The sequence below is a fragment of the Isoptericola sp. NPDC056573 genome, assembly GCF_042793335.1.
In the GTDB taxonomy this organism is placed as follows: Bacteria; Actinomycetota; Actinomycetes; order Actinomycetales; family Cellulomonadaceae; genus Isoptericola.
On record NZ_JBHTUY010000006.1, the window covers coordinates 219,858 to 275,836 of the forward strand.

The window sequence follows — 55,979 nt, forward strand, 5'->3', positions numbered from 1 at the left end:
GAGGTGGCGCCGCCCTACGACAACGACGGCGAGATCACCGTGCTGCTGGCCAACCGCGCGATCGGGGAGGCCATGACCGGCACCGCGATGCGCCGGCTCGGCCTCACGGGCCCCGACCACGCCGACCCCCACGCGCTCAACCGCACCGCCGACGGCCGGCAGCGCACGCAGGTCTTCCGCGACGCCCCGGCCTGAGCACCACCCGACGCCCCACCCCGACGACCCCCACCCCGACGACCCGAGGACACGCATGTCACACGACCACGACCACTCTCACGACCGGTGGCCCGACGGCTTCTGGGAGCAGCCTCGCCGCCTGGGCCAGGGGCTGGAGGGCCACGGCGCCACCGACGACTTCAACGAGGGACGTCCCCCGGGGCTGCTGTTCGCGAACCGCAAGGCCGAGGGCGGGTTCGCGGGGATCCAGACGTTCGCCAAGCTGCCGGTGGCGCTCACGCCCGAGGACCTGCGGGCCGCCCAGGTCGACGTCGCCGTCCTGGGCGTCCCGTGGGACTCGACCGCCACCGGCCGGACCGGCACCAACCACGGGCCGCTCGCCATCCGGGCGTGCGACTACAAGGGCGGCTACGGGCGCCCGCACTTCTCCCTCGACACCCACGTCGACGCGTTCGACGAGCTGGTGATGGCCGACTACGGCGACGCCCCCGTCTTCGTGGGAAACACCGCGAAGACGTTCGAGGAGGTGCGCAAGTTCATCGGCACGGTCGTCGACGCCGGGGCCGTCCCGATCGTCCTGGGCGGCGACCACGCGATCACGTGGCCGTCGGCGACGGCGGTCGCGGACCACTACGGGCACGGCAAGGTCGGCATCGTCCACTTCGACGCGCACGCGGACACCGGGTCGGACATGCCGGGGTCGCTCGCGTCGCACGGCACGCCCATGCGCCACCTCATCGACTCGGGCGCCGTGCCGGGCAAGAACTTCGTCCAGGTGGGGCTGCGCGGCTACTGGCCCGACCAGCAGACGCTCGACTGGATGGACGACCAGCGCATGCGCACCCACTTCATGGCCGAGATCGTCCGCGACGGCTTCGACAAGGTCCTGGAGCGCGCCGTCGACGAGGCCCTCGACCAGGCCGACCACCTGTACATCTCGCTCGACATCGACGTCTGCGACCCGGCCTACGCCCCGGGCACCGGCACCCCCGAGCCCGGCGGTATCACCTCGAACGACATCCTCCGGGCCGTGCGGCGCCTCGCCGCCGAGGTCGGGATCGTCGCGATGGACGTCGTCGAGGTCTCCCCGCCCTACGACGACCGCGGCGAGATCACCGCCCTGCTGGCCAACCGCGCCGTCCGCGAGGCCATGACCGGCATCGCGATGCACCGCCGGGGCCTCACCGAGCCCGACTACCTGCACCCCTACGCGATCGGCCTGGACGCCGACGGCAACCGCCGCAACCAGGTCTTCCGCACCGCCGACTGACGCACCGCCGACCGCACCGTCCCTGCACCGTCCCCGCACCGCCCTGCCGAGCCAGCTCAGAGAGAGAAGACCACCATGACCTCACGCACGCGCCGTGTGCCCGTCGTGGCGAGGCGCACCCTGGCGCTCCTCGCCGTCGGCACCGTCCTGCTCTCCGGCTGCGCCGGCGGGGAGTCCGGCGACGCCTCCGCCACCGCGGCCGCCCCCACCGACGGCGTGCTGCGGCTGGGGGTGCTCAACGACATCGGCCAGCCGCCGGACCCGGACGTGTACTACTCGGGCAACGGCCTGGCCATCACCACCAACGCCTACGAGGGTCTCGTGCGCTACGAGGCGGGCAACCACGACGCCGCCACCGTGGTGCCGTCGCTCGCGGAGTCGTGGGAGGTCAGCGACGACTTCACCGAGTACACCTTCGTGCTGCGCGAGGGCGTGACGTTCCACGACGGCACGGCGTTCGACGCGTCCGCGGTCGAGGCGTCGTTCCAGCGCCGCCTCGACGTGGACGCCGGCCCCGCCTACATGGTGCAGGGCGTCGCAGACGTCGAGGAGGTGGACGACCACACCGTCACGGTCACGCTGGAGCAGCCCAACTCGGCGTTCCTCGACTACCTGGCCTCCCCGTACGGGCCGCGGATGATCAGCCCGACGGCGCTGAAGGAGCACGCGGGCGACGACTTCGCGCAGACCTGGCTGTCGACGCACTCGGCGGGCACCGGCCCGTACGTCCTGTCCGAGGCGGTCGTGGGGGAGGGCTACGAGCTCACCTGGTTCGACGAGTACTGGGGCGACCTCGACCCCACGTTCACCACCGTGGAGCTGCCGGTCTACACCGAGATCTCCGCGATGCAGCTCGAGCTGGAGAACGGCGACCTGCACGCCCTGCTGTCGGGGGTGCCGACGGCGTCGCGCCAGAAGTACCTCGACTCGGAGGCGCTGGAGGCGTTCGCGCTGCCGTCCTTCCAGGTGGGCGTCATGTACATGAACCCGAACCGCGACCTCCTCGCCGACGCCGACGCCCGCCGGACCCTCTTCGAGGGGATCGACTGGGCGGCGCTCATCGACCAGGTCACCGGGGTGAGCTCCGAGGTGGCCCAGGGCTACTACCCGAAGGGCGCCCTGCCCGCCGACGTCGACACCCGCGAGCTCGTGCACGACCCGGCGGCGCTCGAGGAGTGGGTGGGGTCGCTGGCCCCGGGCACCGCGATCCAGATCGGCTACAACGCCGGCGGTTCGGACGCCGAGCAGATGGCCAACATCGTCGCCGCCCAGCTGCAGGCGCTGGGGATGACCGCGACGGTCACCAGCCACCAGTCCTCCGAGGTCTTCGGCGACTTCCCCGAGCACCCGGAGGACGCCCCCGACGTGCTCATCGCGCCCGCCACATGGCCGGACTCCAACAACGCCTACATGCACGGCCACGTCTTCTGGGACGAGGACGGCGGGCTCAACCACCTGCAGTGCTCCGACGAGACGACGACCGGGTTGCTCGACGAGGCCCTCACCACCGGGTCCGCCGAGACGTACGTCGAGGCCGCCGCCGCCGCCTACGAGGCCGGGTGCGCGCCCGTCTTCGCCTGGTCCACGGACTTCATGGTGGCCCAGGACTGGCTGGAGGGAGTCGAGTCGTCCCACTCCATCGCGGCCCCCGCCACGCTCGACTTCGCGACCCTCCGCATCGACGAGCCCGCGGCCGCCGAGTGACGCGGGCACCCCGCCCGGCACCGAAGGAGACAGACGCCATGCCCCCGCCCGTGACCGCCGGACACACCCGGCTGCGCGACCTCCCCTCGGCCTTCTGGTGGCTGTGGACGGCGCAGCTCGTGGTGTGGATCGGACGGTTCGTCGTCCCCTACATGACGATCTTCCTCACCTCCTCGGTCGGCATGTCCGCCGGCGAGGCGGGGCTCGTGGTCGCCGCGTACGGGGTCGGGGTCGTGGTCTCGTCCCTCGCGGGCGGGGTGCTCGCCGACAAGGTCGGGCGCCGGCGGGTGCTCCTCGCCGGCGAGCTGCTGAGCGTGGTGGCCCTCGTGGCCATCCCGATGGCCGACAGCGCCGGCCTGATCGCCGTCCTGCTCACCGCGTACGGCCTGTTCAACGGCACCTGCGGTCCCGTCATCCAGACCATGGTGGGCGACCTCGTCGAGCCGCAGCACCGGCGCACCGCGTTCAACTACAACTACTGGGCCGTCAACCTCGGGTACGCCATCGGCCCGCTCGCCGCGGGGTTCATGGCCGAGGTGTCCTTCTCCCTGCTGTTCTGGTGCCAGGCCGGGCTCGTGCTCGTCTCCGTGGGCGTCATCGCCGCCAAGGTCCCCGAGACCCGCGTCCAGCTGCCCGAGGAGGCGCCGACGACGGACGGCGCCGCGCGCGAGCCCGGCCGGGCCGGGCGCGGCGGCCTGCTGTCCGTGCTCCGCGACCGCACCTTCATGACCTTCGCCGCGGTGATGTTCGTGTACTCGATCGTCTACGTGCAGTCCACCACCACGCTGCCGCTGGTCATGACCGAGCAGGGGCACCCGTCCAGCCACTTCGGCATCCTGCTCACCCTCAACGGCGTGCTGCTGTGCCTGCTGCAGCTGCCCACCGCGCGGCTGTTCAACCGCTGGTCGCGCGACCTGGTGATCGTCCTCGCGATCACCCTCACGGCGGTGGGCGTCGGCCTACAGTCGCTGGCCGCCACCCTGCCGATGTACTTCGTGACCGTCGCGATCTGGACCCTCGGCGAGATGGGCTCCCACCCCCAGGCGACGTCGATGACGGCGGACCTCGCCGACCCGCTCCGGCGCGGGCGCTACCAGGGCGTCTACGGGCTCACCCACTCGCTGGCGACGGCGGTCGGGCCGGTCGCCGGCGGGTTCGTGCTGGACGCCTACGGGTCGCAGGTGCTGTGGCTCGGCGCGTCCGGGCTGGCGCTCGTCGTCGCGGCCCTGCTCGCGATCACCGCCCGGTCACGGCAGCGCCGCGTCGCCGAGGTCACGGCCCTCGACGCCGCCCGCCGCGCCGCGCTGCGCCCGCGAGCGCCCGCGGAGGCCGGCCACCCCTAGGCCCCGCCCCGCCCGCCCCCGTCACGCCCGTCCTCCCGCTCGTCCCCGCCGCACCAGCAACGAAGGAGCCGGTCCCATGGATGTCGCCGCACCGCCCTCCACGGGCACGCTGCCCGACCCGGGCCCCGTCAGCCCCGTCAGCACCGTCAGCACCGCCGATCCCGTCGCCCGGCTGCGCGGGCTGGACGTGAGTCTCGAGCGCCACGGGGTCCGTTCGCAGATCCTGCACGGCGTCGACCTCGAGATCGGGCGCGGTGAGATCGTCGGCGTCGTCGGGGAGTCCGGCTCCGGCAAGAGCGTGATGAGCATGGCGATGCTCGGGCTCCTGCCCGAGTCGTCCCGCCCCCGGATCGACGGCACCCTCGAGGTGGCCGGGCTGGACCTGCGGACGGCGTCGCCCGGTCGGCTGCGCGAGGCCCGGCGCAGCCGCCTGGGCGTGGTCTTCCAGGACCCGATGACGTCGCTCAACCCGACGATGACCGTCGGACGGCAGGTCGCCGAGAAGGCCGGGTCGCCGGACGAGGCCGTCCGGCTCATGCGCGAGGTCGGGATCCCGCAGCCCGAGCGCCGGTACCGCTCCTACCCGCACGAGCTCTCCGGCGGGCTGCGGCAGCGCGTCATGATCGCCATGGCCCTGGCGGGCAGGCCCGAGCTGGTCGTGGCGGACGAGCCGACCACCGCCCTCGACGTCACCGTCCAGGCGCAGATCCTCCGGCTGCTCGCGGGGCTGCGGGACGACGTCGGCTGCTCCGTCGTGATGATCACGCACGACCTGGGCGTCGCCGCGCAGGTCGCCGACCGCATCGCCGTCATGTACCGGGGGCGGATCGTGGAGATCGGGTCCACGGAGCAGGTGCTGGAGCACCCTCGGCACCCCTACACCCTGGGGCTGCTCGGGTCCCGGCTGTCGCTGGACTCGGACCGGACGCGGCCGCTGTGGAGCCTCCCCACCGAGGTCACCGGGGCCACCTCGGCCACGGGGGTAGCCGGGGGCGGGGGCGGGTGCGCGTTCAGGGCGCGCTGCCGGTTCGCCGTCGAGTCGTGCGGGGTCGGCGCCCCGCCCCTGGACGCGGCCGGCGAGGACGGCGCCGCGGGGCACCGCATCGCGTGCTTCGAGTCCGCCCGGCTCGGCGACCAGGGCGTCACGCGCACCCTGCTCGACCCGCTGCCGCCGCTGCCGGAGCCCGACCGCGGCGCGCCCCTGATCCAGGCGGCGGAGCTGACGTGCACCTTCCAGGTCCGCGACGAGCGCGGTCGCAAGGCGCGGCTCGGCGCGCTGCGGGGCGTCACGTTCGACCTCCAGCCCGGCGAGTCGGTGGCCGTGGTGGGCGAGTCGGGGTCGGGCAAGTCGACGCTGCTGCGGGTGGCGGGGCACCTCGAGAAGCGGTTCACGGGCTCGGTGCGCGGCCCGAGCGGCACCGACGTGCAGATGGTGTTCCAGGACGCGGGCTCGTCGCTCACGCCGTGGATGACGATCCGGGAGGTGCTGCACGAGCGCCTGCCGCGCCGCACGGACCGGGCGGAGAAGGAGCGGAGGGCCCTCGCGATCCTCGACCGTGTCGGGCTGCCGCCGGCGGTGCTCGACGCCCGTCCCGGCGAGCTCTCGGGCGGGCAGCGCCAGCGGGTGGTGCTGGCCCGCGCCACCATCGTGCCGCCCCGGGTGCTGCTGTGCGACGAGCCGACGAGCGCCCTGGACGTGTCGGTCGCGGCGAACGTGCTCAACCTCGTCAACGAGATGCGGCGCGAGCTGGGGATCGCGGTCATGTTCGTCACGCACGACCTCGCCGTCGCGCGCATCGTCGGCGACCGGATCGCCGTGATGTACCTCGGCCGCATCGTCGAGGTGGGCCGGGCGGAGGACGTCATCGGCCGCCCGCAGCACCCGTACACGCGCAACCTCGTGGCCGCCGTGCCGCAGCCGGGCGTCACGGTGGAGCCGTTGCCGGGCGAGCCCGCCAGCGCGCTCGACCCGCCCACCGGCTGCGCGTTCCACCCCCGGTGCCCCGTCGCCGTCCCCGAGTGCTCGAGCACCCTGGTCGGGATCCAGCTCACCGCCGTCGACGGGCGCCCGTCCGCCGACGTCGCCCGCCGCCACGAGGTGGCCTGCCTCCGCCGAGGAGAGATCTGATGGCCGACGTCCTGACCCGCACCGACGACCGTCCACCCCCCGGGGCTGCGTCCGGCCCGCCCGCCGCCGCGCCGCACCCGGCGCCGCGATGGCGCCTGACCGCCCGCCGGGCGTCCGGCGGCACGAACACCCGCGCCCGCCGGGCGCTGGACTGGACGCTCATCGGCCTGCTCGTGGCCCTCACCGTCCTGGCCGTCGTCGCCCCGCTCGTCGCGCCGCACGACCCCGTCCAGCCGGTCGGCCCGCCCAAGCTCCCGCCGCTCTCCGAGGGGTTCCTGCTCGGCACCGACCAGATCGGCCGGGACACGTTCTCCCGGGTCCTCGTCGGGCTCCGGACGTCGTGGCTGCTGTCCATCGCGGTCACGGCGGTCGGGCTGGCCGTGGGGTCGCTCGTCGGCGTGGTCGCGGGGGTGGCCGGCGGGTGGCTCGACGCGCTGCTGATGCGCACCACGGAGGTCTTCCTCGCGCTGCCGTCCATGCTGGTGGCCGTGGCCGTCGCGGCCGCCCTGGGGCCGGGCCTGTTCAACACGTTCCTCGCGGTGAGCATCGTCTGGTGGCCGTACTACGCCCGGATCGTGCGCGGCGAGGTGCGCGGCATCATGGCCCGGCCGCACGTGGAGGCCGCCCGCATGGCCGGCGTCGGCCGGGCGCGGCTCGTCCGGCGGCACGTGCTGCCGGGCGTGGTGCCCACCGCGATCGTCACCGCCAGCCTCGACATCGGCAACGTCGTGATGGTGCTGGCGTCTCTCTCGTTCCTGGGGCTGGGTCAGCCGGCGCCCGCGCCGGAGCTCGGCGCGGACACCTCGCGGGCGCTGGTGGAGATCCTCGACGCCTGGTGGATCCCGCTCGTCCCCGGCGTCGCCGTGATGCTGCTCGGCCTGCTGTCGAACCTCGCCGGGGACGCACTGCGCCACCGGCTCGCCCACCGGAGGTGATGTCCATGTCCCGTCTGCGCTTCGTCGGCGTCCGTCTCGCGTCGCTGCTGGGTCTGCTGGGGGTGCTGTCCCTGGTGCTCTTCCTGCTGCAGGAGGTCTCCGGGGCCGACCCGGTCGCGGCCACGATCGGCGGCAACGCCTCCCCGGACGCCGTCGCCGCCGCGCGCGAGCGCCTCGGCCTCGACGACCCCGCCCCCCAGCGCTACCTCGCGTTCCTCGGCGGCCTGCTCACGGGCGACCTGGGCACGTCGTTCCGCACCCGCCGCCCGGTGGCCGAGGACATCATGGCCTACCTGCCCGCGACGCTGGAGCTCGTGCTGGTCGCCTTCCTCCTCGCGCTCCTGCTCGGCGTGCTCTTCGCGGTGTCGAGCATGCTGCGCTGGCCGCTGTCGGGGCTCTTCCGGGGGCTGCTGTTCGTCGGCTCGGCGGCGCCGACCTTCATGCTCGGCATCGTCGGCATCATCGTGTTCTACAAGCTGGCGGGATGGTTGCCGGCGTCCGGGCGGGGCGGTGTCACCGACGGCCCCACGGGTATGAGCGTGCTGGACAGCGTCCTCGCCGGCGACCCCGCGGCCACGGGCGACGCGCTCGCGCACGTCGTCATGCCGGCCCTCGCCCTCGCCGTCGGCCCGGCGCTGGCGGTCGGCCGCGTGCTGCGCTCGAGCCTCACCGAGACCCTGCGCTCCGACCACGTCCGGACCGCCACGGCGAAGGGCCTCACCGAGTCGCAGGTGCTGCGCGGGCACGTGCTGCGCAACTCCCTCGGCGCGTCCCTGTCGATGGGGGCCCTGCAGCTCGGGTTCATGTTCGGCGGGGTGCTGCTCGTCGAGGGCGTCTTCACCTGGGGCGGCCTCGGCTCGTACCTGTCGGCCAGCCTGCCCGTGTCCGACTTCCCCGCCGTGGCCGGCGTCACGTTCGTCCTCGGCGGCCTGTACGTTGCCGTCAACACGGCCGCCGATGTCCTGCAGTCCGTCGCCGACCCGAGGATCTCCGTCTCTTGAGCACCCCAGCGCCTGCCCAGCCCGCCCAGCCTGCCCAGCCCGCCCAGCCAGCCCTGCCCGCCCGCACCGCCGGCCCGCGCCGCCGTGGCCCGGCGGCCACCACCACCGTCGTCCTCCTCGCGCTGTCCGGCTGCGCGCTCGACGCCCCGGCCGGCACGACGACCGACGACCCGACCACCCTCCGGCTCGCCGAGACCGGCGAGTACGACACCCTCAACCCCCTCGAGTACCCCCTGGGCATCACGTCGAAGCTGTACGACGGGCTCGTCGCGGTGGGGCAGGACGGGGAGCTCGAGCCCGGGCTGGCCACCGAGATGCCGGTGCCGGACGACGACCTCACGACGTGGACGGTCACCCTCCGCGAGGGCGTCACCTTCAGCGACGGCTCGGCGTTCGACGCCGACGACGTGGTCGCGGCGTACGACGCCGTGCGTGACCCGGCCCAGGGCTCCTGGATGAGCGCGGACTACGCGATGATCGAGGAGGTCGTGGCCACCGGCCCCGCCACCGTCCGGTTCGAGCTGGCCTACCCGTACGCGGGCCTGCCGGCGCGGCTCACGCTGGGCATCCCGGCCTCCGAGGCGCTCGGCGCCACCGTGGTCGACTCGCCCCTCGCGGACGAGCCGGTGGGCACCGGCCCGTACGTGCTCGCCGAGTGGCGTCGCGGCGAGTCCCTGACGCTGGAGGCGCGCGAGGACTGGTGGGGCGGCGCCCCCGAGGTCACGACCATCCACCTGGCGTTCGTCGCCGACGAGAACGCCCGCGCGCAGCGGGTCCGCTCCGGCGACGTCGACGGGGCCCAGCTCTCGCCGAGGACGGCGACGGAGCTCGACGGCGTCGCGGGCCTGGAGCTCGTGACCAACCCGTCGGGCGACTTCCGCGCGATCTCGTTGCCGCAGACGCTGCCCTTCTTCGCCGACCCGGACGTGCGGACCGCCCTCAATCTCGCCACCGACCGGCAGGCGATGGTCGACGGGATCCTCGCCGGGCACGGCGAGGCGATCGCCACGCCGTTCACCCCCGCGCAGGGCGACGCCTACGAGCAGACGGCCACGTTCGAGCACGACCCCGACGCGGCCGCGGCGCTGCTGGACGAGGCCGGGTGGACGCTCGGGGCGGACGGCACCCGCGCCAAGGACGGGGTCCCGTTCGCGTTCACGGTCATGTACTTCGCCGAGGACACGCTGCGCCGTGACGTGGCGCAGGCGTTCGCCTCCGACCTGGCCGGCCTCGGCATCGACGTCTCCCTGGAGGGCGTCGACCGCCCCTACGCCGTCACCGCGATGGACCAGAAGGCCTTCGTGCTCGGCGGGGGCGACATGCCGTACGACCCGGACGCCCAGGTCTACCGGCAGCTGCACTCGGACTACGCCGTCTTCGACACCGACGACGCCTACTCCAACCCGTCCGGCTACGCCGACGACGAGGTGGACCGCCTGCTGGAGGAGGCGCGCCGCGAGCCGGACGCGGACGCCCGCGCCGCGACGTACCGGCTGCTGCAGGAGCGGCTCGTGGAGAACCCGCCCCTGGTCACCGTCTTCGCGCTCGAGCACACGTACGTCGCCCGCGGCCTCGACGCGTGGGACGGCGTGGGGCACGTGCTGGAGCCGCACGAGCACGGCGTGGCGTGGGGCCCGTGGTTCGACGTGCAGCACTGGACGCGCCGGTGACGCGGACCGTCGCCGCGCTGCGCCTGACCGGCCGGCGGCTCGGGTGGGCCGTGCCGCTCGTCGTGCTCGTGAGCCTGGCCGTGTTCGCGCTCGCCGCGGCCTCGCCCACCGACGCGGCGTCGGCGTTCCTGGGCGCCCGCGACGAGTTCACGGGCGGCGCGGCGCGCGGCGGCGTGGAGGGGCTCGTGGCGGGGACACCGTGGCTCGACGCCTGGTGGCGGTGGGTCACCGGGGCGCTCGGCGGCGACCTCGGCACCTCCACGACCGGCCGGGCGCCCGTCGCAGCGGTGGTGGCGGCGCGGCTGCCCTGGACGTTGCTGCTCATGGTCTCCGGGCTGGTCGTCGCCGTCCTCCTCGCCGTGCCGGTGGCGTTGCTGGCCGCGCTGCGCCCGCACGGGGTGCTCGCCCGGCTCCTCACCGGCGGCCTGTGGGCGCTCTCGGCCGTGCCGGCGTTCCTCGTCGCGATGGTGCTGATGAGCGTGCTGTCGCTCGGGCTCGGCTGGTTCCCGGCCGGAGGGCTGACCGACCCGGGCGCCCCGGTGACGGCCGCGCAGGTGGGCACGCACCTGGTGCTGCCGGTGCTCGCCGTCGCGGCGTCGCAGCTGCCCTGGATGGCGCTCCACCTGCACCGGGGCATGGCCGAGCACCTGCGGACCCCGTCCACCGAGGCCGCCCGGCTGCGCGGCGTCGCGGAGTGGCGGGTGCTGCTCCGCCACGTGCTGCCGACGGCGGCCGTCCCGACGCTCGCGATCGCGGGCGCGCGGCTGCCGGAGGTCGTGGCCGGGTCGGTGCTCGTCGAGGAGATCTTCTCCTGGCCCGGGCTGGGCAGCGCGCTGGTCGACGCCGCGCTCGCCCAGGACTTCACGCTGCTCGCGGCGTCGACGGTGCTGCTCGTCGTGGTGGCCGTGGTCGGCGGGCTGCTGGCCGACCTCTGCCTCGTGCGGATCGACCCGAGGACGGACGCCGATGCGCTCTGACACGCTCCCCGCCCGCCCCGTCCGTCCGTCCCGGCTGCTCCGCCCGGTGCCGTGGCACGCGCTCGCCGCCGGGGGCCTGGCCCTGCTGGTGGCCTACGCGGTGGTCGTCCCGCTGCTGCCCGTCGACATCGACCACGTCGACTACGCCACCGGTGCCACCGGCCCGTCGTGGGCGCACCCGTTCGGCACCGACCTCACCGGGCGCGACCTGTTCGTGCGCTCCGCGCACGGGCTGCGCATCTCCCTGCTCGCGGCGCTCGCCGGCGCGACCAGCGCCGTGGTCGTGGGCGCCCTGGTGGGCGCCGGCTGCGCGCTGGCGGGCGGGCGCCTGGACCGCTGGGGGATGCGGGTCGTGGACGGCGTCAACGCCGTGCCGCACCTGCTGCTCGGGATCGTGGTCGCGTCCGTGCTGCGCGGGTCGTTCCTCACCATCGTGCTGGTGGTCGCCGCCACGCACTGGACCCAGACGGCCCGCCTCGTGCGCGCCGAGCTCCTGGCGGTCGGGACGTCGGACTTCTACCGCGCGGCGGTCGCGCAGGGGTTCACCCGGCGCCAGCTGCTGCGCCACCACGCGGTGCCGCGGGTCGCCGCGCAGCTCGCCGTGGCGCTGGGGCTGCTGGTCCCGCACGCCGTCTGGCACGAGTCCACGCTGACGTTCCTGGGCCTGGGGCTGCCGCCGCACGAGCCGTCGCTGGGTGTGCTCCTCGACCTGGGGCAGCAGGCGCTGCTCTCCGGGGCGTGGTGGACGCTCGCGGCCCCCGCGGGGCTGCTCGTCGCCGTCACCGTCTGTCTCTCCGGCTGCCTGGCAGGCCGGACGAAGGAGCATCATGACTGACGCCCCGCACCTCGACGTCGCGCACGACCCCGCCTCGGTCTCCGTGCGAGGCCTGACGGTCACCCACGGGGACGTGCCGGTGCTCGACCGCGTCGACCTGGACCTCGTCCCCGGCGAGGTGCACGTGCTGCTCGGACCCTCGGGCGCCGGCAAGACCACCGTGCTGTCGGCGCTGACCGGGGCGCTCCCGCGGCGGTCGCGCGCCACCGGCTCCGCCGTCCTGACGGCGGGCCGCCGACAGGTCGACCTGCTGGCCGCGTCCGCCCGCACCCACCGCCGGGCCGTGCGCGGGCGGCTGGTCGGGATCGCGCCCCAGGGGGCGGGCGCCGCGTTCACCCCGACGTCGACGATCGCCGCCCAGCTCCGTGAGGCGCAGGGGGTGGCGGCGCCGGGCCGGGCACGCCTCGGCGCCGCGCACCCGCACCGCGTGACCGGCGGCGGGCAGCAGCTCGTCGATCTCGCCCACACCGCCGGCGTCGACCCGGCGTGGCTGCGCCGCTACCCGCACCAGCTCTCGGGTGGCCAGCTCGCGCGGCTGAACCTCGTCGCGGCCATGGTCAACCACCCGCCCGTGCTCCTCGTGGACGAGCCCACGTCCGGGCTCGACGACGACGCGGCGCAGACGGTCGGGCTGCTGCTGTCCGCCTACGCGCGGGCCGGGCACAGCGTGCTGGTCGTGACGCACGACCTCGCGCTGGCCCGGCGCAGCGGCAGCACCGTCACGCGCCTGGCCGCCGGGCGGGTCGTCGCCCGGGGGAGGGCGGACGAGGTCGTCGCCGGCGTGGCGCCCGCGCCGCGCGAGGCGGCCGCCCTGGACCCGGGCGCCCCCGCGCTGGCCGCGCACGCCGTGGCCGTGCGGCGGGGCGGCGCCGCCGTCCTCGGCCCCACGGACCTCGCCGTCCGACGGGGCGAGGTCGTCGGGCTCACCGGCCCGTCCGGTGTGGGCAAGTCGACCCTCGCGTCGGTGCTGGCCCAGCTCGAGGTGCCCGGCGCCGGGCACGTCGCGGTGGCGGGGGTGCGCGTCGACGGCGCGGGCCTCGACCTGCCGCCCGCGCAGCGCCGGCGGGTCGGCTGGGTGTCCCAGCACCCCCGCACCGCGGTGGACGACCGCCTGACCCTGCGCGAGGCGATCGAGCTGCCGGCGCGACTGGCCGGGCTGCCGGTCGACGCGGTCGCGCTGGCGCGCGACGTCGGGCTGGGCCCCGGGCTGCTCGCGCGCCGCCCCCACCAGGTGTCCGGCGGCGAGCTGCAGCGCGCGTGCGTCGCGAGGGCCCTGGCCCTGCGGCCGGAGTACCTCGTCCTCGACGAGGCGACGTCCATGCTGGACGCGGGCACGGCCGCCGACCTGCTCGCCGTCGTCGACCGCGCCGCGCGGGCGGGGACGGGCGTGCTCCTCGTGAGCCACGACCTCGGTACCCTGCGGTCGCTGTGCGACCGCGTGCTCACCCTCCGCGAGGGCGCCGACGGCGCCGTGCTCGCCCCGATCGACAACGAACCCGTCCCGACCCGCGAGAAGAGCACACGATGACCACCACCGTCGCCGGATTCCACGGCACGACCGGCAACGTCGGCGTCAAGGACGGCGTCCCGGACGCCAGCCTCGTGTACGCCCCCGGAGCCACCACCTCGTCCGCCGTGTTCACGCGGTCGCGGTTCGCCGGGCCCAGCGTGCGCGTGAGCCGGGAGGCCGAGACCCGCGCGCTGCGCGCCGTCGTCGTCGTGTCCGGCAACGCGAACGTCGCCACCGGCGCGCGCGGCGCCGACGACGCGCGGGAGCTCCAGGAGTGGGCGGCCCGGACGGCCGGGTGCCGCCCGGAGCAGGTGCTCGTCGCATCGACGGGCGTCATCGGCGTGCCGTACCCGATGGCGGGCATGCGCGACGGCCTGGCCGCCCTGCCCGCGGCCGGTCCGGTGGACCTCGACGCCGTCGCCCGCGCGATCATGACGACCGACACCCTCCCCAAGGTGTCCGAGCGTCGCGTCGGGGAGGCCCGCATCGTCGGGATCGCCAAGGGCGTCGGCATGATCGAGCCCGACATGGCGACCATGCTGTCGTTCGTCTACACCGACGCCGAGGTGCCCGCCGACGACCTCGACCGCGTCTTCCGGGCCGTGGTGGAGCGCACCTACAACGCCGTGAGCATCGACACCGACACGTCCACGTCGGACACGGCGGCGGTCTTCGCGTCGGGGCTGGCGGGCGCTGTCGACCTCGACGCCTTCCACGCGGCGCTCCTGGAGGTCTGCACCGACCTGGTGACCGCGATCGCGTCCGACGGCGAGGGGTCCTCCACGCTGATCCGGGTGCGCGTGACCGGTGCCCGCGACGACGCGCAGGCCAAGCGGGTGGGCAAGTCGGTGGTCAACTCGCCGCTCGTGAAGACCGCCGTGCACGGCGCCGACCCGAACTGGGGCCGCGTGGCGATGGCGGTGGGCAAGTGCGACGAGCCCGACATCCTCGAGGAGCGGGTGCGGATCGCGTTCGGTGGCATCGAGACCTTCCCCGACCTGCCCACGCCGGAGCGCCGCCGGGCCGTGGAGGAGTACCTCGGGGGCGACGACGTCCTCATCGAGGTCGACCTCGGCATCGCGTCCGGGGACTTCACGGTGTTCGGCTGCGACCTCACCGCCGGGTACGTCCGGATCAACGCCGACTACACCACCTGAGCGCCATACTGACGGCATGACGACGGCGACGAACCCGGTGGAGCGGCTGCGGCTGCGGCTGGGTGACGCGCTGTTCGAGAAGGTCGCGGGCCCGGAGGCGGAGGCCTCGCGCGACCGGATCCACCTGACCCCGGGTCCGCGATGGTTCCCGCCGGACGGCCCGGTCGGGCGGGTGCACGCGGACGCGTCCATGTTCGTCGGCGGGCTGCGGGCCCTGCTGCTGCAGTCGCTGCACCCGCTGGCGATGGCGGGCGTGGCGGGGCACTCGGGCTACCGCGGCGACCCGTGGGGCCGGCTGGAGCGGACGGCGACGTTCCTCGCGACGACGACGTTCGGCACCGCCGACGACGCGCAGGCCGCGATCGACCGCGTCCGGTCGGTGCACGACCGCGTGCGCGGCAAGGCGCCGGACGGGCGGCCCTACCGGGCGGGCGACCCGCACCTGCTGACCTGGGTGCACGCCGCGGAGGCGGACTCGTTCCTCACCGCGCACCAGCGGTTCGGGGAGCGGCCGCTCACGGCGGTCGAGGCGGACAAGTACGTGGGGCAGGTCGCGCGCGTCGCGCGGGCGCTGGGCGCCGTCGTCGTACCTGGGACGGTGGCCGAGCTGCGCGAGACGATCGAGGCGTACCGGCCGGAGCTGGAGGCGTCGCCGGCCGCGCTCGACACGGTCCGCTTCCTGCTGCGCGAACCGCCGCTGCCGCGCGCGGCCCGCCCGCCGTACGCGCTGCTCGTCGCCGGCGCGGTCTCGACCCTCCCCGCGTGGGCGCGGGACGAGCTCGACGTCGACACCTGGTTCCGTCGCTCCCTCGGCGGCCCGGCGGGCGCGCTCGCCACCCGCGCCGTGCGGTGGGGGATGGGCACCTCGGAGAAGACCCGGGCCTACCCGCGCGCAGGTGTCCCCGCGGCGACGCCCGGCTGACGCCTGCCTGTCGCCCGGCTGACGTCCGGCCGACGCCCGCGTGACGGGCCGGGAGCGCTGGTGACCTGCGGGGACAGCGCCGATGAACGTTGCCCGAACGCTTCGTCGGCGCCCCGACTCATCCGGACATCTCGGACAGGGCGGTTCCTAGAGTCGCGGCTGTGACCACCGTCGTGACCCCACGGCCGTCCGGCCTCCCGGACGCCCCGTCGGCCCGGGCGGGCACCCCGCCCGCAGGCCCACCACCCGCCGCCACCCGCACGCGCAGCCGGCTCGGCGCCCGCCGTCGTCGGAACGCCCTGCTGTGGGCGCTGCTGCTCGCGGGCCCGAACGTCGCCCTCATCCTCGTCTTCGTCTACCGCCCGCTGCTGGAGAGCCTGTACCTCTCGACGCTGCAGTGGAACCTCGGCTCTCCCGCCGCCCGCTTCGTCGGCCTCGGGAACTACGTCGAGTGGTTCACCGCGCCGACCACGGGCCGGATCGTCACCACGACGCTCGTCTTCACCGTCACGACCGTCGGCGGCGCGATGGTGCTGGGCCTGGGCCTCGCGCTGCTGCTGAACCGGCGGCTGCGGGGCCGCGGCGTCGCGCGCACGGTCGCGTTCGCCCCCTACGTGCTGAGCGGCTTCGCCGTCGGCATCCTGTGGCTGTTCATGTTCGACCCGCGCTACGGCCTGGTCCAGGAGCTGCTCGGCCGGGTCGGCCTCGACTCGCCCGCCTGGTACACGGCGCGCCCGTGGCCGCTGGTCATGGTGATCGTCGTCTACCTGTGGAAGAACCTCGGGTACGTCGCCCTCATCTACCTGGCCGGCCTCCAGGCCGTGCCGCAGGACCTGCGCGACGCCGCCGCGCTCGACGGCGCGTCACCCGCCCGCACGCTGCGCTCGATCGTGCTGCCGCTGCTCACGCCGACCACGTTCTTCCTGCTGGTGACGATGATGCTCGCGTCGCTGCAGTCGTTCGACATCATCAAGGCGATGACCCAGGGCGGCCCCCTCGGCTCCACGACGACGCTCATGTACTCGATCTACGAGGAGAGCTTCGTGAACGGCCGCGCCGGGTACGCGTCCGCCGTCGCCACCGTCCTGTTCCTCGTGCTGCTCGCCGTCACCGCGATGCAGATGCGGTACGTCCAGCGGAAGGTGCACTACGCATGAGCGCGGTCACGCTCGACCGGCGGATCCCCGGACGCCCGGCACGACGACGGTCGCCGCAGGTCGGCGGCTACGTGACGATGCTCTTCGCGACCGTCGTGCTCGGCCTGCCGCTGGTCTGGCTGCTCCTCGCGAGCCTCAAGACGCCCGAGGAGCTTTACCAGGTGCCGTTGCAGTGGCTGCCCGGGTCGCCGAGCCTCGACAACTACGCGCAGGCGGCGGGCGCGATCCCGCTCGGCCGGCTGCTGGCGAACAGCATCGGCCTGACCGTCGTCGGCGCGGGCCTCAAGGTCGCGCTCGGCCTGGCCTGCGCGTACGCGCTGGTCTTCCTCGACTTCCCGTTCAAGAAGCTCGTGTTCGGGCTGGTCATCGCGACGCTGATGATCCCGCCGCAGATCACGATCATCCCCAACTACACGCTGGTGGCGAGCCTGGGCTGGCTCAACACCTACCAGGGCATCCTCGTGCCCGGCCTGGCCAGCGCGTTCGGCACGTTCCTGTTCCGGCAGCACTTCCTCACGCTGCCGGCGTCCATCCTCGAGGCGGCCGAGCTCGACGGCGCCGGGCACTGGCGCAAGCTGTGGAAGTTCGTCGTGCCGATGAGCACGCCGACCCTCGCGGCGGTCGCGCTGGTCTCCGTCGTGACCGAGTGGAACGACTACCTCTGGCCGTTCCTCGTCGTCGACCACGCCGACAAGATGACGCTCCCCGTCGGCCTCACGCTGCTGCAGAACACCGACGGCATGTCGAACTGGGGCGTCCTGCTGGCCGCGACGGTCGTCGTGACGCTGCCCATCCTGCTCGTCTTCCTGATCCTCCAGCGACGGCTCGTCGCCGGACTGACCGCGGGCGCCGTCACGGGCTGAGCGCCCGCGACCTCCACCCCCGCACCACCCCGAACCAAGGAGCACGTGTGTCCCACCGTCCTGCCCGCCGCACCCGCACCGCCGTCGCGGCGCTCGCCGCGGTCTCGGCCCTCACCCTCACCGCCTGCGGCGGCCCGAGCGTCGGCGCCACCGCGACCGACGACGCGTCGGCCGAGGCCGTCGACTGGTCCCAGGTGGAGCCCGCCCAGGAGATCACCTGGTGGAGCAACCACCCGGGCCAGTCGCAGGAGCTCGAGCAGCAGCTCATCGACGACTTCACCGCGGAGTCCGGCATCGAGGTCGACCTCGTGACCGCCGGCGCCGACTACGACGAGGTCGCCCAGCGCTTCCAGGCCGCCTCGCAGACGGACGAGCTGCCCGACCTCGTCATCGCGTCCGACGTGTGGTGGTTCCGGTACCACCTGAACGACCAGATCATGCCCGTGGACGACGTCATGGAGTTCCTCGACGCCGACGCGGAGGACTTCCAGCCCGCCCTCTACGCGGATTACGAGTACGACGACCAGCACTGGGCGGTGCCGTACGCCCGCAGCACCCCGCTCTTCTACTACAACAAGGACCTGTGGACGAAGGCCGGCCTGCCCGACCGCGGCCCCGAGACCTGGGACGAGCTCGTCGGGTGGGACGCGAAGCTGAAGGGCGAGGTGCCGAAGGGCGGCTCGACCTTCGGCCTCTCGACCGGCCCGTCCTGGGGCGCGTGGTGGTTCGAGAACATGATCTGGGGCCAGGACGGCGCCTACTCCGACGGCTTCGACCTCACGCTCGACACCCCGGAGGCGGTCGCGGGCGGCGAGTTCGTGCGCGACCTGTTCCACGGCTCGGGCGTCGCGACGCTCTCCGCCGACGACGCGATGGCGGACTTCTCGTCCGGCCTGATCGCCTCGACGATCGGCTCGACCGGCTCGCTCAAGGGCGCGCTCGACGCCGCGTCGTTCGAGGTCGGCACGGCCTACCTGCCGGACGGCCCGAAGGGCGGCGGCACCCCGACCGGCGGCACCGGCCTCGCGATCCCGTCGTCGAAGACGCCGGAGCAGCAGCTCGCGGCGGCGATGTTCCTCGAGTTCCTCACGAACACCGAGAACACGGCGACGTTCTCCCAGGCCACGGGCTACATGCCGGTGCGCACGTCCGCCGTCGAGAGCGACGCGATGAAGCAGACCTACGAGCAGACGCCGCAGTTCCGCACCGCCGTCGACCAGCTCGCCGACAAGGCCCGCGTGCAGGACGACGTCCGCGTCTTCGTGCCGGGCGCCGACGCGCTGCTCAACGAGGCGCTGGAGCAGATCGTCATCGAGGACGCCGACCCGAAGGCGGCGTTCGAGGCCATCGCGCCGCGCATCGAGACGGCGTACACCGAGAACGTGGAGCCGTACCTGTGACGGGCACGGCAGGGCTGAGCGAGGCCGACGGCACGCTCCGGCCGCGCGTCGTCGCGCACCGCGGCAACAGCGCCGTCGCGCCGCAGAACACGCTCGCGGCGTTCGAGGCCGCCGCGCGCGCGGGGGCGGACTCGCTCGAGATCGACGTCCGTCTCACGGCGGACGGCGAGGTCGTCGTCCTGCACGACGACACCGTCGACGCGACGACCAACGGCAGCGGCAAGCTGACGGACCTCGAGCTGCGCGAGGTGCGGCTGCTCGACGCCGGGTCGTGGTTCTCGCCCGCGTACGCGGGGCAGCGGGTGCCGACGTTCGCCGAGGTGATCGACCTGCTGCGCGTCCGTCCGCGCCTGGACCTGCTGCTCGAGGTCAAGGGCGCCTGGTCGGTGCAGGAGGTGCGCCGGGTCACCGGGCCGCTGCGCGAGGCGGGCCTCGCCGCCCGCACCGTGGCGCAGAGCTTCTGGCCCGAGACGGTGGCCGCGCTGCGGGACGCCGACCCGGGTCTGCGTCGCGGCCTGCTCGTCACCGCCGCCCGCGACGACCTGGTCGAGCGCTGCCGCGAGCTCGACGTCGTCATGTGCAACCCGCAGGGCACCGTGCTGCGCGACGACCCGGACGTCGTCGCCCGGCTGCACGACGCCGGCCTCGCCACCGCCGTCTGGACGCTGAACGAGCCCGAGCACTGGGCCGCCGCCGTCGCGCTCGGCGTGGACGAGATCATCACCGACCGCCCCGACCGCCTCGCGGGGTGGCTGGCCGGCCGGGTCGGCTGATCACGAGTTGTCAGGGCGAGCGCCGCCTATACGTGGCGCTGGTCCTGACAGCTCGTGGGTGGGTAGGCTGGAGCGCGCATCGAAGCGCTTCGACGGTCCATGGGGGTATCGCGGCATGGCGGGTGGTCTGGCACGGCTCACGGACGAGCTGGGCATCCTGTACGGCGGGGACTACAACCCCGAGCAGTGGGACCGCGAGGTGTGGCGGGAGGACGTCGCGCTCATGCGGGAGGCGGGGGTCAACCTCGTCACGGTCGGCGTCTTCAGCTGGTCGCACCTCGAGCCGCGCCCGGGGGAGTACCGCTTCGCCTGGCTGGACGAGGTGCTCGACCTGCTGCACGACGCCGGCATCGCCGTCGACCTCGCCACCCCCGTCGCCTCCCCGCCGCCGTGGCTGGGCCACCGGCACCCGGGGTCGCTGCCCACGACGGCCGACGGCACGGTGCTGAGCTACGGGTCGCGCAACCAGTACTGCCCGTCGTCGGACGCCTACCGGACCGCCGCGGTGGCGATCGCCGAGCAGGTCGCCGCCCGGTACGCCCGCCACCGGGCCGTCCGGATGTGGCACGCGGGGAACGAGTACGGCCAGGTCTGCTTCTGCGACCGCTGCGCCGAGCGGTTCCGCGGCTGGCTGCGCGCCCGGTACGGCACGCTCGACGACCTCAACGCCGCGTGGGCCACCGCCGTGTGGTCGCAGGAGTACGGCGACTGGGCCGAGATCCTGCCGCCGCGCGTCGCGCCGTACCACCGCAACCCGTCGCAGGAGCTCGACTTCCGCCGCTTCGGCTCCGATCTGCTGCTCGACCTCTACCGCGAGCAGAAGGCGGTCGTCCGGCGGCACGACCGCGACCGCCCCGTCACCACCAACCTCATGGGGTTCTTCGGCGGCATCGACCCGCACGACTGGCGCGCCCACCTCGACGTCGTCGCCGACGACGCCTACCCGGACCCGGCCTCGCCTGACGCCGCCGCGGACGCGGCGCTCGTCAACCACCTGGCCCGCGGGCTGGCGGGCGGCGGGTCGTGGCTGCGCATGGAGCAGGCGGCGAGCGCGGTGAGCTGGCGCGAGCACAACCTCACCAAGTCGCCCGAGCGGCTGCGCACCGAGGTGCTCCAGGCGCTCGCGCACGGCTGCGACGGCGCCCTGTTCTTCCAGTGGCGCCAGGCGCGCTCCGGCCCCGAGCGCTTCCACTCCGCGATGCTGCCGGTCGCGGGTGCCGACACGGCCGTGCACCAGGGGGTCCGGAGCCTGGGAGCCGAGCTGCGCGCCCTGCGGGGCCTCGTCGGCGAGCCCGTCCACCGCCGCGTCGCGCTCCTGTGGGACTGGACGTCCTGGTGGGCCGCCACCCAGGTCGCGCTCCCGACGGCGCGCCTCGACCCCCTCGCGACGCTGCAGACCTGGCACCGCGAGCTGTGGCGGCTGGGCGTCGTGGCCGACGTCGTGCCCGCGGACCGCGCGGACGTCGCGCTGCACGACTACGACCTCGTGCTCGCCCCCGCCCAGTACGTGCTCGACGACGACTCCGCGGCCCGCCTCGACGCGTACGTCGCGGGCGGCGGCCACCTCGTGTGGGGCCCGTTCGGCGGGGCCGCGGACGGGCTGTCGCACCTGCACGCCGGGCGCTCGCCCGCGCCGCTGCGGCACGTGCTCGGCGTCTCCGCGGAGGAGTGGGTGCCGCTGCCCGACGGCGGCAGCGCGGTCGCGTGGTCCGGGGCGGGGCTGGAGGGCCTCCGCGGCACGGCGGCGACCCTCGGCGAGCGCACGCGGTCCGACGGCGCGGACGTGCTCGCCACCTACGACGACGGACCCTTGGCCGGCTGCGTCGCCGTCGCCCGGCACGCCCACGGGTCGGGCCGCACCTGGTACGTCGGGACCGCGCTCGCCGGGCCCGCCGGAGGCCTCGGTGACGTGCTGCGCGCCGCGCTGGACGACGCGGGGGTGCCCCTCGGCGGGCAGGAACCCGGCGTCGAGACCGTGTGGCGCGGCGGCGTCCTCGTCGCGATCAACCACGCCGACCGGTCGACGACGCTCGATCTCGCCGCGGCCCGGGCGGTGGGCCCCGCCGCCGTGCCCACCGCCGTGCTCACCGACCTGCTCACCGGCGTGCGGCACGACGGCTCCGCGACCCTCCCGCTCGCGCCGTACGACGTCGTCGTCCTCTCCACCGGCCGGGCGTGAAAGGTTCATCCGAGAAGATGTCACCTCCCGGAAACGCTGTTTGATCCCACGGAAACCGTCGCTCCCTACCGTCGTCCCGACGCGCCGTCCAGGCGCCCGGTGACGGAAGGGGACGACCGATGTCCGACGCATCACCCAGCACCACCGAGAGGCACCCGGTCGACCAGGTGCCACGGTTCGCGCGGCTGTTCCCGCTCGGGCTGCAGCACGTGCTCGCGATGTACGCCGGGGCGGTGGCGGTGCCGCTCATCGTGGGCGGCGCGCTCGGCTACTCCGCCCAGGACCTGGCGTTCCTCATCAGCGCCGACCTGTTCGTCGCGGGGATCGCGTCGTTCATCCAGTCCCTCGGGTTCTGGCGGTTCGGGGTGCGGCTGCCGCTCATGCAGGGCGTGACGTTCGCCGCCGTCGGCCCGATGATCACCATCGGCACCACCTACGACATCACCGCCGTCTTCGGTGCCACCATCGCGTGCGGCCTCTTCATGATCCTCGTCGCACCGTTCTTCTCGGCGCTGCTGCGGTTCTTCCCGCCGATCGTCACGGGCACGGTCATCCTCATCATCGGCGTCTCGCTCATGGACGTCGCCGCCGGCTGGATCACGAACAACGGCGAGACGGCCGCGCCGTCCGACCTGGCGCTCGCGGCGGGGACGCTGCTGTTCATCGTGCTGGTCGAGCGGTTCGCGCCACCCGCGCTCGCGCGCCTCTCGGTGCTGCTGGGCCTCGCCCTCGGCACGCTCGCCGCGCTGCCGATGGGCAAGGTCGACTGGTCAGGCGTGGGCGAGGCCGGCTGGTTCGCCGTCGTGACGCCGTTCCACTTCGGCCTCCCGACGTTCCCGCTCGCGGCCGTGGTGTCCATGCTGGTCGTGGGCCTCGTGATCATGACCGAGACCACGGGCGACATGATCGCCGTCGGCGAGATCACCGGGCGTCCGGTGACCAAGCAGCGCCTCGGCGACGGGCTGCGCGCCGACGGGCTGTCCACCATGATCGGTGGCCTGTTCAACACCTTCCCGTACACCGCGTTCGCGCAGAACGTGGGCCTCGTCAGCCTCACGGGGGTCGCGTCGCGCTACGTCGCGACGATGGCCGGCGGCATCCTCGTCGTCCTGGGCCTGGTGCCCAAGGTCGGCGCGGTGGTCGAGGGCGTGCCCAGCGCCGTGCTCGGCGGCGCGGGGATCGCGCTGTTCGGCATGGTCGCGGCGTCCGGCATCCGGTCGCTCACCAAGGTGACGTTCACCAGCAAGAACATCCTCGTGGTCGCCGTGTCCCTCGGCGTCGCGATGCTCCCGACCGTGCGCCCCGAGATCTACGCCGAGTTCCCCACGTGGTTCCAGCTGATCTTCGACTCCGGCATCAGCGCCGGCGCGATCAGCGCGATCCTGCTCAACCTGCTGCTCAACGGCGACCAGCTCCGGCGGTCGCCGGAGCCGGCGCCCGACCCGGCGTCCGAGCCGGCGCCCGACGCCGAGCTGGAGCCGGCTGCGGCTCAGGCCCCGACGTCGCCGTCCACGTAGAACCAGCGGCCGCCCTCGCAGACGAACCGGCTCACCTCGTGCAGGCGGCCACGCTCACCCGTGGCCGCCTGCGCGTACTGCGCCACGAACTCCACCTCGCCGCCGTCGTCGAACGGGCCCCCGGCGTGGGTGGCGAGCACGACGAGGCGCCGCCACCGCTGGTCGTCGTCGAGCTCCAGCGACGGCGGGCGCGTGCGCGGGTGCCACGTGGCGCGCAGGTAGGCGGCGTCACCGACGGCGAACGCGGTGTAGCGCGAGCGCATCAGCGCCTCCGCGGTGGGGGCGGGCCGGTCGCCGCGCAGCAGCGGCCCGCAGCACGCGCCGTAGGTGTCGCCGGAGCCGCAGGGGCAGCGGTCGTCGTCGAGCACGGGTCCTCCTGGGGGTCGGTGCGTCGGGTCGGGTGCGTCGGGTCAGTGCGCGCCGGGCAGGCGCGGGTTGAACCGCTCCTCGCCGAGGGCGACGAGCAGCGCCAGCAGCACGACGACGGCGCTCGCCAGCGGCACGACGCGCACGTCGACGGCGGCGACCAGCGCCGCACCCAGCCCGGAACCGGCCGCGATGCCCACGTTGAACATGGACGAGGAGATGGCCACCCCCATGTTGGTCGAACCAGGGGCGACGAGCATCACGCGGTGCGACAGGGCGGGTGGCACGCAGGAGAACGAGAACCCGAAGAGCGCCAGGGACGCGACGGCGGCGACCGGCTGCTCGCCGAACGCCCACAGGCCCAGCAGGGCCGCGGTGAGCACGGCGAGCGCCACCAGCAGCACCGCCACGGGTCGGGCGTCGATGAACCGGCCCACGACGATCGTGCCGATCACGCCGGCCGCGCCCTGCAGGAGCAGCAGCCGGGCCATGTCCGACTGCGCGAAGCCGGTGACCTCGATGAAGTACTGCGTGACGAACGTGATGACGCCGAACGCGCCGGTCAGCACCAGGCCGGTCGTGACCATCTGGAATCCGAACCGGCGCCGGCTGGGGTGCGGCGCCCGGCTGGCGCCGCCCTCGGACGGCGCCATCGTGGGGAACAGCGCCAGCACGACGAACGTCACCACGAGCGACAGGACCGCGACGGCGGCGAACGTCCACCGCCACGAGGTGTGCTCGCCGAGCCACGTCCCCGCCGGCACGCCGAGCACGGGGGCGAGCGAGTTGCCGAGGGCGAGGCGCGTCATCACCCTGCCGCGGACCACGGGCCGGAACAGCCCGGTCGTCGCGGGCACCACGGCCGCCCAGAACAGGGCCTGCGCCGTCGCCGTCACGAGGCGGGCGGCCAGCAGCTGCTCGTAGCTGGGGGCGAGCGCGGCCCACAGCGTCGCGACGGCGGCCACGCCCGCGCACGCGGACAGCACCCACCGGCGCGGCACGCGTCGCGCCCAGTGCGCCAGCGGCACCGTCGTGACCAGCACCACCAGCGCGTACGCCGTGACGAGCAGGCCGATCTCGGACGTCGACCGGCCCAGGTCGGGGGCCATGAGCGTGAGCAGTCCGGACGGCAGCGACTCGACGGTGACGAACAGGAACGTCGACAGCGCCATCGCGACCAGGATGATCGTGGCGCGACGCTCGTCGACAGGGGGCGTGATGGCGGACGCCGGCGCGTGGGGAAGGTTCTCGGTCATGGGGATCGAGACGATCGTAGGCGCGAGTCGTCAGGACCAGGAGCATGAATACCGTGACCTGGTCCTGACAGCTCGCGCGGGTGGGGTTGCGGTGGGCGGCGGCGTTCCGGATTCTCGGAGGGTGCCCACGCTGGCGGAGCTGCTGACCGACGTCGCCGGGGAGCTCTACGCCCTCGAGCCGGCGGCGTTCGTCCCCGCGCGCGACGCGCGCGCCGCCGCCCTGCGCGCCGACGGCGAGGACGAGGCGGCCGACCGGGTGAAGCGGCTGCGCAAGCCGTCGACGGCGGCCTGGGTGGTCAACCTCCTCGCGCGCGCCGACGCCGCGCAGGTGGAGCAGGTGGTCGAGCTCGGCGCCGCGTTCCGCGAGGCGCAGGACGACCTCGACGGCAAGCGCCTGCGCGAGCTCACGCGCCAGCGGCGGCTGCTCGTCGCCGCGGTCGCCGCGCGGGCGCGATCGCTCGCCGTCGAGACCGGAGCGTCCGTCTCGGGCGCGGTCCTGGCGCAGGTGGAGGCCACGCTCACCGCCGCGATGATCGACGCCGACGCCGGCCGCGCCGTCCGCGGCGGGCTGCTGGTCGGGCCGCTGCAGGCCACCGGCATCGGGCGGGCCGACGTCGCCTCCGCCGTCGCCGTCCCCGACGCGCTCGGCATCGCGCCCGTCGACGACGACGGCGCGCCGTCGCGGCACCTGCACGCGGTGCCCGACCTCCCGGGCGGGGCGCGCGCCGGCCGCCGGCGACGGGGCCCGTCGAGGAAGGACGACGACGCGGCCGCCGAGGAGCAGGCCGCGCAGGAGGCGGCCCGGCAGCAGGCGGAGCAGGAGCTCGCCGACGCGGAGGACGACGTCGCCGCCGCGCGCGACGCCGGCAGCGCGGCGGCCGCGGAGGTGGGCCGCATCGAGGGTGTCGCGCACCGCACCGACGCCGAGCGCGACGCCGCCCGCCGTCGCCTCGCCGAGCTGGACGACGAGGCCGCGGCCGTCGACGCCGACCTGCGCGGCGCCGTCGTCGCCCGCCAGCGCGCCGAGCGCACCCTGGCCGATGCCACCCGCCGCCGCGACGAGGCCGCCGCCCGCCTCGCCGAGGTAGTCCCGCAGACGCCGAGGTAGTTCGGACCCTGCCGAGGTAGTTCGGACCCTGCCGAGGTAGCACCACCTCGGCGTCCGGCGGACGGCGGAGGCGACGACGGCGGATCTCCGTCGCCCGACGGATCCGCCCGGGCGGCCCGCCCTGCGAGGGTGGGTGCACCGACACCGAGGACGAAGGAGACACCATGCGCCGCCGCATGCGCACGCCCCTGACCGTCACGACCGCCGCCGCGCTCGCACTGGGCCTCGGCGCGCTGCCCGCGGGGGCGGACGAGCCGCCGGGCCCTTCGCCGTCGGCGGCTCTCGACGAGGACCGCTCGTCCGTCGCGCAGGCGGTGGCCGACGCCGTCGCGCAGGCGGAGCGCCAGGCTCGCGCGAGGACGTTCAGCGCGCCGAGCGAGGCGTCGGGACGGGCCGACGCCGTGACCGACGCTCTCGACCAGGCGCTCGCGGACACGGCGGCGGGCGTCCCGATCGGCGTCGTCGGCCGGGTCGACGCCCCGGGCCTGCACTGGAGCGGCGCGGACGGCACGCGCCGCCTGGACGGGCACGGGCCGGCGCGGTCGCAGGACCGGTTCCGCGCGGCGAGCAACACCAAGATGATGGTCTCGACGCTCGTGCTCCAGGAGGTCGAGCAGGGCACGTGGTCGCTCGACACCCCGGTGGTCGACGTCGTGCCCGAGGCGGCCGCCGTCGTCCCCGACGCGTACGAGGACGACGTGACGCTGGAGCTGCTGCTCACGCACCGCTCGGGTCTGCCCGACCACCTCGCCGCACTCACTGCGAGCCGGATGACCGACCCGGAGGACTACGACGAGTTCTTCGACGTCCTCGGCGAGGAGTACACGACGGCGGACCACCTCGCCGCGATGGACGACCAGCCGTGGCTGTTCGAGCCCGGCACCGACGCCTCGTACTCCAACGCCGGCTACGTGCTGCTGGGCCTCGCGCTGGAGCACGCCACCGGGCAGGACGTCGAGCGCCTGCTGGAGAAGCGCGTCTTCAAGCCCGCCGGGATGCGGCACTCCGCGTACCCCGACGACCCGGGCTACCGGGGCCCGTTCCTGCGCGAGGCCGCGTACACGGGCGACCTCGGCGCCGGCTGGTACGGCCTCGACGGCTTCGATCCCAGCCTGTTCGGCTCGGCCGGCGCCGTCACCAGCACCACGGAGGACCTGCAGCGGTTCACCGAGGCGCTGGTGACGGGCGACCTGCTCGAGCCGGAGACCGTGACGGACGTCCTCACGCCGCGCACCGTCGACAGCCAGACGCTGCCGGACTACGGCCTCGGCGTGTACCGCCTGCCCGACCCGTGCGAGGAGGGTGCGTGGCTGTACGGGCACGACGGCGCGTCGTTCGGCACGCTCAGCATCACGCTGACCTCGCCGGACGCCGAGCGCCAGGTGACCGTGGCCCTGACCGGCCGCGACCTGACGTCGCTGGAGTCCGACCTCGGCACCGCCCTGGTGCCCGCGCTGCTCGCCACCTGCTGACCCGCCGTACGACGTCGGTCAGTCGGCGGCGAGCTCGGCCGCGACGGGCCCGAGCAGGCGCCCGTCGTGGTCGAACATCGCCTGGTTCTCCCACGCGTTGCCGGACGCCGGGTCCTCCGGGTCCCAGCCGTTGCCCTCGACGGCCGTCCAGGCCGGCTCCCAGTAGACGGCGCCGAGGCCGCGACCGCCGGGGGCGGCGGCGACCGTGTCCTGCACGGCGCGGAACGCCGCCGCCTGGCCCTCGGGCGTGGCGGGGTAGCCGTCGACGAGCTGATCCTCGGACGCGATGACGTTCTCCCAGGCCGGGTCGTCGTCCTCGAGCGTGAACGGGTACGCCGTCTCGACCACCATGACGTCGCGGTCGTAGCGCGCGGACAGGGTGCTGACGGCCCCCTGCAGGTCGGCGAGCGACCCGTGCCAGTAGCCGTAGTAGCTCAGCCCGACGACGTCGAACGGCACGTCGCGCGCGGTGACCTCGTCGAACCACCAGGTGAGCGAGTCGATCCCGTTGTTGATGTTCGTCAGGTGCAGGATCGTCTGCGTCGACGGCGAGACGGCCTTCACCGCGTCGTGGCCCGCGGTGAGGAACCCGGCGAGGGCGTCCCACTGCGCGCCGTCCACGCCGTCGCCGGGGTCGACGTCCCACGTCTGGCCGTACGGCCACAGCATGCCGGGGTTGATCTCGTTGCCCACCTGCGCGTACGCGACGTCGACGCCCGCGTCCACGAGGGCCGTCATCACCTCGCGGGTGTGCGCGCCGAGCAGGTCGGTCATCTCCTCGACGCCTGTGCCCGCCCACGCGGCCGGCACGCCCTGCGCCCCCGGGTCGGTCCACCGGTCGGAGTAGTGGAAGTCGACCATGACGTCCATGCCCGCGGCCTGGATGCGCCGTGCGGTCGCGACGACGTGCGCCACGTCGTTGTACCCGTCGGCCGGGTCCACCCAGACCTTGAGCCGGCCGAGGTTCATGCCGTGGTCGGCGAGGATCTCGACCGCGTCGCCGGGCGTGCCGTCGACGTCGGCGTAGGTGGCGCCGTGGTCCTCGTTCTTCGCCAGGCCGGACAGGTCGCCGCCGCGTACGTCGCGCGTCACCCGCCCGCGCTCGACGGCGACGTCGTCGACGCTCGCCCACGCGCCGCCCGCGTCGTCCGCCGTCGCGACGGCGAGCGTGCAGTCGCCGCCGCGGCTCTTCGCGGAGACGGCGACGCGCACCCACGCGTCGTCCTGCAGCGACTGCGGCAGGGTGACCGTGCCGGACGTGCCGCCCGCGCAGGTCAGGGACAGCGTCGAGCTGTCCAGCCCGCCGGACTTCACCCAGGCGCTCGCCGTCCACCAGCCCGTCCCCAGGCGGCCGAGGCGCTGGGACGTCGTGACCTCGTAGGGCGCGTCCGACCAGTGCGTCAGCCGGTCGCCGGTACGGCCCCCGGCCTCCGTCGTCGCGGCGGAGGCGTCGCCGGTGACGGTCCAGCCGTCCAGGCCGGAGAACCCTGCGTTCGTGGGCTCGACGGCGGACCGGCCGCCGGGGGCGGCGCCCGCGGGCGCGGCGAGCGCGGCCGCGAGGGTGGCGGAGAGGGCGGCGGCGAGCAGGCTCGTGGCGATCGTGCGGGTGCGGTGCGACATCATCGTCCTTTCGCGTCGGGCGAGCCGTCAGGGTCAGCGCCCGGTATGCCGGGCGCGTGCCCTGACAGCTCCTGTGGGCCCCGATCTGTCAGGACGAGCGCGGGGTATGCCCCGCGCTCGCCCTGACAGGTCGCGGGTCAGTGCGGGACGGGCGTGCGCAGCACGCGCGCCCCGCCGGCGGGGACGACGACGAAGCCTGCGACGTCCTCCCCGGTGAGCAGGTCGGTGGAGCCCGGCGCGACGTCGGGCAGCTTGGCGTCGGCGTCGGCGTGGTTGAGCACGACGGTGAACACGGCGCCGTCCCCGTGCCTGCGCACGACCTCGAGCTCCGCGGGCAGGCCGGCGGGCGCGAGCCCGGCATCGTCGTACACGCGGGCCATGAGGGGCGCGAGGGCGTCGACGTCCAGCCGCGTCGAGACGTACCAGCCGGTCCCCGCGCCGAGGGGGTTCCGCGTGACCGCCGCGGCGCCGGGCCGCGGGCCGCCGTCGTACGTGGCGACGACCTGCGCGCCGTCGAGCGCGAGGTCGTCGGCCCACACGTCGCCGGTCAGCGCGCCGTCGGACAGGCCGGCGACGCCGAGCGTCTCGCCCTCCCGCAGCGGCAGGAACTCCTCGACGGTGAGGCCGAGCGCGCGGCGCAGCGGCGCGCCGTAGCCACCCTCGTGCACGCGGTCATGCTCGTCCACGACGGCGCTGAAGTAGCTGACCAGCAGCGTGCCGCCGCCCTCGACGTACCGGGTGAGGTTGTCTGCCGCGGCCGCCGTGAGCAGGTACGACGCCGGTGCGACGACGAGGCGGTAGCCGGACAGGTCCTGCTCCGGGTGCGCCATGTCGACGGTGAGCCCGTCGCGCCACAGCCGGTCGTAGAACGCCTCGGTGCGCTCGCGGTGCGACGCGTCGACGCTGGGCCGCCACTCGAGGTCCTGCGCCCAGTGCGACTCGTAGTCCCACAGCAGCGCGACGTCGGCGCGCACGCGCGAGCCCCGCACCTCGCCGAGGCGGCCGAGCTCGGCGCCGAGCGCGCACACCTCGCGGAACACGCGGCTGCCCGTGCCGGCGTGGGGGAGCATCGCCGAGTGGAACTTCTCCGCGCCGCTGCGCGAGGCCCGCCACTGGAAGAACAGGATGCCGTCGGCGCCGCGGCCCAGGTGCGACAGGGCGTTGCGCCGCTCCTCGCCGGGCCGCTTGGCCACGTTGCGGGGCTGCCAGTTCACGGCCGAGCTGGAGTGCTCCAGGAGCAGCCAGGGCTTGCCGCCCGCGACCGACCGGGTGAGGTCGGCGGCCATCGCCAGGCCGACGTGGCCGCGCGGGTCGGCGGCGGTGAGGTAGTGGTCGTCGGAGACGACGTCGACCTCGCGGCCCCAGGCCCACAGGTCGGTCGAGGGGCACGCCGTCGCCATGAAGTTGGTGGTGACCGGGACGTCGGAGTGCGCGCGGATCGCGTCGCGCTCGGCCACGAAGCACTCGCGCAGCATCGCGTCGGTGAACCGTGCGTAGTCGAGGCGCATCGCCGGGTTCGCGACGGTCGGCGTGGCCGACGGCGCGACGACGTGCTCCCACTCGCCGTACACCTGGCCCCAGAAGCGCGTGCCCCAGGCGGCGTTGAGCGCGTCCAGCGTGCCGTACCGGGCACGCAGCCACAGGCGCCAGGCGCGCTGCGCGTGGTCGGAGTAGTCGTCGGAGACGGGTGCGCCGTACTCGTTGTGCACGTGCCACAGCACGACGGCGGGGTGGGAGGCGTAGCGCTCCGCCAGCGCGCCGGCGATCCGGGTGGCGGCGCGACGGTAGGCGGGCGACGACGGCGCGGCGGCGCCGCGCGAGCCGAACTCCAGCACGGTGCCGTCGCGCGTCACGACCCGCGAGTCCGGGTAGGTGCGGAAGAACCATGCCGGCGGCGACGCGGTCGGGGTGCCGAGGTCGACGCGGATGCCGCCGGAGTGCAGCAGGTCGAGCAGCCGGTCGAGCCAGCCGAAGTCGTACTCGCCCTCGCGCGGCTCCAGCAGCGCCCAGCTCCAGATCCCGACGCTCACCAGGGTGACGCCGGCCTCCTGCATGAGGGCGACGTCCTGCGCCCACACCTCCTCCGGCCACTGCTCCGGGTTGTAGTCGCCGCCGTAGGAGATCTCGTCGATGCCCGGCAGCCAGCCGTCGAAGTCCGGGCCGGGGCGGAGAGGCGTGGTCCGGGTGGGGGCGCCGCCCGGCAGGTCGAGGGGCGTGGCGTCGGGCATGGGAGAGGCTCCTCGCGTCGGTGCTGTGCTCGGCGTGCTGTGCTCGGTCACAGTCATCGTGACCCGGCAACGACTAGATAACACCACGAAACCTGAAGTTGACAATCCCGGGAGCCGTGTCGCTACTGTGACCGTGCACAGCCACACTGTCGTGAGTCGCCCAGCGCTCCCTGCCTGACGCGGCGGTGCGATGGTCCTTGACGAGGAGGAGTCATGCGCCTGACCACAGGCACCCGGATCGCGGCCCTCGCCGCCGCCACCGCGCTGCTCGCGTCCGCCTGCTCCGGCGGTGGCGACGACGCCGGCACGGACGACGGCGGGTCGGCCGCGGGCCCCGTCGAGCTCACCTTCTGGACGTGGACGCCGAACATGGAGAAGGTCGTCGACCTCTGGAACTCCGAGCACCCCGACATCACGGTCACGGTGAACAAGCAGGACGGCGGCGACCCCGCCGTCACCAAGCTGCTCACCGCGATCAAGGCCGGCTCGGGCGCGCCCGACATCATGCAGGCCGAGTACCAGAAGATCCCGCAGCTGGTGTCCTCGGACGCGCTCGCGGACCTCTCGGGCTCGCTGGGCGACGACGTCGCCGGGCACTTCGCCGACGGCGTGTGGGACGCCGTCACCCTCGGGTCGGACGCCGTCTACGCGGTGCCGCAGGACTCCGGGCCGATGCAGTTCTACTACCGGGCCGACATCTTCGAGAAGCTCGGCATCGACGTCCCCACCACGTGGGACGAGTACGCGGAGGCGGCGCGGGAGGTGCACGAGGCCGACCCGAAGGCGTACCTCGGCACGTTCTCCGCCAACGACGCGGGCTGGTTCGCCGGCATCACGCAGCAGGCCGGCGCGTCCTGGTACGGGATCGACGGCGACGCCTGGTCGGTGGACATCGACTCCGACGCCACGACGAAGGTCGCCGAGTACTGGGGCGGCCTCGTGGAGGAGGGCGTCATCGACAACAGGCCGATGTACACCCCCGAGTGGAACGCCGGCCTCAACGACGGCACCCAGGTGGGCTGGCTGTCGGCGATCTGGGCGCCCGGCGTCCTGTCGGGCAACGCCGCCGACACCGCGGGCAAGTGGGAGATGGCGCCCATGCCGCAGTGGGACGCCGACGCGCCCGCCACCGGCGCGTGGGGCGGCTCGGCCACCGCGGTGACGTCGCAGTCGGAGCACCCGGAGCAGGCCGCCGAGTTCGTCACCTGGCTCAACACCGACCCGGAGGCCGTGCAGGCGCTCGTGGACGAGACCGGCATCTACCCGGCCGACGTCCCCGCGAGCACGGAGGCGCTGAGCGACCCGCCGGAGTTCTTCTCCAACCAGCCCGACTTCTACGAGGTCGCGGCGCAGACCGCGCAGACCGTGCAGCCGTTCACCTACGGGCCGAACATCAACGTCGCCTACTCCGCGTACAACGACGAGTTCGCCAAGGCCACCAAGGCCAAGACGGCGAGCGCGTTCCTCGACGCCGTCGGCGCGATGCAGCAGATCACGCTCGACGACCTGAAGAACCAGGGGTTCAGCGTCAGCGAGTGACGACGCGGGCCGCCCGGGGCGGGGAGATCCCCCCGGGCGGCCCGACCCGCGTCGACCACGATCGCCGTCGAGCACGATCGGCGAAGATCCGAGAGGGAAGCCTGAGATGACCACGACCACCGCCGCGCCGCCGGCCCGCGCGACCGGGCCCAGCACGTCCGGCCGGCGCCGCCTCGCCCCGTGGGGCTTCCTCGCGCCGGCGATCGTGCTGTTCGTCCTCTTCCTGGCGCTGCCGATCGCGTACGCGGTCTACCTGTCCTTCCGCACGGAGAAGGTGAGCGGTCTGGGCCTCGGTTCGGGCTCGCGCACCGAGGTGTGGGCGGGGCTGTCCAACTATGCGGCCGCGCTGGGCGACCCCGAGTTCCTCGCGTCCGTGGGGCGCGTGGCCCTGTACGGGCTGATCGTCGTGCCGACGATGCTCGGCCTGGCGCTGCTGTTCGCGCTGCTCCTCGACTCGCGGCGGGCGCGGACGCGCACGTTCTCGCGGACGGCGATCTTCCTGCCCTACGCGGTGCCGGCCGTGATCTCGTCCCTGCTGTGGGGCTTCCTCTACCTGCCCGGGGTCAGCCCCTTCTACGACCTGTTCGAGCGGTTCGGCTGGGACGTGCCGTCGCTGTTCGAGGGCGACCTCGTGATGTTCGCGGTCGCGAACATCGCCGTCTGGGGCGGCACGGGGTTCAACATGATCGTCATCTACACGGCGCTCAAGGCGGTGCCGTCGGAGCTCTACGAGGCGGCCGAGCTGGACGGCGCGTCGCAGGTGGCGGTGGCCCTGCGGATCAAGATCCCGATCGTCACGCCGTCGATCATCATGACGGCCGTGTTCTCGATGATCGCGACGCTCCAGGTGTTCGCCGAGCCCACCACGCTGCGCCCGCTGAGCAACGCCATCTCGACCACCTGGACCCCGCTGATGAAGGTGTACCGCGACGCGTTCACGCGCGGCGACCTCTACTCGGCCGCCGCGACCTCGGTGGTCATCGCCGCGGCGACGTTCGTGCTCTCGTTCGGCTTCCTGCGCCTCGTGCAGGGCCGCGCCTTCGGCCAGGAGAAGTGACCATGACGACGCTGACCAGCCCGCTGCCCGCCGACGCCCCGGCCGCGCGCTCCGACGTCCGCCGCCCGGCCGCGAAGGGACGCCGCCACTGGCGCGGCGCCGGCGAACGGCCGTCCCCGGTGGCCACGGCCGTGCTCCTCCTGGGGGCCCTGTACTGCCTGCTGCCGGTGGTGTGGGTGGTGATGGCCTCGACCAAGTCCGGCGCCGAGCTGTTCTCGAGCTTCACGTTCGCGCCCTCCACCCACCTGGCCGACAACGTCGCCGACCTCTCGGCCTACCGCGACGGGCTGTTCTGGCGGTGGATGCTCAACACGGCCCTGTACGCCGGTGTCGGCGCGGCGGCGTCCACGCTGGTGTCCGCGATGGCCGGCTACGGCCTGGCGAAGTACACGTTCGCGGGCAAGAACGCGGTGTTCAACGTGCTGCTCGCCGGCGTGCTCGTCCCCGCCATCGTGCTCGCGATCCCGCAGTACCTGCTGCTGGCCGAGCTCGACCTCACCAACACGTACTGGTCGGTGCTGCTGCCCAGCATCATCAGCCCGTACGGCATCTACCTGGCGCGCATCTACGCGGCCGCCGCCGTGCCCGACGAGGTGGTCGAGGCCGCCCGGACCGACGGCGCGAGCGAGACCCGCACCTTCTTCCAGGTGGCCGTGCCGATGCTGGTGCCCGGCCTCGTGACGGTGTTCCTCTTCCAGTTCGTCGCGATCTGGAACAACTTCATGCTGCCGTACATCATGCTCGGCGACGACAAGCTGTTCCCGATCACGGTGGGCCTGTCCGGCCTCCTCAACCAGGGCGCCAGCCAGCCCGCCATGTACACGCTCGTGATCACCGGTGCGCTGCTGTCGATCGTGCCGCTCGTCGCACTGTTCTTCGCGCTCCAGCGGTTCTGGCAGGTGGACCTCGCCGCGGGCGCGGTGAAGTCGTGACGCCTCCTCGCGCCGGTCAGGCCGGGGCCGCTCGGGTCCCTAGACTCGCGGGCGTGGAAGGAACGGGTGGGCACGGGGCCGACGACGGCCGGGCGAAGCGGCCCACGATCCGCGACGTCGCGGCGGTCGCGGGGGTGTCGCGGGGCACCGTCTCGCGGGTCATCAACGGCGGGCACTGGGTGTCCCCCGACGCGCGCACCGCGGTCGAGGAGGCCATCCGCACCACCGGGTACCGCGCGAACCCGCACGCCCGCTCCCTGGTGACGGGGCGCGCCAACTCCGTCGCCTTCCTCCTCACGGAGGAGCAGCACCTGCTGTTCGAGGACCCCAACTTCTCCCTGCTCCTGCGGGGCGCCACGCACGCCGCCGCCGAGCGGGAGATGCCGATGGTGCTGCTCGTCGCGGGCACGGACCAGGAGCGTCGCCGGGTGGCGCAGTACCTCGAGGCCGGGCACGTGGACGGGGTGCTGCTCATCAGCTCCCACCGCGGCAACCCGATGATGAGGGAGCTGCTGCGGCACGAGATCCCCACCGTCGCGTGCGGCGTCCCGCTCGGGTACGAAGGCAAGGTCGGGTACGTCGCCGCCGACGACCGGTCCGGCGGGCGGACGATGACGCAGCACCTGTGGGACACCGGCCGGCGGCGCATCGCCACCATCACCGGCCCCTTGGACACCCCGGGCGGCGTGCTGCGTCTCGAGGGGTACCGCGAGGTGCTGGGCGACGCCTACGACCCGGAGCTGGTCGTGCACGGCGACTACTCTCGCGAGAGCGGCCGCCTCGCGATGGCCGAGCTGCTGGAGCGGCGGCCCGACGTCGACGCCGTGTTCGTGCACTCCGACCTCATGGCCGCCGGCGCCCTGGTCGCCCTGCAGGCCGCCGGCCGCAGCGTGCCCGGCGACGTCGCCGTCGGCGGCTTCGACGACTCCGGCGTCGCTGCGCAGCTCCACCCGCCGCTGACCACGATGCGCCAGCCCTACGAGCGCATCAGCGCCGAGATGGTGCGGCTGCTGCTCGAGGTCGTCGACGGTCAGGAGCCCGCGGCCATCACGCTGCCCACCTCCCTGGTGGTGCGCGAGTCGGCCTGAGCGCCGCGGTCCGTGCCGCTGACGGCGCCGCCGACCGTGTCCGTCGGTGACGGCGGGTGGGAGCGAAGCTCCTGGGAGAGGCGCTCGAGCAGCAGCGCCGGCTCCAGCTCGGCCGGCGGCACCACGCCGTCGGGTACGACGACGCCCACCACGGCGAGCGAGCCCTCGACCACCGTGCCGATCGTCGTGGTCCGGAACGCCAGGTCGTCATCGGCGCGCTCGTGGACCTCCACGCCGAAATAGCCCGGCCCGCCGGCGTCGAACGGCTCGCCGAGGTGATCCTCGTACCACCGGGGACCTGCGGGCGTCCCGACGTACGCGACGGACAGGAGCTCCGTGCCGCGGTACTCCTCCCACGCGGAGCCGGGGTCCAGGAGATAGTCCGCGACCCTCGACGCCTCCTCCTGCAGCCGCCAGACACCATCGGATCCTCGTGCGGTGTCGAAACCGGCGCCCGGGGGAGTGGCGACATAGCTGTACACGTCGACGCCGTCGACCCGCACGCCGGAGATTCCGGACGTCGACTCCGGCGACCACCCACCGGTCAGTGCGAACGGGGCGTGGAACAGCGGGGCGATGCCCGTGGCCCGGACGGGCTCGACGAGCCAGCCCGCCCCCGCGAGGCCCCGGTCCAGCCACCACCGCTCCACCGGGAGCTCGGCCGTGTCGTGCGCGGGGAAGTCGGCGGTGGTGAACACCCAGCGGTCCGCGATCCAGGTCTGCGCCTGCTCGAGCTCGCGCTGCCGCTGGCGGTCCGTCGCCGCGTCGAGCGCCCGGGGGACGGTGACGAGCGCCACCAGGAGGAGCACGAGCACCACCGCCGGCGTGACCTGCGGGTTGGCGAAGACACGCTTCAGCACGGTGCTCATCGACCTCCTCCGGCGGGCTGGGACATGTCCTTGAACGCGCCCCAGAACTGGCGGGCGACGGAGAGCTTCTCGTGGTCGGCGGCGGCGACGTCCGTGCTCTCGGCGCGCCGCATCGCCTCGTCGAGCGGGATGCCGAGGTCGAGGTCGTGGGCGAGGTAGAGGTCGTGGATCGTCGTCGCGTACCGGGTGTACGTCTGGTGGCCGACGTCGCCGACCTCGGCCCGTGCCTCGGCGACCGGGCCGCTCGTGTCGAGGAACTCCAGGCCCTTGGTCGTCGCCGTGGCGGCCAGGGCCTCCGCGCTGCTGCGGCCGAGGGTGCCGAGCCCCAGCGTGTCGCCGGCCAGCGAGATGACCGCCTCGCGGGTCTCGACCTCCTCGTAGGCGGTGGCGAGCGTCTCGGCCTGCATCGCGCCCGTGACCGCACCCACCCCGCTGAGCACCTGCTCCGCGAGGTGGTAGCGCGGCGCGCTGTCGACGTCGTAGGCGCCGGACGTCGCGACCTCGACCATCGCCGCCGCATAGCGCTCGGTGGCCCCCAGCCAGGCCTGCGCGGCCTCGGTGCTGCGCGACGTCGCGGCGACGACGTCGCGCAGGGCGAACGCGTCGAGCTCCGGCTGGAGGACGTCGGCGCGCCGTCCCGTGCCCGCGGCGAGACCGTCGTCCGCGTCGATCCCGGGTGCCGGGGCGGGCTCCGGAGGCCCACCCTCGGATCCGCGGTGGAGCGTCTGGTCCAGGGTCGCGTCGCCCACCGACGGCAGGTACGGCTCGTACGCGCGCGCGACGTCGGCGCCGGCGCGGTCGTCCAGCGTGGGGCCGGCGAGCAGCCCGGACGGCAGGACCGGCGTGGCGTGCGAGACGAGGACGGCGGCCCTCCGCTGGTCGGCCTGATGGTGCGACGTCGTCCCCTCCTCTACCGCGGCGGCGAACGCGCCCGCGACGGCCCGGCCGCCGTCGGGCCAGCCCCCGTCCGGGACCCACCCGAACCAGCGCCGCACGCTGCCGGCGACCTGGGCGTCCTGCGCCGGGGCGAGGCGGTCGAGCGCGAGCCGGGGGTGCCGGGCGTAGCCCGCCAGCACGGCCGCGGCGAGCGGCGCGGTGATCGTGGCGTCGACGAGGGCCTCACCGCCGAGGCCGCCGCGGGTGCCGGTGGCGGCCGCCTGCTCGTCCGCGCGGGCCTGCCACCTCGCGTCGAGCGCGTCGCCGGCGGCGGCGTGCGCCGCCGCGGGGAGCTCGGCGGGCAGGAGCGTCGCGGCGATCCGGGACCGCTCGCCCAGGCCGAGCGGCCAGTCGCCGACGCCGGTGACGACGTTCCGCCCGAACTCGCGCAGCTCCGCGTCCGACGCCGTGCCGGCCCAGGCGGCCGCGCCCTGGGCCAGGGCGGTGCGCAGCTCGGTCGGGACCGGCCGGGTCGGGTCGAGGGAGGTCGGTCCGAGCGCCAGGTAGAGGTCCTGCGGCGTCGTGGTGTCCCAGAAGACGGCCCAGAACGCGGGGTCGTCCGCGTGGCCGGTCAGCACGCGGCGGACGTCGTCCCGCAGCGCGCGGCGTGCGGTGTCGTCGCCGCCCGACGCGGCGCGCGGCAGCAGCGCGACGACCCGCCGCGCGGCGTCCCCGGAGGCCACGAGCCCTGCCGGGTCGGCCCCTGCGGCGGTGACGGCTCGGACCGCACGGACGTCGGCGAGCGCGGCGAGGGCGGAGGCGGCGCGACGCGACCCCTCGGCCTTGGCGTCGCGGGCGGACCGCCAGCGCGCTTCCGCCGCCGCGACGTCCTCGCGCGCCGCGGCGACCTCTCGTTCCGCGACGACGAGCCGCCGGTGCGCCTGCCCCGGGCCGCCGAGCGGCGTCGCCGCTCCCGGCACGCCGACGTCGGGGGCCGCGGGGAGGAGGCCCGCCCCGGCGATGTTCCACGTGGAACGCCGGGCCTCGTCGGCCTCGGACCGCCACCGCGCCTCCCGCCCCAGGGCCTCCGCCCGGTCGGCGAGCGCCCGTCCCGCGGCGGACCGGGCGTCGCCGAGCGTGACCGCGTACCGGTGCAGGGCGCCGGCCGCCGCCTCGAGCAGGCCGCCGCTCGCACGTGCGTCGTCGGCCACGGTGGCGACCCGCCCGCGCGCCCGCTCGACGGCGGTGCTGCGCTGACCGTCGAGCGACGCGTGCACCCGCAGCAGCTGTGCGTGCACGTCCGCGCGCCGTGCCGCGGCGCTTGCCGCGGCGTCGGCGGCGTCGACCAGCGCGGGCGGGCTGCCCGTCAGCGCGCCGAGCTCGCCGTCGAGGGTGCCCTGTCCGCCGCCGCGCTGCCCGCCGTGCCGCACCTCGGGCCTCATGCGTCGTCCACCGTCCCGGCAGCGCCGAGCAGCGCGGCCAGGTCGCGCACGGTCCCGCGCTCCGCACCGGCGAAGACCTCGGCAGCCTCCGAGAGCCCCGCGCCGAGCGACTCGAGTGCGCCGACGAGCGACTCGTGGGCCGACCGCCAGGCCGCGGCGAGGTCCTCCACCGCAGCCGACAGGGCGACGTCGCCGCTCACGCCCGGCGCCGCGGCCGCGGTGAGCGCTCCGGCGCGGGCGCCGGCGAGCGTGGTGGCGCCCGCGCGCAGGTCCGCGCCCACCGCCGCGAGGGTCGTGGTGTCGAGGTCGAGCTGGGTCATCCCGTCCCTGTTCGTCGTGGGTCCGTCGGAGGCTGCGCCGGGGCGCGGGCACGACGCTAACGACGGTGGGACCGGGCGGGTCGAGGTTATCCACAGGGTCGGTCGGGTGGGTGAGTCCCATCAGGTCAGGCCCATCAGGTCAGTCCCACCAGACGCGGAACCACGGCCCGTCGTCCGTGCCGCCGTCGAGCCGTCGCCCCCGCCAGGGCGCGACCTCGTCCGGGGGCGCGTGCATGTCGTCGACACCCAGCGCGGCGAGGGCGCGCACGACGTCGGCCCTCTCGCCGCCGGGCCCGTGCGGTCCCTCGAGGCGCACGCCCCGGCCCGGCCGGAGCAGCACCCCGGTCACGGTGATCCGTTCGTCGCACCGCAGCGGCCCGACGACGTACCCCTGCGCGCGGACGCGGTCGGGGTACCGCACGACGGCCCGCAGCACCGTGCCGAGCGTGGGGCCGAGGTTCTGCCGCTCGGTCGCCAGCTCCGCCTCGTCCAGCCGCTCCAGCAGCCCGGCGGCGGTCCGTTCGTCCAGGGCGGCGAACGGGTAGAAGCCGGGCGTGGTCGAGCCGGCGAGCACGGGCTCCAGCAGGACGTCGAGCCCGTCGTCGAGCAACCAGCCGTGCCGGCCCGGGCAGCCGCCGGCCCGGCCGCCGTGGTGGGGTCCGCCCGCGGCGGCCGCGAGCTCGCGCTCCCGGGTCCACGCGGTGCGCAGGTCGACGAGGTCGGGCGGGACGAACCGGGCGGGACCGGGTGCCGGCGAGGTGGGCGGGGGCGGCGTCGCGACGGGCATGGGTGGCTCCTCGGGTTCGGGGCGTCCGGGGCGGGCGTCCGTGGCCGAGCCTCGCGGGCGGCGGCCGTCGTCGAGGCGCCCGGGCCGCGGCCTGTGGACACGCGGAACCTGGGGGCAGGCTCCCACTCCCGGAGCGCCGCGGCGACGTCGCGCCTGGTCACGACCGATGAGTTCGGGGGTGGCGCGCCGTCTTCCCCCACCACAGGATGAGAACCCCATCAGGCCGACGGAGGCACCCCATGAGCACCCAGCAGACCTTGACCGTGGACGTGCCCGGCGCCGTCCTCACCTACGACGTCCGCCTCCCGGCCGCCCCCGGCGGGCACCCGCCGCTGTTCCTGCTCGGGTCGCCGATGGCGGCGTCGGGCTTCACCCAGCTGCTCGGGCACCTCGACGACCGCGCCGTCGTCACGTACGACCCGCGCGGCACGGAGCGGAGCACGCTCGCCGCCGGCGGCGCGGTGTCGGTCGAGCTCCACGCCGACGACTTCCACCGCGTGGTGGCCGCCGCCCGGCCGGTGATCGGGGACGGCCCCGTCGACGTGTTCGCGTCCAGCGGCGGCGCCGTCAACGTGCTGCCGTGGATCGTGGACCACCCCGACGAGCTGGGCACCGTCGTGGCGCACGAGCCCCCGCTGTGGGCGCTCCTGGAGGACCGCGACGTGCAGCGCCAGGTCACCCGCGACATCGTCGAGACGTACGAGCGGGACGGTTTCGGCCCCGCGATGGCGAAGTTCATCCAGGTCTCCATGCAGGACGCGCCGCTCACCGAGGACTACCTGACGCAGCCCGCGCCCGACCCGGCCGCGTTCGGCCTGCCCACCGAGGACGACGGCTCCCGGGACGACCTGCTGCTGAACGGGAACATGAAGGCCCTGCCCTGGTTCGAGCCCGACCTCGACGCGCTGCGCCGCACCACCGTGCGGCTGGTGCCCGCCGTCGGCGAGAAGGTGCCGGGCTCGATGCCCCGCCGCGGGGGAGAGGCGCTGGCCGCGGCGCTCGGCCTCGACACCGTCGTCTTCCCCGGCGACCACGGCGGCTTCGCGTCCAACGAGTGGTCCCCGGGCAACGACCCGGCGGCGTTCGCGGCCCGGCTGCGGGAGGTGCTCGCCGGCTGACGGCGGGCTGCCCTCAGATCCGCACCCCGGCGTCCCGGCCGATCCGTTCCAGCCCGGCGATGCCCGCGGGGGCGTACTCGAGGTACCGCTCGACGGCGGCGCGCACCTCGGGCCGCGCGGTCTCCTCGGGCGGGACACGGGCGGGGTTGAGCAGCACGGAGTGCGCCCAGGCGGCGAGGTCCGGGTCGGCCATGAACGTCGCGGCGGCCCGCGCGCCGCGGCCCTGCATGGCCGCCCAGTCGGCGGGCGTGCTCCAGTAGGGCGTCGGCGGGCAGAGGGCGTTCTTCTCGGCGTCGGGCCGGTCGTGGCGGGTGCCCTCCACGTAGCCGACCAGGGCGGCGCAGAACGGCGGGAACCCCGCCCGCACCGACTGGAGCGTGATCCGCTCGTCCCAGATCGGCAGCCCCGGGCGCACGTGCAGGCCGTACGACGCACAGTGCACGACGACGGCGCCGTGCGGGAGCGCGACCTCGCCGTCGTCGAGCACCAGCCGTCCGGGCTCGACCCGGCGCAGGTGCCCGTCGCGGACGACGCGGGTCACCGACCGCAACAGCTCGAGCTCCCACCGGCCGAGCGTCGGCGTGCGGGCCATGGTCGGCACGACCGCCGGGTCGATGCGCGTCATGACGCCCGCGTCCTCGAGGCGCAGGAAGAGATCGTCCGCCGACGAGGCGTCGTAGGCCGAGGCCATCAGCGTCCCCGCCATGCCCAGGAAGACCGCCGGGTCCGGCTGGACGACGGCACGGTCGAGCATCCACGGGTCCCGCGGCCGCACCCACAGGATCGCGTCCGGGTCCACCCCGCGCCCGAGCAACCACACCACGGCGTCGGTGGCCGTCTTCCCCGACCCGACGACGACGTAGGCGGCGGCCTCCCCGACGTCGGGCAGCGCGCCCGCGGGGACGACGTCGGCGCCGTCGTCCACGTCGAACGGCGGCGGGCCCACGGCGGGGATGGACGGGGCGAGGTAGCGGGCGTCGACCACCCGCCGGCGGACGCGGGGCTCGACGACGTCCCCCGAGGCGAGGTCGACGAGCAGGCCGTCGCGGTACTCGTGCCCGCCGAGCAGCTCCACGCGTCCGGTCGGCAGGAGCCGGTCGGCGAGCACCCGGGCGAAGTACGCGCAGATCTCGGGGCCGGTGGCGCGCTCGTGCATCCCCTGCTCCGGGCCCGACTCCTGGACGCGCCCGGAGCCGAGGCGGGTCGACGCGACCCCGTAGAACTGCGACGCCTGGTGCAGGCGGACGAACGGGTACGCGTCCAGCCAGTGCCCGCCCGGCGCGGCACGCCGGTCGACGAGCGTCGCGTGCGCGGTCGGGTCGTGGTCGACGAGCGCGTCGACGAACGCCATCCCGGCCGCCCCGGCGCCGACGACCAGGTAGTCGGTGTCGACCGAGCGGGTCATGTCTCCAGTGACCCACCGGCCTCACGGGTCGGTCAACGGGCGCCGGGGGTGATTGAGCGTGCCCCGGGCGACACCGGCGGCGGTCAGTCGTCGTCGCGCTCCTGGACGACCTTCCCGTCCTGGGTGCCGACGCGGTAGTCGGTCTCGACGCCGTCCACCAGCACCGTGACCGACCAGTGGTACCGGCCGTCGTCCTCGTCGAGCTCGGCGTCGTCGAGGTCGCCCCCGGACGTCGCCACGGTCCGCTCGATCGCCTGGGTCAGGGAGAACGTCGCGTCGGCCAGCGCGCGGCGGTCGTCGGCGTCGAGGTCGTCCTCCTGCGTGCGGACCACCTCGGTCCCGTCGGCGCTGACCTCCACCTCGATGCTGATGGTGCCGGTCGCGACGTCGACCTCCCACGTGTTGTCGCGGTCCGGGTCGTCGATGGCGAACGCGGTGCCGCCCGCCTTCTTCTCCGCGGTGGCGATCGCCAGCAGGCCGGCGGCCGTGCGGTGCTCCGGCTCCGCGGACGCGCTCGGCGACGTGTCCTCTGCCGCGCCGCCGTCGTCCGGCGTGGTGTCGTCGGTCGTGGTGTCGTCGGTCGCGCCGGCGGACGTCGTGGCGTCCCCGGCGGGCGCGCCGTCGTCACCGGAGCCGTCGGCGCAGGCGGTGAGGGTGAGGCCGAGCGTCAGGGCGAGCGCGGCGGGGACGGCGAGACGGCGTGCGGTGCGGTTGCTCATGACGACGATCCTCCGGGCGGTCGGTGGCCCCCGCATGAGATGCGGAGGAGAAGACCCTCATCTGCCGCCTTGCGGTTGACGCTGCGTCAACCCCTACCGTCGGTGTCATGACCCGTTCCATCCAGGACGTCGCCCGGCTCGCCGGCGTCAGCAGCCGCACGCTGCGGCACTACGACCAGATCGGTCTGCTGCCGCCGTCGGGCACCGGTTCCGGCGGGCTGCGCCGGTACGACGACGCGGCGGTCCGCCGTCTGCAGCGCATCCTGCTGCTGCGCGACCTGGGGCTGCCGCTGAGCGACGTCGGCAGGGTGCTCGACGAGCAGGCGGACGAGGCCGGCGCGCTGCGCCGCCACCTCGGCCAGCTCCGTGCCGAGCAGGACCGGCTGACGCGGCAGATCGCGTCGGTGGAACGGACCGTGACCGCGATCGAGAAGGGAGAACAGCTCATGGCCGAGGACATGCTCGACGGCTTCGACCACACGCAGTACCAGGAGGAGGTGACCGAGCGCTGGGGCGCCGACGCGTACGCGAGGAGCGACGCGTGGTGGCGCGGCCTGGGTCCCGCCGGACAGAAGGAGTGGCAGGCGCGGACGACGGAGCTCGGCGACGCCTGGGGCGACGCCGCCCGCCGCGGCGTCGCCCCGACGTCCGACGAGGCGCAGGCCCTCGCCGCCCGGCACGCGGCCTGGCTCGGCGGCATCCCCGGCACGCCGGGCTCCGAGCGGGGTCGGCCCACGAAGGAGTACGTCGTCGGCCTGGCCGAGATGTACGTGGCCGACCCCCGGTTCGCGAAGAACTACGGCGGCACCGAGGGCGCGACGTTCGTGCGCGACGCCCTCGTCGCGTACGCGGAGCGCGAGCTCTGACCTGCCCCGGACGTTGTCAGGGTGCGCGCCATACCCGCGCGCACCCTGACGACCCGGCGGGTGGGAGGATGCCCGGGTGAGCGACGACTGGGCGGCGCAGCGCACGGAGGCGGCCCGCGTGCAGGCGGATCGGCTGCGCGCGCGGCAGGACGCCGAGCACACGGAGGCGGAGGCGCTGCTGCGCGACTTCGTCCGGGCCGCGGCGGCCGCCGGGCTGGAGCCCGAGCCGCTGCAGGTCAAGGGCTACGGCGGACGCGGGACGGCGCGCACGTCGCTGCGCGGCTGGTACCTGCGGCACGACCGCACGGCGGCCGTCACGGCCGACGGCGCGTTCTACGTGCTCACCGCCCCGCTGACGCTGGTCGACCGGGTGCGCGGGGCGCGCGTCGAGCCGCAGCGCCCGCCGATGATCCTCGGCGCGGGCGGCAAGGACGGCAGCTCGATCGAGCTCGTCGACGCGCTGGAGCGGGTGCTGCCCGGCTGGCGGGACGCCGCGACGTAGCGATTCGTCGTCGTCCTGTGCCGGGACGGCGACCGAGCGCTACGTCAGCGCCTCGCCGACCGGCCCGGCGACCTCCGGCAGGGCCAGGTAGCCCGCCCACGCGCCGTCGTCGAGGCGGTACGCCGCGGCGTGGAACCCTGGCGCCCGGTTCGTCACGCGCGGGGCCTCGATCGTCGCGGACCCGGGCCCCCGACCTGTCGGCAGCGGGAAGACGTCGGGCGTGAGGTCGTGCAGCGCGAGCAGGTCGCGCGGGTCGCGCGGACTCACCCAGCGCCCCACCTGCGCGGGGAACACCAGCGGCGCGCGCGACTCCAGCGCCTCCCGGACCGCCCGGATGCCGAGCGGCGAGCCGGGCGTGAGCAGCAGCGGCACCTCCGGACCCGAGGCCCGCGCGGCGAGCACCGAGTACGCCACCACGCTGCCGAGGGAGTGCGCGATGACGACGGCGGGCTCGTCGCCGGCCGTCGCGTCGGCCAAGGCGTCGGCGAGGCCCGCGTCGATGGCCCGCCGGACGGCGTCGTCGTGCAGATAGGCGTACACGTCGCGCGTGAGCGTGAGCAGGACGGCGGCGCTGACGCCTGGCACGACGCGGTCCACGAGCGCCAGCGCCGCGACGACGGCCTCGACCAGCGCGTCCCCGAGCGCGCCCTCCACGACGGCGGGCGGCGCGGCCCCGGGGCCGTGGCCGGCGCCGGCCAGGACCTCGCGTGCGACGTCGAGCAGGAACCGCAGCTCGCCGTCCGGCAGCCTTCCCACGAGCCAGGGGAGGGCCGCCGGGTCCGCGGCCAGCGCGTGCACCGTCACGGGCGGCGGCGTGCGGCCGTCGACCAGCCGCTCCAGGGTGTCGCCGTAGTAGACGAACGACGCGTCGTCGTCCGTGGGCCGCAGCGGCGACCCCGCCGCGGCGAGCCCCGCGCCGAGCGCGCAGAGCCACTGCCTCTCCAGCGCCTCCGGGTCGCGTCCGTCGAGGTCACGGCCGTGGACGAGCACCAGTCGGGTCACGCGGGCGACGGTACCGACCCGCGTCGGCCGGCCCTCGCGGACGCGCCGCGCGCGGGGCGGCGGGCGTGGGACGCTGGGCCCATGGGGAACACGGAGGACGTCGCAGCCCTGGTCGCCGAGGTCGAGCAGCAGGAGCGCGAGCTCGTGCTCTCCCGGTTCACGCACGACGACGCGTGGCAGCTCGGTTGCCTGCTGGTCGAGCTCGCCACCGAGCGTGGCCTGGCCGTGACGGTCGACGTCCGCAAGGGGCCCCAGCAGGTGTTCCACGCGGCGCGCGAGGGCACGACGCCGGACAACGACTCGTGGGTGCAGCGCAAGGTGCGCGTCGTGGAGCGGTTCGGCGCGTCGTCGTACCTCACCGGCCTGCGCGCGCGGGCGAAGGGCGAGGACTTCAACGCCAAGCACCAGCTGCCGCTGCAGGAGTACGCGGCGCACGGCGGCGCGTTCCCCGTGCGGGTCGAGGGCGTGGGGATCGTCGGCGTCGTCACCGTGTCCGGGCTGGCGCAGGCCGACGACCACGCGCTGGTCGTCGAGGCGCTGCGCGTGCAGGCCGCCGGCGGCGCCTGACCGGCGCGACGCCCGCCGTCTACGGTGGCCCCGTGCCCGCGCTGCTCCTGACGAACGCCCGCCTCGCCGGCCGGCCCGGCCGGCCCGTCGACGTCCTGCTCGACGACGGCCGGGTCGCCGCGGTGACGCCCGCGGGCTCCCCGGCCCCGGTGCCCGTCTCGACCCTCCCCGAGCGGGTCGACGTCGACGGCCGCACGGTGGTGCCCGGCCTGTGGGATGCGCACACGCACCTCACGCAGTGGGCGATGGTGCGCCAGCGCCTCGACGTGTCCGCGGCGACGAGCGCCGCGCACGCCGCCGCCCTGGTGCGCGACCGGCTGGACCTGGCCGCGCCGCCCACCGGCGGCACGCCGCTCGTCGGCTACGGCTTCCGGTGGGCCACGTGGCCGGACGACCCGACCGCCGCGGTGCTCGACGCCGTCGCCGGGGACGTGCCGGTCGTCCTCCTGTCCGGCGACCTGCACAGCGCCTGGGCGTCGACGGCGGGCCTGCGCTTCCTCGGCATCGCGGAGCACCCCACCGGGCTGCTGCGGGAGGAGGAGTGGATGCCCGCCAGCCCGCGCATCGTCACGGTGGACGACGCCGTGGCGGACGCCCTGGTGGTGGACGCGGCCCGCGCCGCGGCCGCCCGCGGCGTCGTCGGCGTCGTCGACTTCGAGGTGGCGGACAACCTCACCGCGTGGCGACGCCGGGTGGCCGGCGGCTGGGACGGCCTGCGCGTGCGCGCGGGGGTGTGGGAGCAGCACCTGGGCGCCGTGCTCGACGCCGGGCTGCGGCACGGGGACCCGCTCGGCCATCCGCAGGGGTCCGACCTGGTGACGCAGGGCCCGCTCAAGGTGATCAGCGACGGGTCGCTCAACACGCTCACGGCATTCTGCTTCGAGGAGTACGCGGGCGTCGCCGGGCCGGACGCGCACGGCATCCTCAACATCGCGACCGACCAGCTCGCGCCCCTCATGGCCCGCGCGCACGCCGCGGGACTGCGGTGCGCGATCCACGCCATCGGCGACCGCGCGAACTCGCTCGCCCTCGACGCGTTCGAGGCCTCCGGGGCGCGGGGATCCGTGGAGCACGCCCAGCTGCTGCGCGCCGACGACGTGGCGCGGTTCGCGGCGCTGGGCGTCACCGCGAGCGTGCAGCCCGAGCACGCGATGGACGACCGCGACGTCGCCGAGGAGCTGTGGCCGGGCCGCACCGCCCGCGCGTTCCCGCTGGCGGAGCTGCGCGCCGCCGGGGTGCCGCTGGCCCTCGGGTCGGACGCCCCCGTCGCGCCCCTCGACCCGTGGACGGCGCTCGCCGCCGCCGTCACCCGCTCCCGCGACGGCCGCGCGCCCTGGCACCCCGAGCAGCGGATCGACGTGCGCGCCGCGCTCGAGGCGTCCGTCGACGGCCGCCCGCTCGACCTCGCCGTCGGCAGCCCCGCCGACCTCGCCGTGCTCGACGTCGACCCGCTCGCGCTGCCCGCGGCCCGCGGCTCCCTGGCGCACGACGACCCCGTGGCGCTCGCCGACGCGCTGCGCGGCACCGCCGTCGCCGGCACGCTCGTTGCGGGCCGGTGGACGCACCACGCCCTCTGACGCCCACCAGCGCGTCCTTCGAGCACGGGATCCGTACCGCCGTCGGCGCCCGTAGCGGTACGGATCCCGTGCTCGACGGTGGCGGTCAGGCGCGGAGCTCGGCGATCTCCGCGAGGAGGGCGTCGCGCTGCTCGGCGTCGTCGACGTGCTTCGTCACCACGCGCTCCAGCCGGTCCCAGTCCTCGCGGGCGAGGGCGGAGAACAGCTGCTGGGCCTGGCCGGTGGACAGGTCGAGGTCGGCGAGCCGGGCGAGCAGGCCGGGGGCGGGCTCGGGCTCCGGGTCGGCCTGCTCCTGCGCGGTCTTCCACCCGACGAACGCGCCGGGCCGGTTGGTGATCATGCCCTCGACACCGAGGTCGGTGAACCGGGTCCAGTCGGCGGCGGAGTCGACCGTCCACACGAAGACGCCGACGCCGGCGGCGTTGAGGTCCTCGACGACGGACGGCCGCGTGGCCAGCGCCGAGCCGGACGGGTTGTAGTACGTGGCGTGCAGGCGCTCCGCCGTGGCGACCGGGTCCGCGTCGAGGGCGCCGCGCAGCAGGCCGAGCGGGATCTGCGGGGCGCGGTCGTACGCGTACTCCAGGGCCTTCTCGTCGAACGACTGCAGCACCACGCGGTCCTCCAGCCCGGCCTCGAGGATCATGTCGACCGTCCGGTCCACCTCCGCGCGGGTCTCCGGCCCCTTGATCTCGAGCAGCAGGTCGGAGCTGCCGGTGTCCATGAGGTCGAGCACCTGCGCGAACGTGGGGACCTTCTCCCCGGTGAACGCGGGGCTGAACCACGATCCCGCGTCGAGGGAGCCGAGGTACGGCGACCGCAGGAACGCGACGTCGCCCGTCCCGTCCGTGGTGCGGTCGACGGTCTGGTCGTGCAGGACGACCGGCGCGCCGTCCGCGGTGGTGTGCACGTCGATCTCGACGTACTCGGCGCCGGTCTTCATCGCCGCGGCGTACGCGGCGAGCGTGTTCTCCGGCGTGACCGACGAGTAGCCGCGGTGCGCCGCGGTGACGGGAAGGTCGCCTGGCTCGTTCACGACGGGCTTCGGCTCGAGCTCCGTGACGACGACGTCGTCGATGCTCACGCGCGCGCCGTCGGCGGAGAAGCCGAGCACGCCGTCGTCGGTGCGGCCGATGCGCCCCTCCAGCACCTCCTGGCCGTCGAAGACCCAGGTGGCGTGGTTGCCCTGCACCTCGATCGCGATCGGCACGTCCTTGCCGACGCCGGCGTCCGACGGCGCGGCCGCCGTGGACGGCACGTTCCAGGCGTTGCCCGACGTGCGCTCGGCCAGCTCGAGGCCGTTGCTCGCCGTCGTGGTGGAGCGCATGGCGGCCTGCCACCACGGCACGCCGCCGGCGGGGTCGATGTCGAGGATCGGCGCGAGCCAGCGGGCCGCGTTGTTCACGGCGTCGAAGCGCACCGTGGCCTCGAGCCGGTAGTTCTCCAGGTGCGGGCCGAAGGTGACGCGCCCGATCGTCGACGGCTCGCCCACGAGGCGGCCGTCCTGCACGGCCCACGCGCCCGCCCCGACCCGCCAGCCGTCGGGCAGCGCGCCGTCCGCGACGTCGTCGAAGTCCTGGGCGTAGACGACGTCGCCGGGCTCGGCGGCGAGCGGCGCGGCGGTCGCGACGGGCGGTGCGACGAGGGTCGCGCCGAACGAGGCGACGGACACCCCCGCGGCGACGGCGAACGCGAGCGTGGCGGGGACGGTGCGCGTCCCGGGCGGGGCGAGCAGGGTGCGGCGGCGTGCGGTCATGGTGGACCCTCCTGGCGTCGTCGGACGGATATGGCGGGCACGCTAGGCAGCGCGGATGTCCGGACCGGGGCCGACGGGGTGACCCGCCGGTGACGGTCGGACGAACTTCGGGTGGGGTGCGAGACTGCCGGGATGACCGACCGGGAGGACGCCGAGGGCCGTCTGCGGGCGCGCCTCGCGGAGGTGGAGGAGCGCCTCGCGGCGCAGCGGCGCGCCGTCGACGGGATCGTCGAGTCGGCGCGCGACTCCAACGCCGACGACGAGCACGACCCCGAGGGCGCCACGCTCGCGTGGGAGCGGCAGCAGGCGGCGGCGCTCGCGGCCGAGGCGGAGCGCGAGCGCGACCAGCTCCTCGCCGCGCTCGACCGCGTCGCCGCCGGGACGTACGGCGTCTGCGAGGTGTGCGGCCGGCCCATCCCCGCCGCGCGGCTGGAGGCGCGGCCCGCCGCCACGCGCTGCGTCGAGCACGCGCGCTGAGGGGGGCCCGGGCGTCGGAGGGCGCGCGACCTGGCAGCATGACGGCGTGCGCGTGGAACCCCTGACCCCGGACGGCGTGGTGGATCACGTCGTGGCGCGCGTCCTGGGTCGCGGGGCGGGCGACGTCCCGGTGCGCGTGCTCGTCGACGGGCACCCGTCCACGCGTCCGGAGGCGCTCACGGACGCGCTGGTCGAGCCGCTGCGCGCGGCGGGCCGCCCGGTCGCACGGGTGCGGGTCCGGGACTTCCTGCGCGCCCGGTCGCTGCGGCTCGAGCGCGGCCGCCGGGACGCCGACGCGCTCCTGGACGAGTGGATCGACGTCGACGGGCTCAACCGGGAGGTGCTGGGCGCGGTCGTGACGCGGGGCCGCTGGCTGCCGAGCCTGCGCGACCCGGACACCGGCCGCTCGACCCGCGCGGGGTACGAGGACGCGCCGCCGGGCACCGTCGTCGTGCTGGACGGGTCGCTCGCGCTGGGCCGGGGGCTCGACGTCGACCTGGCCGTCCACCTGGCGCTGCGGCCCGCGACGGAGACGCGGAACACGCCGCTCGACGACGCGTGGACCCTCGCGGCGTACGGGCGCTACCGCCGAGAGGCGCAGCCCGAGCGCCGCGCCGATGTCGTCGTGCGGGTGGACCACCCCGACCGGCCTGCGCTGGTGCTCCCGGGTTGACCCGCCGGGCCGGCGGTCAGCCCGTGCAGAGGCAGAACGGGTGGCCGGCGGGGTCGGCGAAGACGCGGAAGGTGTCCTCACCGCCGGGCAGCCGCTGCGCGCCGACGGCGAGGGCCGCGGCCTCCGCCTCGTCCAGCGTCTGCGGGCCGATCTGGAGGTCGAGGTGCAGCTGCTGCGGGTACGCCGGGTCGGGCCAGCGCGGGGCGGCGTAGCCCTCCACCTGCTGGAACAGCAGCGCCCTCTCCCCGCCGAGCATCGCCATCCCCTCGGCGTCGTAGACCACCGGGTCGCCGAGGACGCCGGACCAGAACGCGGCGGCGGCCGAGGCGTCCGGCACGTCGAAGGTGAGGCCCATGATCGTCAGACCGTCGTTGTCGGGCGCGTGGCACAGGTCGAACGGGTGCCCGGCAGGGTCGGCGAGCGTCGTCCACTCCGGGTTCTCGCGCAGCACCGTGGCGCCGAGGCCGACGGCGCGCTGCACGGCGGCCGCGACGTCCGGCACGCGCAGGTCGAGGTGCAGCTGCTGCGGGTGCTCCTGCCCGGGCCACTGCGGCGGCACCAGGTCGGGGGCGGGCTGGAAGGCGAGCGACCAGCCGTCGGGGGTGTTCAGCGTGATCCAGTCCTCGCCGTACCCCTGCTGCTCGACCTCCGCGCCGGTCAGCCGTTGCCAGAAGTCCGCCGCGACCTGCGGTTCGGGGACGTCGAACACCACCGCGTCCAGGGCTGCGACCCGCGTCGTCGTCTCGTCGCTCATGGGACCCAGCGTGCCGCGGTCCTCCGACACCCGCAGCGCGCCGGGCTGTACAGCGCCGCCGGGCGGGGCGATCATGCTGCTCACCGCCGTCGGACGCCCTGGGGGCCGCATGATCGTCGCACCGTTCGGACGCTTCACCGAGGGCCGCGTGCCCGACCCCGGCATCGCTCGGCTGTTCACGCGGGAGAACCGGTGGCAGGCGCGGCTCGACGTCGAGGCGGCGCTCGCGCTCGCGGAGGCCGACGCCGGGCTCATCCCGGCGGAGTCGGCCCGCGCCATCGCGCTCACGGCGCGCATCGAGAAGCTCGACGTGCGGCGGGTGCTCGCCGCGACCGCCGAGGCGAGCCACCCGCTGGTGCCGCTCATCGAGGAGTTCGCGCGCGCCGTCGGCTCCAAGCACGGCGGCTGGGTGCACTGGGGCGCGACGACGCAGAACATCACCCAGACGGCGGACGTGCTGGTGCTGCGCGACGCGCACCGGGCGGTGCTGCGCCAGCTGGGCCGCGTGCTGCGGTCGGCGGGCCGCCTCGCGGAGTCGTCCGCGGCGCTGCCGATGGCGGGCCGCACGCACAGCCAGCACGCGGTGCCGGTGACGTTCGGCTTCAAGGTGGCGGTGTGGATCGACCAGCTCGCCGCGCACGCCGACCGGCTGGAGCGGCTCGACGAGCGGCTGTTCTGCGTGCTCATGGGCGGCGCCGCGGGCACGTTCGCGTCGTTCGGCGGCTCGGGCCGGGCGATCGAGGCGGGGGTGGCGCGGCGGCTCGGGCTGCACCCGATGCGCGTGCCGTCCCGGTCGGTCAACGACGGCATCGTGGAGCTCGTGCTGGTGCTGGCGCAGCTCGCGGGCACGATCGGGAAGATCGGCCGGGACGTCTACACGCTGATGCAGCCGGAGTTCGCGGAGGCGTTCGAGCCGGTGCCGGAGGGCACGGTCGGCAGCTCGACCATGCCGCACAAGCGCAACCCCCAGCTCGCCCTCGACATGCAGACGATGTCGGCGGAGCTGCGCGCCCTCGCCGGCCCGGCGCTGGAGTCGATGCTGCACGACCAGGAGGCGAACGGCGCCATGACGGCCCTGCTCGAGGACGTCTCGGCGTCCGCCGCGGTGCTGGCGGGCGACATGCTCGCGCGGCTCGAGGTGGTGATGGACGGCCTGGAGCTCGATCCGGGCCGGATGCGGGCGAACATCCGCCTGTCCGAGGGCATGATCGGCTCGGAGTCCCTCATGCTCGCCCTCGGCGAGAAGATCGGGCGGCAGAAGGCGCACGATGTCGTGTTCACCGTCGCGCAGGCGGCCGCGTCGGACGGGCGCCCGTTCCTCGAGCTGCTGCACGGCGACCCCGTGGTCAGCGAGGCCTTCGACGACGACGAGCTGCGGACCCTCCTCGACCCGGCGGGCTACCTCGGCCTGAGCACCGAGATCGCGCGGGAGCTCGCCGCGTGCGCGGACGAGACCGCGGACCGGCTCGAGGCGCTGCCCGCCCGGATCCCCGTCTCGGTCGGGAGCCAGCGGCCCGGGGAGGGGTGAACCCGGGCGCCGGACGCCGTCCGCGGGGCGTCGGCGGCCGGCCGGTGTCATCGTGGGCAGATGGAACGTGCGCAGAGGGAGCATGGCCAGGCGGGTGCGTCCCGCGGCCGGACGGCACGCCGCGTGACGGCGGCGGCGCTCGCCCTCGCCGCGCTCGCGGTGCTGGGCGCGTGCGCCGCGGGGCCGAACCCGGCCGTCGACACCTCGACGATCAGCGGCGTCGGGCCCTACGGGTTCTGGTGGGGCCTGTGGCAGGGCATGATCCTGCCGATCACGTTCATCGTCTCCCTGTTCACCGACTCCGTGTCGGTGTACGAGGTGCACAACACCGGCAACTGGTACGACGTCGGGTACGTGCTCGGCATCTCGCTGGTCTTCGGCGGCCCGCTCGGCGCCCGCCGGGCCCGCCACTGACGTCGTTCAGCGGCGCCCCTCGGCGACCGCGTGCTCGTGGGCCGCGCGCGCGATGTTGCGCTGCATCCCGCCGAACACGATCCCGTGGAACGGGCTGATCGCCCACCAGTACAGCTGCCCCGGCAGGCCGCGCGGGGAGAAGATCGCGCGCTGCCGGAACACCGGGCTCGGGCCGGGACCCTCCTCGACCGCCAGCTCCAGCCACGCGAGCCCCGGCAGGCGCATCTCGGCGCGCAGCCGGAGCAGCCGCCCGGGCACCACCTTCTCCACGCGCCACCAGTCGAGCGCGTCCCCGGGCTCCAGCCGGTGCGGGTGCCGCCGGCCGCGCCGCAGCCCGGGGCCGCCGAAGAGGCGGTCGAGCACGCCGCGGGCGACCCAGCCGAGGCGCCAGGAGTACCAGCCGTGGGCGCCGCCGATGCCCTCGATCACCGACCACAGCGACTCCGGCGTGGTGTCCACCGCTCGGGCCCGGTCGTCGACGAGCAGGCTGCCTCCGGCCCAGTCCGGGTCGTCGGGCAGCGGGTCGGACGGCGCGCCCCGCGTGGACGCCGAGCTCCAGCTGGTCCGCACGTCGAGGTCACGGATCCGGGCGAGCGCGAGGGCGACCGCGTCGTCGAACCCGACGAGGCCCTCGGGCGGGTCGGGGACGTACCGCGCGATGTCGTGGTCGCGCGCCACGACCTCGTGCACCAGCGAGCCCACCAGGGGGCGGGCGATCGCCGGCGGCACCGGGGTCACCAGCCCGACCCACAGGCTCGCGAGCCGGGGCGTCAGCACGGGCACGGCGCGGATCACGCGGGGCCGCAGCCCCGCGACGGCGGCGTAGCGCTGCATCATCCCGCGGTAGGTCAGCACGTCCGGGCCGCCGATGTCGAAGCCGCGGCTGACGTGGTCGGGGACCTCGGCCGCCCCGACCAGGTAGCGCAGCACGTCGCGGACGGCGATCGGCTGGATGCGGTTGTCGATCCACCGCGGGGCGACCATGACGGGCAGGCGCTCGGTGAGGTAGCGCATCATCTCGAACGACGCGCTCCCGGAGCCCAGGATGACCGCGGCCCGCAGGACGACGGTGGGGACCCGGCCGGCGAGCAGGATCCTCTCCACCTCCCGGCGGGAGCGGAGGTGCGGCGACAGGTCCGCGGTGTCGGGGTAGAGACCGCCCAGGTAGACCACGCGGCGCAGCCCGGCCTCGGCGGCCGCCTCCGCGAACCCGCGGGCCGTGCGGCGGTCGGTGTCGGCGAACCCGTGCCCCGCGCCGAGGGCGTGGATGAGGTAGTAGGCGACCTCGACCCCGTCCAGGGCGCGGCGCAGGTCCTGGTGCGAGCCGGCATCGCCCGTCACGACGTCGACGGCGTCGGCCCAGGCGCGCGCGGTGAGGCGCTCGGGATGGCGGGCGAGCACGCGGACCCGGTACCCGGCGGCGAGCAGCTCGGGCACGAGCCGCCCGCCGATGTACCCGGTGGCGCCGGTGACCAGCACGAGCGGCGCGTCGGTCGGCACGGGCGTACCTCCTTCTCGGCGGACCCCTCTCGGGTCTCAAGTTGCTAGCCAGGCTAGCAATACTGTGCGCGTGGTGGCAGGGTGGAAGGTGCCGCGGCGCCTCGCCGCGGCGACGTCCGACGTGCGAGGAGGATCCGATGGCGGACGCGACGACCGCTCCGCGGCTGCAGCAGGTCGCGGTGACGGCGAGCCTGCTGGTGTGCGTGGTGGGGTCGATGATCGGTGTCGGGGTCTTCGGCGGCACCCGGGTGTCGGAGGCCGCGGGCGGCGCGCTCGCGGCGGACGCGACCCTGGTGGCCCCGGCGTCCCCCGCGTTCTCGATCTGGACCGTCATCTACCTCGGCCTCGCGGGCTACACGGTGTTCCAGTGGCTCCCCGCGCACGCGGCCGACGACCGGCAGCGGCGTCTGCGGCTCCCGGTCGCGGCGACCATGCTGCTCAACGCGGCCTGGATCCTCGTCGTCCAGGCCGGCGCGCTGTGGTGGAGCGTGCTCGTCATCGTGGTGCTCCTCGCCGTGCTCGCCCGGACGTTCCTGGTCCTGGTGCGGACGCCGGCGAGCGGCGTGGTCGAGCGCGTGCTCGTGGACGGGACGCTCGGCCTCTACCTGGGCTGGGTCTGCGTGGCCACCGTCGCGAACGTGGCGGC

49 protein-coding genes (2 of these 49 cut by a window edge) are annotated in these 55,979 nt (G+C 75.0%); 35 read left to right on the top strand and 14 right to left on the bottom strand.

The annotated features are described in order from the left end of the window. The 19 genes from speB (ACFQ8E_RS12960) to ACFQ8E_RS13050 all read left to right on the top strand — a co-directional run. Window positions 1-195, top strand: the 3' end of a protein-coding gene (gene speB / locus ACFQ8E_RS12960) for an agmatinase (protein ID WP_430550971.1). The gene continues 1,089 nt to the left of window position 1, outside the view; 195 of the gene's 1,284 nt are visible here — the last part of the coding sequence; its start codon lies off the left edge, out of view; the stop codon is at window positions 193-195. Between the two features lie 55 nt (window positions 196-250). Further along, window positions 251-1,447, top strand: coding sequence for an agmatinase (speB, locus tag ACFQ8E_RS12965; protein WP_430550972.1), 1,197 nt, complete (start codon window positions 251-253; stop codon window positions 1,445-1,447). 75 nt (window positions 1,448-1,522) lie between these two features. After that, a complete protein-coding gene (locus ACFQ8E_RS12970; RefSeq protein ID WP_430550973.1) occupies window positions 1,523-3,151 on the top strand; it encodes an ABC transporter substrate-binding protein in 1,629 nt (542 codons plus the stop codon). 38 nt (window positions 3,152-3,189) lie between these two features. After that, complete coding sequence (locus tag ACFQ8E_RS12975) at window positions 3,190-4,494, top strand: MDR family MFS transporter (protein ID WP_430550974.1); 1,305 nt, start codon at window positions 3,190-3,192, stop codon at window positions 4,492-4,494. Between the two features lie 76 nt (window positions 4,495-4,570). Further along, window positions 4,571-6,622: a dipeptide ABC transporter ATP-binding protein gene (locus ACFQ8E_RS12980; protein WP_430550975.1), complete on the top strand. Its 2,052-nt coding sequence runs from the start codon at window positions 4,571-4,573 to the stop codon at window positions 6,620-6,622. Then, window positions 6,622-7,557, top strand: coding sequence for an ABC transporter permease (locus ACFQ8E_RS12985; protein WP_430550976.1), 936 nt, complete (start codon window positions 6,622-6,624; stop codon window positions 7,555-7,557). Before ACFQ8E_RS12980 ends, ACFQ8E_RS12985 begins: the two co-directional genes overlap by 1 nt. Window positions 7,558-7,562: 5 nt before the next feature. After that, entirely contained in the window at window positions 7,563-8,558 is a 996-nt protein-coding gene (locus ACFQ8E_RS12990) for an ABC transporter permease (protein WP_430550977.1), read from the top strand. Continuing rightward, on the top strand, window positions 8,555-10,228 hold the full coding sequence (locus ACFQ8E_RS12995; protein ID WP_430550978.1) for an ABC transporter substrate-binding protein: 1,674 nt from the start codon (window positions 8,555-8,557) through the stop codon (window positions 10,226-10,228). Before ACFQ8E_RS12990 ends, ACFQ8E_RS12995 begins: the two co-directional genes overlap by 4 nt. Then, window positions 10,225-11,205: an ABC transporter permease gene (locus ACFQ8E_RS13000; protein ID WP_430550979.1), complete on the top strand. Its 981-nt coding sequence runs from the start codon at window positions 10,225-10,227 to the stop codon at window positions 11,203-11,205. Before ACFQ8E_RS12995 ends, ACFQ8E_RS13000 begins: the two co-directional genes overlap by 4 nt. Next, window positions 11,195-12,040 carry an ABC transporter permease gene (locus ACFQ8E_RS13005; RefSeq protein ID WP_430550980.1) on the top strand — a complete coding sequence of 282 codons (846 nt, stop codon included), beginning with the start codon at window positions 11,195-11,197 and terminating at the stop codon, window positions 12,038-12,040. The genes ACFQ8E_RS13000 and ACFQ8E_RS13005 overlap by 11 nt, the downstream gene beginning before the upstream one ends. Beyond that, window positions 12,033-13,568: an ABC transporter ATP-binding protein gene (locus ACFQ8E_RS13010; protein WP_430550981.1), complete on the top strand. Its 1,536-nt coding sequence runs from the start codon at window positions 12,033-12,035 to the stop codon at window positions 13,566-13,568. The genes ACFQ8E_RS13005 and ACFQ8E_RS13010 overlap by 8 nt, the downstream gene beginning before the upstream one ends. Next, the gene (gene argJ, locus ACFQ8E_RS13015; protein WP_430550982.1) at window positions 13,565-14,707 is read left to right on the top strand and encodes a bifunctional glutamate N-acetyltransferase/amino-acid acetyltransferase ArgJ; all 1,143 of its coding nucleotides are present in this window, start codon (window positions 13,565-13,567) and stop codon (window positions 14,705-14,707) included. Before ACFQ8E_RS13010 ends, argJ begins: the two co-directional genes overlap by 4 nt. A gap of 16 nt (window positions 14,708-14,723) precedes the next feature. Further along, window positions 14,724-15,629 (top strand): oxygenase MpaB family protein, encoded by a 906-nt coding sequence (locus ACFQ8E_RS13020; protein ID WP_430550983.1) that lies wholly within the window; start codon window positions 14,724-14,726, stop codon window positions 15,627-15,629. A gap of 161 nt (window positions 15,630-15,790) precedes the next feature. Beyond that, entirely contained in the window at window positions 15,791-16,786 is a 996-nt protein-coding gene (locus tag ACFQ8E_RS13025) for a carbohydrate ABC transporter permease (protein WP_430550984.1), read from the top strand. Next, window positions 16,783-17,649 (top strand): carbohydrate ABC transporter permease, encoded by an 867-nt coding sequence (locus ACFQ8E_RS13030; RefSeq protein ID WP_430550985.1) that lies wholly within the window; start codon window positions 16,783-16,785, stop codon window positions 17,647-17,649. Before ACFQ8E_RS13025 ends, ACFQ8E_RS13030 begins: the two co-directional genes overlap by 4 nt. A gap of 47 nt (window positions 17,650-17,696) precedes the next feature. Continuing rightward, complete coding sequence (locus tag ACFQ8E_RS13035; RefSeq protein WP_430550986.1) at window positions 17,697-19,049, top strand: ABC transporter substrate-binding protein; 1,353 nt, start codon at window positions 17,697-17,699, stop codon at window positions 19,047-19,049. Next, window positions 19,046-19,822, top strand: coding sequence for a glycerophosphodiester phosphodiesterase (locus ACFQ8E_RS13040; RefSeq protein WP_430550987.1), 777 nt, complete (start codon window positions 19,046-19,048; stop codon window positions 19,820-19,822). Before ACFQ8E_RS13035 ends, ACFQ8E_RS13040 begins: the two co-directional genes overlap by 4 nt. Before the next feature lie 115 nt (window positions 19,823-19,937). Next, on the top strand, window positions 19,938-22,001 hold the full coding sequence (locus ACFQ8E_RS13045; RefSeq protein ID WP_430550988.1) for a beta-galactosidase: 2,064 nt from the start codon (window positions 19,938-19,940) through the stop codon (window positions 21,999-22,001). A gap of 119 nt (window positions 22,002-22,120) precedes the next feature. Further along, a complete protein-coding gene (locus ACFQ8E_RS13050) occupies window positions 22,121-23,518 on the top strand; it encodes a nucleobase:cation symporter-2 family protein (protein ID WP_430550989.1) in 1,398 nt (465 codons plus the stop codon). Here the strand turns inward: ACFQ8E_RS13050 and ACFQ8E_RS13055 are convergent. Both ACFQ8E_RS13055 and ACFQ8E_RS13060 read right to left on the bottom strand, forming a co-directional pair. After that, a complete protein-coding gene (locus ACFQ8E_RS13055) occupies window positions 23,491-23,886 on the bottom strand; it encodes a YchJ family protein (protein ID WP_430550990.1) in 396 nt (131 codons plus the stop codon). The genes ACFQ8E_RS13050 and ACFQ8E_RS13055 overlap by 28 nt on opposite strands. Window positions 23,887-23,928: 42 nt before the next feature. Next, window positions 23,929-25,140, bottom strand: a complete 1,212-nt coding sequence (locus ACFQ8E_RS13060) for an MFS transporter (protein ID WP_430550991.1) — start codon at window positions 25,138-25,140, stop codon at window positions 23,929-23,931. Window positions 25,141-25,261: 121 nt separating this feature from the next. Between ACFQ8E_RS13060 and ACFQ8E_RS13065 the strand changes: the two genes are divergently transcribed. Together ACFQ8E_RS13065 and ACFQ8E_RS13070 are read left to right on the top strand one after the other, a co-directional pair. Beyond that, on the top strand, window positions 25,262-26,248 hold the full coding sequence (locus tag ACFQ8E_RS13065) for a hypothetical protein (RefSeq protein WP_430550992.1): 987 nt from the start codon (window positions 25,262-25,264) through the stop codon (window positions 26,246-26,248). 164 nt (window positions 26,249-26,412) lie between these two features. Further along, the gene (locus tag ACFQ8E_RS13070) at window positions 26,413-27,720 is read left to right on the top strand and encodes a serine hydrolase domain-containing protein (protein ID WP_430550993.1); all 1,308 of its coding nucleotides are present in this window, start codon (window positions 26,413-26,415) and stop codon (window positions 27,718-27,720) included. An 18-nt stretch (window positions 27,721-27,738) separates the two neighbouring features. Here the strand turns inward: ACFQ8E_RS13070 and ACFQ8E_RS13075 are convergent, their stop codons facing one another. Beyond that, window positions 27,739-29,340: an arabinogalactan endo-beta-1,4-galactanase gene (locus tag ACFQ8E_RS13075; protein ID WP_430550994.1), complete on the bottom strand. Its 1,602-nt coding sequence runs from the start codon at window positions 29,338-29,340 to the stop codon at window positions 27,739-27,741. Window positions 29,341-29,477: 137 nt separating this feature from the next. Further along, the gene (locus tag ACFQ8E_RS13080; protein ID WP_430550995.1) at window positions 29,478-31,568 is read right to left on the bottom strand and encodes a beta-galactosidase; all 2,091 of its coding nucleotides are present in this window, start codon (window positions 31,566-31,568) and stop codon (window positions 29,478-29,480) included. Between the two features lie 213 nt (window positions 31,569-31,781). On the opposite strand from ACFQ8E_RS13080, the gene ACFQ8E_RS13085 reads away from it, so the two are divergent. From ACFQ8E_RS13085 to ACFQ8E_RS13100, 4 genes are all read left to right on the top strand, one after another. Next, entirely contained in the window at window positions 31,782-33,107 is a 1,326-nt protein-coding gene (locus ACFQ8E_RS13085; RefSeq protein WP_430550996.1) for an ABC transporter substrate-binding protein, read from the top strand. 106 nt (window positions 33,108-33,213) lie between these two features. Next, window positions 33,214-34,164: a carbohydrate ABC transporter permease gene (locus ACFQ8E_RS13090; RefSeq protein WP_430550997.1), complete on the top strand. Its 951-nt coding sequence runs from the start codon at window positions 33,214-33,216 to the stop codon at window positions 34,162-34,164. Window positions 34,165-34,166: 2 nt separating this feature from the next. Next, window positions 34,167-35,096, top strand: a complete 930-nt coding sequence (locus ACFQ8E_RS13095) for a carbohydrate ABC transporter permease (RefSeq protein ID WP_430550998.1) — start codon at window positions 34,167-34,169, stop codon at window positions 35,094-35,096. 53 nt (window positions 35,097-35,149) lie between these two features. After that, entirely contained in the window at window positions 35,150-36,184 is a 1,035-nt protein-coding gene (locus tag ACFQ8E_RS13100; RefSeq protein ID WP_430550999.1) for a LacI family DNA-binding transcriptional regulator, read from the top strand. Here the strand turns inward: ACFQ8E_RS13100 and ACFQ8E_RS13105 are convergent. From ACFQ8E_RS13105 to ACFQ8E_RS13120, 4 genes are all read right to left on the bottom strand, one after another. Beyond that, the gene (locus ACFQ8E_RS13105; RefSeq protein ID WP_430551000.1) at window positions 36,127-37,053 is read right to left on the bottom strand and encodes a hypothetical protein; all 927 of its coding nucleotides are present in this window, start codon (window positions 37,051-37,053) and stop codon (window positions 36,127-36,129) included. The two genes, ACFQ8E_RS13100 and ACFQ8E_RS13105, sit on opposite strands and share 58 nt — an antisense overlap. Further along, window positions 37,050-39,371, bottom strand: a complete 2,322-nt coding sequence (locus ACFQ8E_RS13110; protein ID WP_430551001.1) for a hypothetical protein — start codon at window positions 39,369-39,371, stop codon at window positions 37,050-37,052. Before ACFQ8E_RS13110 ends, ACFQ8E_RS13105 begins: the two co-directional genes overlap by 4 nt. After that, entirely contained in the window at window positions 39,368-39,691 is a 324-nt protein-coding gene (locus tag ACFQ8E_RS13115) for a hypothetical protein (RefSeq protein WP_430551002.1), read from the bottom strand. The genes ACFQ8E_RS13110 and ACFQ8E_RS13115 overlap by 4 nt, the downstream gene beginning before the upstream one ends. A 139-nt stretch (window positions 39,692-39,830) precedes the next feature. After that, a complete protein-coding gene (locus ACFQ8E_RS13120) occupies window positions 39,831-40,478 on the bottom strand; it encodes a hypothetical protein (RefSeq protein ID WP_430551003.1) in 648 nt (215 codons plus the stop codon). A gap of 239 nt (window positions 40,479-40,717) precedes the next feature. Between ACFQ8E_RS13120 and ACFQ8E_RS13125 the strand changes: the two genes are divergently transcribed. Continuing rightward, window positions 40,718-41,596, top strand: a complete 879-nt coding sequence (locus ACFQ8E_RS13125; RefSeq protein ID WP_430551004.1) for an alpha/beta fold hydrolase — start codon at window positions 40,718-40,720, stop codon at window positions 41,594-41,596. Window positions 41,597-41,609: 13 nt separating this feature from the next. Here the strand turns inward: ACFQ8E_RS13125 and ACFQ8E_RS13130 are convergent, their stop codons facing one another. Further along, window positions 41,610-43,001, bottom strand: a complete 1,392-nt coding sequence (locus ACFQ8E_RS13130; RefSeq protein ID WP_430551005.1) for a pyridine nucleotide-disulfide oxidoreductase — start codon at window positions 42,999-43,001, stop codon at window positions 41,610-41,612. 83 nt (window positions 43,002-43,084) lie between these two features. Then, window positions 43,085-43,720 carry a hypothetical protein gene (locus tag ACFQ8E_RS13135; RefSeq protein WP_430551006.1) on the bottom strand — a complete coding sequence of 212 codons (636 nt, stop codon included), beginning with the start codon at window positions 43,718-43,720 and terminating at the stop codon, window positions 43,085-43,087. A gap of 107 nt (window positions 43,721-43,827) precedes the next feature. On the opposite strand from ACFQ8E_RS13135, the gene ACFQ8E_RS13140 reads away from it, so the two are divergent. Continuing rightward, the gene (locus ACFQ8E_RS13140; RefSeq protein ID WP_430551007.1) at window positions 43,828-44,586 is read left to right on the top strand and encodes a TipAS antibiotic-recognition domain-containing protein; all 759 of its coding nucleotides are present in this window, start codon (window positions 43,828-43,830) and stop codon (window positions 44,584-44,586) included. Window positions 44,587-44,662: 76 nt separating this feature from the next. After that, a complete protein-coding gene (locus tag ACFQ8E_RS13145; protein ID WP_430551008.1) occupies window positions 44,663-45,088 on the top strand; it encodes a hypothetical protein in 426 nt (141 codons plus the stop codon). A 39-nt stretch (window positions 45,089-45,127) separates the two neighbouring features. Here ACFQ8E_RS13145 and ACFQ8E_RS13150 read toward each other — a convergent pair whose 3' ends face one another. Beyond that, window positions 45,128-46,090 (bottom strand): hypothetical protein, encoded by a 963-nt coding sequence (locus tag ACFQ8E_RS13150; RefSeq protein ID WP_430551009.1) that lies wholly within the window; start codon window positions 46,088-46,090, stop codon window positions 45,128-45,130. Window positions 46,091-46,171: 81 nt separating this feature from the next. Between ACFQ8E_RS13150 and ACFQ8E_RS13155 the strand changes: the two genes are divergently transcribed. After that, entirely contained in the window at window positions 46,172-46,657 is a 486-nt protein-coding gene (locus ACFQ8E_RS13155) for a heme-degrading domain-containing protein (protein ID WP_430551010.1), read from the top strand. 32 nt (window positions 46,658-46,689) lie between these two features. Beyond that, window positions 46,690-48,234: an amidohydrolase gene (locus tag ACFQ8E_RS13160; protein ID WP_430551011.1), complete on the top strand. Its 1,545-nt coding sequence runs from the start codon at window positions 46,690-46,692 to the stop codon at window positions 48,232-48,234. Between the two features lie 85 nt (window positions 48,235-48,319). On the opposite strand, the gene ACFQ8E_RS13165 is transcribed toward ACFQ8E_RS13160, so the two are convergent. Beyond that, complete coding sequence (locus ACFQ8E_RS13165; RefSeq protein WP_430551012.1) at window positions 48,320-49,987, bottom strand: glycerophosphodiester phosphodiesterase; 1,668 nt, start codon at window positions 49,985-49,987, stop codon at window positions 48,320-48,322. Window positions 49,988-50,119: 132 nt separating this feature from the next. Here ACFQ8E_RS13165 and ACFQ8E_RS13170 point away from each other — a divergent pair, with 132 nt between their 5' ends. Continuing rightward, a complete protein-coding gene (locus tag ACFQ8E_RS13170; protein ID WP_430551013.1) occupies window positions 50,120-50,464 on the top strand; it encodes a TraR/DksA family transcriptional regulator in 345 nt (114 codons plus the stop codon). 46 nt (window positions 50,465-50,510) lie between these two features. Next, window positions 50,511-51,137, top strand: a complete 627-nt coding sequence (locus ACFQ8E_RS13175; protein ID WP_430551014.1) for a uridine kinase — start codon at window positions 50,511-50,513, stop codon at window positions 51,135-51,137. A gap of 16 nt (window positions 51,138-51,153) precedes the next feature. Here the strand turns inward: ACFQ8E_RS13175 and ACFQ8E_RS13180 are convergent, their stop codons facing one another. Continuing rightward, the gene (locus tag ACFQ8E_RS13180) at window positions 51,154-51,891 is read right to left on the bottom strand and encodes a VOC family protein (protein ID WP_430551015.1); all 738 of its coding nucleotides are present in this window, start codon (window positions 51,889-51,891) and stop codon (window positions 51,154-51,156) included. A gap of 109 nt (window positions 51,892-52,000) precedes the next feature. Here ACFQ8E_RS13180 and ACFQ8E_RS13185 point away from each other — a divergent pair, with 109 nt between their 5' ends. Beyond that, the gene (locus tag ACFQ8E_RS13185) at window positions 52,001-53,419 is read left to right on the top strand and encodes an adenylosuccinate lyase family protein (RefSeq protein WP_430551016.1); all 1,419 of its coding nucleotides are present in this window, start codon (window positions 52,001-52,003) and stop codon (window positions 53,417-53,419) included. A 60-nt stretch (window positions 53,420-53,479) separates the two neighbouring features. Further along, window positions 53,480-53,833 carry a hypothetical protein gene (locus ACFQ8E_RS13190; protein ID WP_430551017.1) on the top strand — a complete coding sequence of 118 codons (354 nt, stop codon included), beginning with the start codon at window positions 53,480-53,482 and terminating at the stop codon, window positions 53,831-53,833. 6 nt (window positions 53,834-53,839) lie between these two features. Here the strand turns inward: ACFQ8E_RS13190 and ACFQ8E_RS13195 are convergent, their stop codons facing one another. Next, window positions 53,840-55,333: an SDR family oxidoreductase gene (locus ACFQ8E_RS13195; protein WP_430551018.1), complete on the bottom strand. Its 1,494-nt coding sequence runs from the start codon at window positions 55,331-55,333 to the stop codon at window positions 53,840-53,842. Window positions 55,334-55,470: 137 nt separating this feature from the next. On the opposite strand from ACFQ8E_RS13195, the gene ACFQ8E_RS13200 reads away from it, so the two are divergent. Beyond that, window positions 55,471-55,979, top strand: partial view of a tryptophan-rich sensory protein gene (locus ACFQ8E_RS13200; RefSeq protein WP_430551019.1) — the 5' portion only. It continues 301 nt past the right edge of the window; 509 of the gene's 810 nt are visible here — the first part of the coding sequence; it begins with the start codon at window positions 55,471-55,473; its stop codon lies beyond the right edge, outside the window.

Excerpts from the sequence above, each read along its gene's own strand:
- ACFQ8E_RS13030 (WP_430550985.1), top strand. The coding sequence starts at position 16,783 with ATGAGCGCGGTCACGCTCGACCGGCGGATCCCCGGACGCCCGGCACGA.
- ACFQ8E_RS13180 (WP_430551015.1), bottom strand. The coding sequence starts at position 51,891 with ATGAGCGACGAGACGACGACGCGGGTCGCAGCCCTGGACGCGGTGGTG.
- ACFQ8E_RS13005 (WP_430550980.1), top strand. The coding sequence starts at position 11,195 with ATGCGCTCTGACACGCTCCCCGCCCGCCCCGTCCGTCCGTCCCGGCTG.
- ACFQ8E_RS13120 (WP_430551003.1), bottom strand. The coding sequence starts at position 40,478 with ATGCCCGTCGCGACGCCGCCCCCGCCCACCTCGCCGGCACCCGGTCCC.
- ACFQ8E_RS13125 (WP_430551004.1), top strand. The coding sequence starts at position 40,718 with ATGAGCACCCAGCAGACCTTGACCGTGGACGTGCCCGGCGCCGTCCTC.
- ACFQ8E_RS13080 (WP_430550995.1), bottom strand. The coding sequence starts at position 31,568 with ATGCCCGACGCCACGCCCCTCGACCTGCCGGGCGGCGCCCCCACCCGG.
- ACFQ8E_RS13085 (WP_430550996.1), top strand. The coding sequence starts at position 31,782 with ATGCGCCTGACCACAGGCACCCGGATCGCGGCCCTCGCCGCCGCCACC.
- ACFQ8E_RS12985 (WP_430550976.1), top strand. The coding sequence starts at position 6,622 with ATGGCCGACGTCCTGACCCGCACCGACGACCGTCCACCCCCCGGGGCT.
- speB (WP_430550972.1), top strand. The coding sequence starts at position 251 with ATGTCACACGACCACGACCACTCTCACGACCGGTGGCCCGACGGCTTC.
- ACFQ8E_RS13140 (WP_430551007.1), top strand. The coding sequence starts at position 43,828 with ATGACCCGTTCCATCCAGGACGTCGCCCGGCTCGCCGGCGTCAGCAGC.
- ACFQ8E_RS13155 (WP_430551010.1), top strand. The coding sequence starts at position 46,172 with ATGGGGAACACGGAGGACGTCGCAGCCCTGGTCGCCGAGGTCGAGCAG.
- ACFQ8E_RS13170 (WP_430551013.1), top strand. The coding sequence starts at position 50,120 with ATGACCGACCGGGAGGACGCCGAGGGCCGTCTGCGGGCGCGCCTCGCG.
- ACFQ8E_RS13050 (WP_430550989.1), top strand. The coding sequence starts at position 22,121 with ATGTCCGACGCATCACCCAGCACCACCGAGAGGCACCCGGTCGACCAG.
- ACFQ8E_RS13190 (WP_430551017.1), top strand. The coding sequence starts at position 53,480 with ATGGAACGTGCGCAGAGGGAGCATGGCCAGGCGGGTGCGTCCCGCGGC.
- ACFQ8E_RS13070 (WP_430550993.1), top strand. The coding sequence starts at position 26,413 with ATGCGCCGCCGCATGCGCACGCCCCTGACCGTCACGACCGCCGCCGCG.
- argJ (WP_430550982.1), top strand. The coding sequence starts at position 13,565 with ATGACCACCACCGTCGCCGGATTCCACGGCACGACCGGCAACGTCGGC.
- ACFQ8E_RS13060 (WP_430550991.1), bottom strand. The coding sequence starts at position 25,140 with ATGACCGAGAACCTTCCCCACGCGCCGGCGTCCGCCATCACGCCCCCT.
- ACFQ8E_RS12990 (WP_430550977.1), top strand. The coding sequence starts at position 7,563 with ATGTCCCGTCTGCGCTTCGTCGGCGTCCGTCTCGCGTCGCTGCTGGGT.
- ACFQ8E_RS12975 (WP_430550974.1), top strand. The coding sequence starts at position 3,190 with ATGCCCCCGCCCGTGACCGCCGGACACACCCGGCTGCGCGACCTCCCC.
- ACFQ8E_RS13135 (WP_430551006.1), bottom strand. The coding sequence starts at position 43,720 with ATGAGCAACCGCACCGCACGCCGTCTCGCCGTCCCCGCCGCGCTCGCC.
- ACFQ8E_RS12970 (WP_430550973.1), top strand. The coding sequence starts at position 1,523 with ATGACCTCACGCACGCGCCGTGTGCCCGTCGTGGCGAGGCGCACCCTG.
- ACFQ8E_RS13115 (WP_430551002.1), bottom strand. The coding sequence starts at position 39,691 with ATGACCCAGCTCGACCTCGACACCACGACCCTCGCGGCGGTGGGCGCG.
- ACFQ8E_RS13185 (WP_430551016.1), top strand. The coding sequence starts at position 52,001 with ATGATCGTCGCACCGTTCGGACGCTTCACCGAGGGCCGCGTGCCCGAC.
- ACFQ8E_RS13105 (WP_430551000.1), bottom strand. The coding sequence starts at position 37,053 with ATGAGCACCGTGCTGAAGCGTGTCTTCGCCAACCCGCAGGTCACGCCG.
- ACFQ8E_RS13075 (WP_430550994.1), bottom strand. The coding sequence starts at position 29,340 with ATGTCGCACCGCACCCGCACGATCGCCACGAGCCTGCTCGCCGCCGCC.
- ACFQ8E_RS13020 (WP_430550983.1), top strand. The coding sequence starts at position 14,724 with ATGACGACGGCGACGAACCCGGTGGAGCGGCTGCGGCTGCGGCTGGGT.
- ACFQ8E_RS13110 (WP_430551001.1), bottom strand. The coding sequence starts at position 39,371 with ATGAGGCCCGAGGTGCGGCACGGCGGGCAGCGCGGCGGCGGACAGGGC.
- ACFQ8E_RS13165 (WP_430551012.1), bottom strand. The coding sequence starts at position 49,987 with ATGACCGCACGCCGCCGCACCCTGCTCGCCCCGCCCGGGACGCGCACC.
- ACFQ8E_RS13130 (WP_430551005.1), bottom strand. The coding sequence starts at position 43,001 with ATGACCCGCTCGGTCGACACCGACTACCTGGTCGTCGGCGCCGGGGCG.
- ACFQ8E_RS13045 (WP_430550988.1), top strand. The coding sequence starts at position 19,938 with ATGGCGGGTGGTCTGGCACGGCTCACGGACGAGCTGGGCATCCTGTAC.
- ACFQ8E_RS12980 (WP_430550975.1), top strand. The coding sequence starts at position 4,571 with ATGGATGTCGCCGCACCGCCCTCCACGGGCACGCTGCCCGACCCGGGC.
- ACFQ8E_RS13090 (WP_430550997.1), top strand. The coding sequence starts at position 33,214 with ATGACCACGACCACCGCCGCGCCGCCGGCCCGCGCGACCGGGCCCAGC.
- ACFQ8E_RS13010 (WP_430550981.1), top strand. The coding sequence starts at position 12,033 with ATGACTGACGCCCCGCACCTCGACGTCGCGCACGACCCCGCCTCGGTC.
- ACFQ8E_RS13095 (WP_430550998.1), top strand. The coding sequence starts at position 34,167 with ATGACGACGCTGACCAGCCCGCTGCCCGCCGACGCCCCGGCCGCGCGC.